Annotated in this window: 43 protein-coding genes and 1 pseudogene (1 of these 44 running past the window's edge); 29 read left to right on the forward strand and 15 right to left on the reverse strand. The window is 74.1% G+C overall.

Going from position 1 to position 57,671, the window contains the following annotated elements; translation table 11 throughout:
* The first annotated feature begins 217 nt into the window (after window positions 1-217).
* Window positions 218-781 carry a dihydrofolate reductase family protein gene (locus EFE23_RS10375; protein WP_123240685.1) on the forward strand — a complete coding sequence of 188 codons (564 nt, stop codon included), beginning with the start codon at window positions 218-220 and terminating at the stop codon, window positions 779-781.
* Window positions 782-1,001: 220 nt separating this feature from the next.
* Here the strand turns inward: EFE23_RS10375 and EFE23_RS10380 are convergent, their stop codons facing one another.
* Both EFE23_RS10380 and EFE23_RS10385 read right to left on the reverse strand, forming a co-directional pair.
* Window positions 1,002-2,048 carry an ABC-2 membrane transporter-related protein gene (locus tag EFE23_RS10380; protein ID WP_233600942.1) on the reverse strand — a complete coding sequence of 349 codons (1,047 nt, stop codon included), beginning with the start codon at window positions 2,046-2,048 and terminating at the stop codon, window positions 1,002-1,004.
* A 14-nt stretch (window positions 2,049-2,062) separates the two neighbouring features.
* Window positions 2,063-2,983, reverse strand: a complete 921-nt coding sequence (locus EFE23_RS10385; RefSeq protein ID WP_123240687.1) for an ABC transporter ATP-binding protein — start codon at window positions 2,981-2,983, stop codon at window positions 2,063-2,065.
* 187 nt (window positions 2,984-3,170) lie between these two features.
* On the opposite strand from EFE23_RS10385, the gene EFE23_RS10395 reads away from it, so the two are divergent.
* The 4 genes and pseudogenes from EFE23_RS10395 (at window position 3,171) to EFE23_RS10415 (ending at window position 6,101) form a co-directional block, all read left to right on the forward strand.
* Window positions 3,171-3,794, forward strand: coding sequence for a hypothetical protein (locus EFE23_RS10395; RefSeq protein WP_123240688.1), 624 nt, complete (start codon window positions 3,171-3,173; stop codon window positions 3,792-3,794).
* Window positions 3,795-4,029: 235 nt separating this feature from the next.
* On the forward strand, window positions 4,030-5,220 hold the full coding sequence (locus tag EFE23_RS10400; RefSeq protein WP_123240689.1) for a helix-turn-helix domain-containing protein: 1,191 nt from the start codon (window positions 4,030-4,032) through the stop codon (window positions 5,218-5,220).
* A 369-nt stretch (window positions 5,221-5,589) separates the two neighbouring features.
* A pseudogene (locus EFE23_RS10410) lies at window positions 5,590-5,886 on the forward strand (hypothetical protein); the annotation flags it as partial.
* Complete coding sequence (locus tag EFE23_RS10415) at window positions 5,883-6,101, forward strand: hypothetical protein (protein ID WP_123240692.1); 219 nt, start codon at window positions 5,883-5,885, stop codon at window positions 6,099-6,101. The pseudogene EFE23_RS10410 and the gene EFE23_RS10415, both read left to right, overlap by 4 nt.
* A 30-nt stretch (window positions 6,102-6,131) precedes the next feature.
* Here the strand turns inward: EFE23_RS10415 and EFE23_RS10420 are convergent, their stop codons facing one another.
* On the reverse strand, window positions 6,132-6,644 hold the full coding sequence (locus EFE23_RS10420) for a DinB family protein (RefSeq protein ID WP_199737003.1): 513 nt from the start codon (window positions 6,642-6,644) through the stop codon (window positions 6,132-6,134).
* 251 nt (window positions 6,645-6,895) lie between these two features.
* Between EFE23_RS10420 and EFE23_RS10425 the strand changes: the two genes are divergently transcribed.
* The 5 genes from EFE23_RS10425 (at window position 6,896) to EFE23_RS10445 (ending at window position 12,040) form a co-directional block, all read left to right on the forward strand.
* The gene (locus tag EFE23_RS10425) at window positions 6,896-7,459 is read left to right on the forward strand and encodes an alpha/beta fold hydrolase (protein ID WP_123240743.1); all 564 of its coding nucleotides are present in this window, start codon (window positions 6,896-6,898) and stop codon (window positions 7,457-7,459) included.
* 774 nt (window positions 7,460-8,233) lie between these two features.
* The gene (locus tag EFE23_RS10430) at window positions 8,234-9,106 is read left to right on the forward strand and encodes a multicopper oxidase family protein (RefSeq protein WP_158675844.1); all 873 of its coding nucleotides are present in this window, start codon (window positions 8,234-8,236) and stop codon (window positions 9,104-9,106) included.
* A gap of 185 nt (window positions 9,107-9,291) precedes the next feature.
* Window positions 9,292-10,644, forward strand: a complete 1,353-nt coding sequence (locus tag EFE23_RS10435) for a multicopper oxidase domain-containing protein (protein WP_158675845.1) — start codon at window positions 9,292-9,294, stop codon at window positions 10,642-10,644.
* Window positions 10,641-11,096, forward strand: coding sequence for a hypothetical protein (locus EFE23_RS10440; protein ID WP_123240696.1), 456 nt, complete (start codon window positions 10,641-10,643; stop codon window positions 11,094-11,096). Before EFE23_RS10435 ends, EFE23_RS10440 begins: the two co-directional genes overlap by 4 nt.
* A 158-nt stretch (window positions 11,097-11,254) precedes the next feature.
* Window positions 11,255-12,040, forward strand: a complete 786-nt coding sequence (locus EFE23_RS10445; RefSeq protein ID WP_123240697.1) for a helix-turn-helix transcriptional regulator — start codon at window positions 11,255-11,257, stop codon at window positions 12,038-12,040.
* 19 nt (window positions 12,041-12,059) lie between these two features.
* Here the strand turns inward: EFE23_RS10445 and EFE23_RS10450 are convergent, their stop codons facing one another.
* The 3 genes from EFE23_RS10450 to EFE23_RS10455 all read right to left on the reverse strand — a co-directional run bounded on the left by EFE23_RS10450 (window position 12,060) and on the right by EFE23_RS10455 (window position 14,803).
* Window positions 12,060-13,742 (reverse strand): long-chain-fatty-acid--CoA ligase, encoded by a 1,683-nt coding sequence (locus EFE23_RS10450; RefSeq protein ID WP_123240698.1) that lies wholly within the window; start codon window positions 13,740-13,742, stop codon window positions 12,060-12,062.
* 107 nt (window positions 13,743-13,849) lie between these two features.
* Complete coding sequence (locus EFE23_RS28465; protein ID WP_148058428.1) at window positions 13,850-14,020, reverse strand: DUF4175 domain-containing protein; 171 nt, start codon at window positions 14,018-14,020, stop codon at window positions 13,850-13,852.
* Between the two features lie 69 nt (window positions 14,021-14,089).
* Window positions 14,090-14,803, reverse strand: coding sequence for a polyamine aminopropyltransferase (locus tag EFE23_RS10455; protein WP_123240699.1), 714 nt, complete (start codon window positions 14,801-14,803; stop codon window positions 14,090-14,092).
* 174 nt (window positions 14,804-14,977) lie between these two features.
* Here EFE23_RS10455 and EFE23_RS10460 point away from each other — a divergent pair, with 174 nt between their 5' ends.
* Window positions 14,978-15,982 carry an alcohol dehydrogenase catalytic domain-containing protein gene (locus tag EFE23_RS10460; RefSeq protein ID WP_199737005.1) on the forward strand — a complete coding sequence of 335 codons (1,005 nt, stop codon included), beginning with the start codon at window positions 14,978-14,980 and terminating at the stop codon, window positions 15,980-15,982.
* A 267-nt stretch (window positions 15,983-16,249) separates the two neighbouring features.
* Here EFE23_RS10460 and EFE23_RS10465 read toward each other — a convergent pair whose 3' ends face one another.
* The 5 genes from EFE23_RS10465 to EFE23_RS10485 form a co-directional block, all read right to left on the reverse strand.
* Window positions 16,250-16,858: a class I SAM-dependent methyltransferase gene (locus EFE23_RS10465; protein ID WP_123240701.1), complete on the reverse strand. Its 609-nt coding sequence runs from the start codon at window positions 16,856-16,858 to the stop codon at window positions 16,250-16,252.
* A 172-nt stretch (window positions 16,859-17,030) separates the two neighbouring features.
* A complete protein-coding gene (locus tag EFE23_RS10470) occupies window positions 17,031-17,936 on the reverse strand; it encodes a sulfite exporter TauE/SafE family protein (RefSeq protein WP_123240702.1) in 906 nt (301 codons plus the stop codon).
* Complete coding sequence (locus EFE23_RS10475) at window positions 17,933-18,532, reverse strand: rhodanese-like domain-containing protein (protein ID WP_123240703.1); 600 nt, start codon at window positions 18,530-18,532, stop codon at window positions 17,933-17,935. Before EFE23_RS10475 ends, EFE23_RS10470 begins: the two co-directional genes overlap by 4 nt.
* A gap of 90 nt (window positions 18,533-18,622) precedes the next feature.
* Window positions 18,623-20,023: an MBL fold metallo-hydrolase gene (locus EFE23_RS10480; protein WP_123240704.1), complete on the reverse strand. Its 1,401-nt coding sequence runs from the start codon at window positions 20,021-20,023 to the stop codon at window positions 18,623-18,625.
* Between the two features lie 127 nt (window positions 20,024-20,150).
* Complete coding sequence (locus EFE23_RS10485; protein WP_123240705.1) at window positions 20,151-20,420, reverse strand: metal-sensitive transcriptional regulator; 270 nt, start codon at window positions 20,418-20,420, stop codon at window positions 20,151-20,153.
* A 298-nt stretch (window positions 20,421-20,718) separates the two neighbouring features.
* Between EFE23_RS10485 and EFE23_RS10490 the strand changes: the two genes are divergently transcribed.
* Window positions 20,719-21,111, forward strand: coding sequence for a DUF302 domain-containing protein (locus tag EFE23_RS10490; protein ID WP_123240706.1), 393 nt, complete (start codon window positions 20,719-20,721; stop codon window positions 21,109-21,111).
* A gap of 49 nt (window positions 21,112-21,160) precedes the next feature.
* Here the strand turns inward: EFE23_RS10490 and trxA are convergent, their stop codons facing one another.
* Window positions 21,161-21,529 (reverse strand): thioredoxin, encoded by a 369-nt coding sequence (gene trxA, locus EFE23_RS10495; RefSeq protein ID WP_123240707.1) that lies wholly within the window; start codon window positions 21,527-21,529, stop codon window positions 21,161-21,163.
* 160 nt (window positions 21,530-21,689) lie between these two features.
* Between trxA and EFE23_RS10500 the strand changes: the two genes are divergently transcribed.
* The 5 genes from EFE23_RS10500 to eccB all read left to right on the forward strand — a co-directional run bounded on the left by EFE23_RS10500 (window position 21,690) and on the right by eccB (window position 26,629).
* Window positions 21,690-22,004, forward strand: a complete 315-nt coding sequence (locus EFE23_RS10500; protein WP_123240708.1) for a rhodanese-like domain-containing protein — start codon at window positions 21,690-21,692, stop codon at window positions 22,002-22,004.
* Window positions 22,001-22,372 carry a rhodanese-like domain-containing protein gene (locus tag EFE23_RS10505; RefSeq protein WP_123240709.1) on the forward strand — a complete coding sequence of 124 codons (372 nt, stop codon included), beginning with the start codon at window positions 22,001-22,003 and terminating at the stop codon, window positions 22,370-22,372. The genes EFE23_RS10500 and EFE23_RS10505 overlap by 4 nt, the downstream gene beginning before the upstream one ends.
* Window positions 22,373-22,482: 110 nt before the next feature.
* Window positions 22,483-23,862, forward strand: coding sequence for an MBL fold metallo-hydrolase (locus EFE23_RS10510; RefSeq protein ID WP_123240710.1), 1,380 nt, complete (start codon window positions 22,483-22,485; stop codon window positions 23,860-23,862).
* A gap of 65 nt (window positions 23,863-23,927) precedes the next feature.
* Entirely contained in the window at window positions 23,928-25,172 is a 1,245-nt protein-coding gene (locus tag EFE23_RS10515) for an MFS transporter (RefSeq protein WP_123240711.1), read from the forward strand.
* A 77-nt stretch (window positions 25,173-25,249) separates the two neighbouring features.
* The gene (gene eccB, locus EFE23_RS10520) at window positions 25,250-26,629 is read left to right on the forward strand and encodes a type VII secretion protein EccB (RefSeq protein WP_123240712.1); all 1,380 of its coding nucleotides are present in this window, start codon (window positions 25,250-25,252) and stop codon (window positions 26,627-26,629) included.
* 212 nt (window positions 26,630-26,841) lie between these two features.
* On the opposite strand, the gene EFE23_RS10525 is transcribed toward eccB, so the two are convergent.
* The gene (locus tag EFE23_RS10525; protein WP_123240713.1) at window positions 26,842-27,444 is read right to left on the reverse strand and encodes a class I SAM-dependent methyltransferase; all 603 of its coding nucleotides are present in this window, start codon (window positions 27,442-27,444) and stop codon (window positions 26,842-26,844) included.
* Between the two features lie 107 nt (window positions 27,445-27,551).
* Here EFE23_RS10525 and EFE23_RS28835 point away from each other — a divergent pair, with 107 nt between their 5' ends.
* Together EFE23_RS28835 and EFE23_RS10535 are read left to right on the forward strand one after the other, a co-directional pair.
* Complete coding sequence (locus tag EFE23_RS28835; protein ID WP_123240714.1) at window positions 27,552-28,178, forward strand: TIM barrel protein; 627 nt, start codon at window positions 27,552-27,554, stop codon at window positions 28,176-28,178.
* Window positions 28,175-29,485 (forward strand): MGH1-like glycoside hydrolase domain-containing protein, encoded by a 1,311-nt coding sequence (locus tag EFE23_RS10535; protein WP_123240715.1) that lies wholly within the window; start codon window positions 28,175-28,177, stop codon window positions 29,483-29,485. Before EFE23_RS28835 ends, EFE23_RS10535 begins: the two co-directional genes overlap by 4 nt.
* Window positions 29,486-29,528: 43 nt before the next feature.
* Here the strand turns inward: EFE23_RS10535 and EFE23_RS10540 are convergent, their stop codons facing one another.
* Together EFE23_RS10540 and EFE23_RS10545 are read right to left on the reverse strand one after the other, a co-directional pair.
* Window positions 29,529-31,661, reverse strand: coding sequence for a molybdopterin-containing oxidoreductase family protein (locus EFE23_RS10540; RefSeq protein WP_123240716.1), 2,133 nt, complete (start codon window positions 31,659-31,661; stop codon window positions 29,529-29,531).
* 253 nt (window positions 31,662-31,914) lie between these two features.
* A complete protein-coding gene (locus EFE23_RS10545; RefSeq protein ID WP_123240717.1) occupies window positions 31,915-33,228 on the reverse strand; it encodes an aminotransferase-like domain-containing protein in 1,314 nt (437 codons plus the stop codon).
* Window positions 33,229-33,328: 100 nt separating this feature from the next.
* On the opposite strand from EFE23_RS10545, the gene EFE23_RS10550 reads away from it, so the two are divergent.
* The 10 genes from EFE23_RS10550 to EFE23_RS10595 form a co-directional block, all read left to right on the forward strand.
* Window positions 33,329-34,597, forward strand: coding sequence for an MFS transporter (locus EFE23_RS10550; RefSeq protein WP_123240718.1), 1,269 nt, complete (start codon window positions 33,329-33,331; stop codon window positions 34,595-34,597).
* Window positions 34,598-34,780: 183 nt separating this feature from the next.
* On the forward strand, window positions 34,781-35,179 hold the full coding sequence (locus tag EFE23_RS10555; RefSeq protein WP_123240719.1) for a DUF2267 domain-containing protein: 399 nt from the start codon (window positions 34,781-34,783) through the stop codon (window positions 35,177-35,179).
* 341 nt (window positions 35,180-35,520) lie between these two features.
* Entirely contained in the window at window positions 35,521-38,979 is a 3,459-nt protein-coding gene (locus EFE23_RS10560) for an AMP-binding protein (protein WP_233600943.1), read from the forward strand.
* Window positions 38,976-42,065, forward strand: coding sequence for a thioesterase domain-containing protein (locus tag EFE23_RS10565; protein WP_123240721.1), 3,090 nt, complete (start codon window positions 38,976-38,978; stop codon window positions 42,063-42,065). The genes EFE23_RS10560 and EFE23_RS10565 overlap by 4 nt, the downstream gene beginning before the upstream one ends.
* The gene (locus EFE23_RS10570; RefSeq protein ID WP_123240722.1) at window positions 42,062-44,374 is read left to right on the forward strand and encodes a lantibiotic dehydratase; all 2,313 of its coding nucleotides are present in this window, start codon (window positions 42,062-42,064) and stop codon (window positions 44,372-44,374) included. Before EFE23_RS10565 ends, EFE23_RS10570 begins: the two co-directional genes overlap by 4 nt.
* Window positions 44,371-47,889, forward strand: a complete 3,519-nt coding sequence (locus EFE23_RS10575; RefSeq protein WP_123240723.1) for a non-ribosomal peptide synthetase — start codon at window positions 44,371-44,373, stop codon at window positions 47,887-47,889. Before EFE23_RS10570 ends, EFE23_RS10575 begins: the two co-directional genes overlap by 4 nt.
* Window positions 47,890-47,934: 45 nt before the next feature.
* A complete protein-coding gene (locus EFE23_RS10580) occupies window positions 47,935-53,418 on the forward strand; it encodes a type I polyketide synthase (RefSeq protein WP_123240724.1) in 5,484 nt (1,827 codons plus the stop codon).
* 26 nt (window positions 53,419-53,444) lie between these two features.
* A complete protein-coding gene (locus EFE23_RS10585; protein ID WP_123240725.1) occupies window positions 53,445-54,398 on the forward strand; it encodes a TauD/TfdA family dioxygenase in 954 nt (317 codons plus the stop codon).
* Window position 54,399: 1 nt separating this feature from the next.
* Window positions 54,400-54,588: an MbtH family protein gene (locus EFE23_RS10590; protein WP_123240726.1), complete on the forward strand. Its 189-nt coding sequence runs from the start codon at window positions 54,400-54,402 to the stop codon at window positions 54,586-54,588.
* Window positions 54,585-57,671, forward strand: the 5' portion of a protein-coding gene (locus EFE23_RS10595) for a non-ribosomal peptide synthetase (RefSeq protein ID WP_123240727.1). It continues 33 nt past the right edge of the window; 3,087 of the gene's 3,120 nt are visible here — the first part of the coding sequence; it begins with the start codon at window positions 54,585-54,587; its stop codon lies beyond the right edge, outside the window. Before EFE23_RS10590 ends, EFE23_RS10595 begins: the two co-directional genes overlap by 4 nt.

The raw sequence follows: 57,671 nt of genomic DNA on the forward strand, positions 1-57,671 counted from the left end.
GGTCAGACCACAAGGGCCGACAACGTGGTCGCTCTCCCCACCAGCAACCCAGCTTGCCGCACCCCGACCACCAGCGGCAAGCCACTCACCACGCCCACCGACCACATGTCCCGGCTACGCCAGGACGCTGCCGCACACGTGGTCAAGGACCGAGTTTCGTCTCAGCAGGCGAGGGTGACATCCCAATCGGGTCCTACGTGCACCGGGAGGTAGAGGCATGGCAAAGCTGATCTACGTGACCAATGTGTCGCTAGACGGCTATATCGAGGACGAGAGCGGAGACTTCGCCTGGTTCCCGCCCGACGGCGAGGTATTCACGTTCACCACCGACCTTCTGCGGTCGGTGGGTACCTTCCTTTACGGGCGGCGCCTGTACGAGTCGATGGCTGTCTGGGAAACGGACGCCACTCTGGCCGCGCAGTCCGGCCTCATGGCTGACTTCGCGGGCGCCTGGCAAGCGGCGAACAAGATCGTCTACTCCACGACCCTCACCGCGGTGTCAACGGCCGCCACCAGTTTGGAACGCCGTTTCGACCCCGTCGTCGTAGACCAGCTGAAGGCCACGGCCGGCAGCGATATCACCGTTGGAGGCGCCAACCTGGCGGCGCAGGCCATGCGGGCTGGACTGGTCGACGAGTGCCAGTTGTTCGTCTGGCCCACGGCCGTGGGAGGCGGCAAGCCGGGGCTACCTACCGGCCTGCGCACCGACTTCGCGCTCCTCGACGAGCGCAGATTCCAGAACGGCGTCGTCCACCTCCGTTACCGCCCTCTCGGCCACTGACCAGGGTCACCACCCTGATCTGGGCGCCGCGGCCGGTGTGACGAGCGCCCGCCAACCCATCCGCCGCAGATGAGACCCATGAGCGTTCGCGGGCTGCTTCCCAAGCATCGGAGGTCCGTCGCACGACCGAGTGAACCCCTCGGCAGGAGCGGACAGTGCGTCATGGTCAAGATGGTCGGCCGGCATACCGGCCGACCATCTTCGTTCGGGTTGGCTGGGGTCAGCCCGCGCTGAGGTTGGTGCGGCGGACGATCCACCAGACGGCGGCGAGGGCCACCGCGGTCAGGCCCAGATAGCCGGTCGCGACGATCAGATGGAATTCGGGGATCCGGCTGCCCGGCTGGTACTGCAGGTGCTGCTGGAGATGGAGGTTCGAGAGGCAGGAGAGCATCCGGCCGCTGTCGTTGTCGGGCGGGCAGAGGCGTTGCAGTTCGACGCCGCTGAGCTGCCGCCCAGTGGCGTCGAACGCGCCGGACGGCCCGTCGGCGCCGTAGTCGATCATGCCGCCCTTGACGACCAGGGCGTTGTCGCGCAGCGGGCCGCGGTCCGGCCCGTCCATCTGGAGGTGCACGGACAGCGGCTTCATGAGGGTGGGGTAGTGCCACTGGACGAAATAGGTCAGACCGATGAAGCCCGCGATCACGGCGAACACGGCGGGGAGCGTGCGTCTGATCGCGGCGCCGAGCGCGGCGCCGACCGCGAACCAGCAGATGCTGATCACGACCGGCAGCATCGCGGTGTTCAAGAACGGCACGTGGTCGAACAGGGTCACCGGAGCGACCTGGGTCTCCAGGTGCGCCAGGTGGTCGCTGACGCCGGCGACGGCCGCGGTCACCGCCGCCACGAACAGGCCGAGTATGCCCAGCTTGGTCCACAGCCAGCGCTGCGGGGAGAAGTCCTGGCTCCAGGCCAGCAGCAGGGTCCGCTGCTCGTGCTCCCTGGTCAGCACCGGGACGCCGATGAACAAGCCGATCAGCAGCGGCATGTACTGCACCAGCCGCGACAGGGCACCCAAGGTCAAGACCAGGTTCGAGGACCCGGCGAGCCGCTCGCCCTGCGGGGAGTGCTCCGGGCAGAACGTCTCGTGGCACTGGTGCCACAGGTCCGTCAGTGCCATGGACAGGTAGGTCATCCAACCCACCAGGACCGCGGCCAGGACGAGCGTGCCGATCAGGGTCCAGCGGTGCTGACGCCAGGTCAGCCACAGCAGACCGCGGACGCCGCCGGCGGAGCCGAGATCGTCCTGGTGGTTCGTTGGGGCGGGCACTTGGGTGACCGGGCTCATGCTGCTGTCTCCAGATCACGGTGTGCCTTGGACGATGCCTTCAGGTAGGTCAGGATCAGCTCGTCCAGGGTTATGGGCTGGGTGCTCCAGCCGGGGGCGACGACGGCGTGCGCCACCGGTGCCGCCGGCTGCCGGAGGACGAACGTGGACTGGCGGTCGGTGTGCTGCGCCTGGACGATCGCGCCCGGGCCAGGTGGCTGGTCCGCGCGGGGCCCGGTCAGCCGCACGTGGCTGTCGAGCAACTCCTCGACATCGCCGGTGAGCACGGGTCGGCCCGCGTCGAGCAGCAGCAGATGGTCACCGACGCCACTGAGCTCGGCGATGATGTGGGTCGACAGCATGATGGTCATGTCGCTGTCGGCGGCCTCCGCCATGAGTTCGCCGGTCACCTCGGTGCGGGCCACCGGGTCCAGGTTCGCAAGCGGCTCGTCCAACAGCAGCACCGCCGGGCGGGAGCCCAGGGCGACCGCCAGGGCGACCTGCGCCCGCTGCCCGCCGGAGAGCTTGCCGCAGCGGCGGTCCAGGGGGATGTCGAAGCGCTGGAGCCACGACAGCGCCCGCCGCTGGTCCCACACGCGGTTCATCGACCTGCCGAAGCGGAGCATGTCCGACACACTGAAGTCCCGGTACAGCGGCTTGTCCTGCGCCAGGATCGCGACCCGGCTCCCGGCGGAACCACCCGCGTCGGTGGACCTGCCCTTCACCACCGGTCGGCCGTGGACCAGCAGCGAGCCGCAGGTGACCGCCAACGTACCGGCGATGGTGCTCATCAGCGTCGACTTGCCCGCGCCGTTCGCGCCGACCAGCGCGATGATGCGGTTGGCGGGCAGTTGGAAGCTGCATTCCCGTACTGCCCAGACGGTGCCGTAGCGCCTGCCCAGGTCGCGGGCCTCCACCGCGATGGACTGCTCGCTCATGCGGCGCCTTCCTTCTTCTGGAACCCAGCGCCCGGTGCCGGTTCTGCCTGCGTGCGGTCGCCGCCAGTCCGGGCCCGGCGCGCAGAGTTCTCCACGATCACCGAGGCGAGCAGCGCCTGGACGTCCTCGTCCTCCAGACCGGCCTCGCGGGCCTGGCCGCGAGACGGCTTCCTGCGATCATGGCAGCGTGCCCGGATTCAGTTTCAAGACGTCGTGGCTGGCTGTGCGAGACCGGGCGCCAGGGGAGGTTGCCGACGCCCTTGGTTTGCACGACCGGGAGGTCCTCGACTGGGCCACCGGCACCGACCGGGCCTACCGCTACGGCGTCTACGTGGCCGCACCGCTGCCAGGCTGGACCCTCGCCCACGGCCGGCTGCACATGCCGGCGGGCTTCGACGCGACTGAGCCGCCCTTCCCCGACTGGCTCAGTGAACTGAGCCGGCATCTTGGCGAGGTGCAGTTCTTCGCCAACGAACGGGTCCCGGACTATCACGCCTGGGCCAAAGCCCGGGACGGTGAGCTGTTGCGCGCCTACTGCTGGATCGGCGAGCGAGGTGAGGTGCCACTGTTCGTCGGTGATCCAACACCCGACGAGATCGAATTGGGCATCGGAATCCGCGGTATGGAACCCGGGCGGGAACACTGGTCGGACGACGAGTGGATAGACTGGTACGCCACGACGCCGTCCGAGTTCGACGTGATGGCGATGGCCGGCCGCTGGAGCATCGACCCGAGCAGGATCGACGACGCCACCGTGACTGCGACGGGCATTTACGGGTTACCGCCGTCGGTCGAACACGTCTCGCGATGACAACCCGCGTTGAGGGACCTCCGCCCCCTAACCGGCAGCCCGATCAGAGCTGGAAAGACCAGGTGTTACGACTCCGCGATGCTTCCTCGTGTCAGTCCTGGAAGGAGCGGAAAATGATGCTCTGGACTGACAGTGACGCGATCCGACCTGAGCGGGGTACCGTCCGAGGGGCGGCTCGCCAGCATCTGGACTGGCTCCGCAGTCCCAGTCCTCTCCCTGGGAAGCAGGCGAAGGTATGGCTACCAAGACCGACACGATCGGTGCCCGGATCCGCTACTGGAGGATGCGCCGTGGCGGGATGAGCCAAGCCGTCCTCGCCGGTCTCGCGGGTGTCAGCCAGTCTTACATCTCGCAGGTCGAGTCCGGCCGCAAGACCATTGACCGCCGTTCCACCCTGGTAGCCATCGCTGCAGCCTTACAGGTCACCGTGGCTGACCTGCTCGGCCAGGGCACCGAGCTCGGCGATCCGGCCCGGGAGCGCGCCGCCGAGTGCGTCCCGGCGATCTGGTCCGCCCTCATCGAGATCGAGGACGGCGAGCGCCGACCGTTGACCCGGACCCGGGAGGAGTTGTCCGCCGACGTCGCGCGCAGCGACCAGCTCCGCAACCGATCCAACTACCCGGCGATGGCCCGCATGCTGCCTGGTCTGCTGTTGGAGGCCGCCGCAGTCGGAGGAACCACGCTGGCCCAGGTGGCGTACCAGGCGTCGACGTGCCTGCGGCATCTCGGGTACCGGCACCTGGCACTTAACGCCGCACGGGTGGCCGTGGCCGCCGCCGAGGAGGTCGAGGAACCGGCGTGGCTGGGGGCGTCCCGATTCGCGTACGCGCAGAGCCTGCCGATCGAGGCCGCGCCCCTGGCGGCCAGGGCTGCCGACCGGTCGCTGGCGGAGCTTCAGTCCGCCGCCGCCGACGAGCGGGTCCGGCAGATGCTCGGTCAACTACATCTCTCGGCCGCCTTGACCTCCACGGTAAGTGGGCGAGCGGACCTCGCTCGTGACCACCTCGCTGAAGCGGCGCGCGAGGCGGCGACCCTCGGGGATCCGCCCGACGGCGCCGGATTCAACGGCTGCGGATTCGGGCCGACGAACGCGTGCCTTTGGGAGATGTCCATCGCGGCGGAGTCTGGTGAGCCGGGCCGGGTGGTCGAGCTGTCCCGGACCGTGCGGCCGCAGGTGCTTGTGGCATCGAATCGCCAGATGTCGTACTGGGTCGACCTCGGTCGTGCGCTGGCCGAGTCCGGCCGCCGGGACGCCGAGGCACTGGCGGCGTTCGTGCGAGCGGAACAAGCCGCGCCGGTGCCGTTCGCGCTGAACCCCCTCGTTCAGGACGCCGTTGTGGCGATGGTGCAACGGGTGAAGCGGCGGGCCGTGCCGAACGAATTGCGACTGCTCGCCGGCCGCCTGGGCATCAACCTGGCCTCATAACCAACGGTAATTCCGCCATTACCAATCGATCCTACTGTCCGATTCGGAGGTGATGTTCGCCTCCTGTAGTCGGGTGCGGCGGATTCTCACGGGCTGACCGTTCGCGCCTCAATCGGCGGAGGTGGGAATGGGCGGTAGGCGTGACCCCGGCAGGCGGAGCCTGGGCCAGCAGGTTCAGGCGGTTGAGCACGAGGCGGCGAGGCGGCGCATCCCCGCCTTGGCCGAGTTGGATCGGCTACCGGTCGAGCCAATTGACCGGGCGGTGTCGGGCGAGCGGTCCCGCTCCAGTAGAAGCGGCAGCTACTTGGCGGCACCACGCGTCGCGTACGAGGCGTACCTACTTGCCGTCGCGCTGACTCTGGCTCGGCGGCACCGGCCCGTCTGGTCGTGGCAGAGGTGGCGGCGCATCTGCCGGTGCGGCGCCGACCTGCCCTGCCACACCCGACACCGCATCCCGATCAGCCGTGGGCACTGGCCGGCGGGGGACGCGCGGTGAACCAGGAGCAGCAGATCCTCGACGTACACCTGCGGGGCCTCGACGGCATGTGCGTGGGTTGCCGGGCGTGGTGGGGGCGGCTGACTCCGTACCCGTGCTGGCAGGTGGAGTGGGCGACCAGCCGGCGGGCGCGGGCGGTCACGGCGCGGTTCCTGGGGGTTCGGGCGTGACCACCCACGGACCTGTCCTGCCGATCTGGAGCTGCGGTGGGTGCGGGGCGCCATGGCCCTGCCCGACCCGGCGGCGGGAGTTGCGGGCGGAGTTCGCGGACGCGCCGATCTCGCTGGCGCTGTACATGGGCGCGCAGCTTGTCCGGGCGAGCGCGGACCTGACCTGGGCGCCGGCCGGCACGCTTCATCGCCGGTTCCTCGGCTGGCTGCGGTGAGCCGCACGCCGCCAGCGCCTCGTCGTGACGTTACGCGGAGTTGATCAGCCAGGTCCGGCCGTCGGTGAGTTCCCGGACCGCGTCCAGGTGGCCCGCGTGGCAGGCGGTTTCGCTGATCACGTGCAGGATGACCTCCCGGACGCTGTCCAGCCGCCAGTCGCCGAACTGGTCCGGCGGCCACCAGGCCGGTGCGGCGTCCAGCGGGGCGGCGGCGATGACGGCGTTGGCGCGGTCGATCTCCCGCCGGTAGCGCTCCAGCACCTCGACGGCCGGGATGTCCGGGTCCACCTGCCAGGCGTCCGCCGTCCCGCTCAGCGCGGCGATGGCCTCCGCCTCGCCGTCGACGACGCAGCGGAACCAGAACCTTTCGACGTCCTCGGTGAGGTGGCGAACCAGGCCGAGGCAGCTCCATCCCGACGGCAGTACCGGCCGGCGGAGGGCGGCCTCGTCGAGGCCCTCCAGGATGCCGAGCACGTGCCGGCGTTGGCCGTCCAGGTGCTTCATAAGCAGTTCGTTCTCCGCCGGCGTGGATGGTTGTGCCACAGGATCCTCCTCATCTCGGGGCGACGCCGCTGTCCGTCGCGCGTCTGCCGCTGGATCGACTCGGTACAGCTGACGATCGGCCCCGCCACTTCCGGACAGGGGCGGTCGCCCAGAATCAGCGCCTCCCGCGCCGTGCGCGGGATGTCGGACCCGTTCGGCAGGATGAGGGCATCAGGACCGCCTGAGCGGGGCACCAGTGGAATGCGGGGGTGCACCGGGTGGGCGCTCACGGCGGGGGAGAGGGGATCGCGATGGCAGGGACCCGGCAGATTCTGTTCATCCAGGGCGGCGGCGCCGGTGTGCACGACGAGTGGGACCACAAGCTCGTCGACAGCCTGAGGCGGGAGCTCGGGGACGGGTACGAGGTCCGCTATCCGCGCATGCCCGACGAGGACGACCCTAGCTACGCGAGGTGGAGCGCGGCCATCCGGCGTGAGCTGGCGGGCCTGGACGACTGCGCAGTCGTCGCCGGCCATTCGGTGGGCGCGACGATCCTCGTCAACACGCTGGCAGAGCGGCCACCGGAGCGGGAGCTGGCGGCGATCGTGCTGATCGCCGCTCCGTTCGTCGGTGCTGCCGGCTGGCCCGGCGACGAGTTCGAGCTGCCGCAGGATCTCGGCGCGAGGCTGCCACAAGGCGTGCCGGTGCATGTGTTTCATGGACTCCAGGACGAGACCGCCCCGCCGTCGCATGCTGAGCTGTACGCCCACGCCATCCCTCAGGCGCAGCTGCACCGGCTGCCCGGGCGCGATCACCAGCTTGACAACGACCTGAGCGAGGTGGCGAAGACGCTCGGTCGTCCTGACCGGCTCTGACGCGGGAGTTGCGCGCGGAGTTCGCGGACGCGCCGGTGTCGCTGGCGCTGTACCTGAGGGCTCACTCGTCCGGGCGAGTGCGGACCTGACCTGTGCACCTGCCGGCACGCTTCATCGGCCGTTCCCCGGCTGGCTGCGCTGAGCATCCTGCGCGCCGCGGACGGCAAATTCCACTACAGCGACGGGTCGCACCGGCGGACCCGTTACGACCCGGCGGCGTGGGCCGAGCAGGTCCGCCAGCACAAGCAAGGCCATCTCCGGAACGAGCGCCCGAGGGGTACCGGCGGTAGAGGTGGGACGCGCCGCGCACGGTCCAGAGCGGCACCAGATCGTCGGCGGGCAGCGCTGACACGGCGACCCCGCCTACGGCCAGCGTCCACCGGGGACCGTCCGTGCCGGTGTCCTGCGCCCTGAGGTCGAGCACGACAGTGTCCGCGAGCGTGCCCCGGGCCCGGTCGAGCCGCACCGCCGCCGCGAGCGCGTGACGTGCTGGCCGTCGGGTTTTCGTGTGGCGACCATCCCATTCACTTTTGACGACGGCAGTAGTAAAAACTAGTCGAATAGTTTTTAAGCGCCCCGAGAGAGGGTGTCATGTTGAGAAAGCAGCTTTTGACGATGGCGGTGGCCTTCGCAACCGCCCTCGCGGTCCCCGTCTGGCTCGCCCCGGCCGGGGCATCGGTCCCGTCCGGGACCACCAGCGCCCACGATGCGCACGAGGCGCACGGCAGCGCGACCACGTCGTCCTCAGCGTCGGAATCGGACCACGGCGCAGCCGTGGACTGGAAGACCATGGACGAGCAGATGGCGAAGCGGGACAAGTCGTTCCCGGCAGCCACCAAGGGCGAAGGTGGCAAGGACCTCGCGCCCACCGTCCTTGCCGACGGGACCAAGGAATTCCACCTCACCGCCGCGCCGACGAAGTGGGAGGTCGAGCCGGGCAAGATCGTCGACGCCTTCGCCTTCAACGGAACGGTGCCGGGCCCGACGATCCACGTGAACGTCGGCGACAAGGTCAAGATCGTGGTCGAGAACCAACTCCCCGAGTCGACCAGCGTGCACTGGCACGGCATGCAGGTGCCCAACGACATGGACGGCGTGCCCGACGTGACCCAGGACCCGATCCAACCGGGCAAGAGCTTCACGTACACCTGGGACGCGACGCGCCCGATGGTCACCTGGTACCACTCGCACCACAACGGGACCAAGCAGGTGACCAGCGGCCTGTACGGCGGCATCGAGGTGGGTGACATCCCGACACCGAACAACATCAAGCCGAGCCAGGTCGTGCTGATGCAGGTGCAGGACGCCGGCACCATCGGCATGACGATCAACGGGAAGTCGTTCCCGGCCACCAAGCCGATCGACGCGCACCTCGGCGACTGGGTCGAGATCACGTACATCAACGTGGGCACCATGGAGCACCCGATGCACCTGCACGGGGTCGACCAACTGGTGATCGCCAAGGACGGGTTCCCGTTGCCCGCGCCGTACAAGGCCGACACCGTCCCGGTGTCGCCCGGCGAGCGCTACACCGTCCTGGTGCACGCCGACGCCAAGGGCACCTGGGCGTTCCACTGCCACATCTTCCCGCACTCCGAAGGGTCGCAGGGGATGTTCGGCCTGTTCACCTTGATGCGCATTTCCTGACCGGGCAGTGACCTCGCTCGGAGACCAGCTTCCACCATCCCCGCTGTGGCATGTCATGCGACTTGGAGGTTCCTGCCGTGCCCCTCAACTCATCAAGCCCTCCGGTACCGGATTCCCCGGAACCCCTGTCTTCGGACCCGGCCGGTCGCGGCGGCATCGCGGCCTGGCTCGGCGACCTGTTCCCGATGCTCACCAGCGGCGTCGCGCTGGGCCTGCTCATCGGCTTCGTCTTCGTCGGGCTGGCGCAGCCGCACAGCGCCTTGGAGCTGTCCGCCTCGGGAGAGACGGCCGCCGCGAGCGCGGGCGGGTCCGCCCCGGGCGCCGGCAAGAAGCTCAGCTTCGACATCGAGCTGGGCGACATGTACGTCAAGCCCGCCTCGATCAGCGTGCCGCGCGGGGCGGATGTGACGGTCAACGTCACCAACAAGGGCAACCAGCAGCACACCCTCTCGCTGGAGGGCGTGGACACCCCGTTGCTCGACCCGGGCAGTTCATCGACCGTCCACTGGGGTGTGATCAGCAAGTCCACCCAGGCGTGGTGCCTGGTGCCGGGCCACAAGGACGCCGGCATGCTGCTGGCGATCAATGTCGAGGGCGAGCCGGCGCAGGCCGCGCCGGGCGGCGCCGCGGACAGCGCCGGTGGGGGCAACGACGCGACGATCGACGCCAGCGCCAAGCCGTCCGCCGACTGGAAGCCGGTCGACCCGACGCTCCGGCCCGTCGAGCGCGGCACCACGCACAACGTCACGCTGCACGTCCAGGAGAAGACCATGGAGGTCGCGCCGGGCGTCAAGCAGGTCCGGTGGACCTACAACGGCACGGCCCCCGGGCCGGTCCTGCACGGCAAGGTCGGCGACGTGTTCAACGTCCGCCTCGTCAACGACGGCACGATGGAGCATTCCATCGACTTCCATGCCTCGAAGGTGGCGCCCAACATCCAGATGCGGACGATCAAGCCCGGCGAGTCGCTGGACTACCAGTTCAAGGCCCAGTTCGCCGGCATTTTCACGTACCACTGCGGGGCCGACCCGATGATCTACCACATGGGTAACGGCATGTACGGCGCCGTGGTCGTCGACCCGCCGAATCTCACCAAGGTGGACAAGGAGATTGTCCTCGTCCAGTCCGAGCTGAACCTCGGACCGCAGGGCCAGCCCGGTGACCTGAAGAAGATGATGGCGGGCACGGACGACGCGGTCGTCTTCAACGGCTACTACAACCAGTACGCGTTCGCCCCGATCAAGGTCGCTCCCGGTGCGCGGGTCCGGGTTTGGCTCGACAACGCCGGCCCCAACCAGAACATGGCCTTCCACGTCGTCGGCACGATCTTCGACACGGTGTGGAAGGAAGGCGCGTACCGGTTGCGGCCCGGCAACGCGGAGCAAGGCGGATCGCAGACCCTCGACCTGCAGCCCACCCAGGGTGGCTTCGTCGAGTTCACCCTGCCTGACGCGGGGACGTACCCGTTCATCACGCACAAGATGATGAACATGTCCCGCGGCGCGCTCGGCATCTTCCAGGTAGGAGGCAACAAGTGAGCGCCACGACCGAGGTCACCCCCACCACCAGCGCACCCGTTCCGGCCTTCGGCGGCGGCACGGTCACGGCGGTACGGAACACCGCGCTGCTCGCCCTCGCCGCGGGGTGCTCCGTACTGGCCGGCTTGATCCACTACGCCGTGGTGCCGGAGCACCGGACCGAATGGGTCGGGTACGCCGCGTTCTTCACCCTGCTCGGGGCGTTCCAGCTGATCTGGGCCGCCGCAGTCTGGGCGCTCCCGCGTCCCTGGCTGTTCAGCCTCGGCGTGGTGATCAACGCCGCCGCGATCGCCCTGTGGGCGGTCAGTCGTACGGCCGGCCTTCCGCTCGGCCCGGAGGCGGGCGAACCTGAAGCGGTTGGCGTCATCGACGTGCTCTGCGTTATCGCCGAGGCGGTGGCCCTCACCGGCACGGTCGCGGCGCTGTGGGGTTCGGTCCGCCGACGGAGCTGAAGCGACAGCACCGAGGGGCCGCGGACAACGTCCGCGGCCCCTTCCGCTGTCGCCGTCGTGCGGACGCCAGGGATCGTTCGAGGCCGCGAGATCGGAGTGTCGCCTGCTGCGTCTTCCGTCACCTAATTCCTACTAGTAAGTTCGGCTAAAATAGCCGTGTGTCTGGGCAGGCGTTGAATCACCCCGATCCGGCCCCCGTGCTCGGTGAGAGCCGCAGCCGGGTGTTGGAGGTGCTGCGGGCGGCGGGGGAGCCGGTGGCGGTCCACGACGTCGCGGAGCGTAGCGGCCTGCACCGGAACACGGCCCGCTTCCACCTGGACGGGTTGGTCGACGCGGGTCTTGTCGAGCGGGAGGCCGAGGACCGCAGCGTGCCGGGCCGTCCCCGGATCGTGTACCGCGCGCTCGTCAGCGACGTGCCGGCGGGTCAGCGCAACTATCGGCTGCTGGCCGAGATGTTGACCAGCGTCGTCGCCGACACGCTGCCCGAGCCTGACCGGGCCGCAGTGACGGCCGGCGAGGCCTGGGGGCGTTACCTGGTCGATCGGCCGGCGCCGTCGCAGCGGATCGATGCGGCAGAGGCAGTGCGGCGTCTCTCGACGGTGCTGGCGGATGCCGGGTTCGCGCCGGGGCCGGCAGAGGGTGCGACGAGTCCGGTGATTCCGTTGCGGCACTGCCCGTTCCGTGAGATCGCCGAGCAGCACCGCGAGGTGGTCTGCTCGTTGCACCTGGGTCTGATGCGAGGGGCGCTTGCGGAGATGCGGGCGCCGTTGGTCGCCGACCGCCTGGACCCGTTGGTGCAACCATCGCTGTGCCTGGCGCATCTGGATCGCGCTCCGCGCCGGCCGGTGGACGCGGGCAGCGCTACCCCCTCCGTGGGGCGCCGGGTCGGCCGGAAGCCCGCAGCGAACGACCCGCGACCCGGCGCCGCCCCGCACACTCGTTGAGGCGGGTGAAGCAGGCGGCTCACTCCTCGGCGAGCAGCCTGTCGCGCACCTCGCGGCGGAGGATCTTGCCGATCTGGGAGCGGGGCAGGTCCTCGACCACCACGATCCGGCGGGGCACCTTGTAGCCGGCGAGGTGCTGGCGGCAGGCCGACCGGACCGACTCGGGCTCGGCGCCCACGCCCGGGTCGAGGACCACGACCGCGACCACGTCCTCGCCGCCGGAGGCGGCGGGCAGTCCGACGGCGGCGGCCTCGCGGACGCCGGGGATACGCCCCAGCGCCTCCTCCACCTCAGACGGGTAGACGTTGAAGCCGCCGGTGATGATCAGTTCCTTGATCCGGTCCACCACGGTCACGAAGCCGTCGCCGTCCATGGTGACGATGTCGCCGGTACGCAGCCAGCCGCCGGGCAGCAGCACCTTGGCCGTCTCCTCCGGACGGTTCCAGTAGCCGGTGAACACCTGCGGCCCGCGGACCAGCAGCTCCCCGGCCTCGCCGGGGGCGCGGTCGCGGGTGGGCTCCTCCGGGTCGACGATGCGGACCTCGGTGGACGGGAACGGCACCCCGACGGTGCCGGGGCGGCGGGTCGGGGCGACCGGGTTGCCCAGGGTGATGGGGGACGTCTCGGTCATCCCGTACCCCTCGACGAGCAGGCCGCCGGTCACCGACTCCCAGAGGTCCACCGTGGCCGGTGGCAGCGCCATGGCGCCGGAGATGGCGTACCGGATCGAGGTGAGGTCGACGCCGCGTTCCCGGGCGGCGGTGGCCAGCCGCTGGTAGATCGGCGGGACGGCGGGCAGGAAGGTCGGCGGGCGGCGGCGGACCGCGTCGAGCACCTGATCGAGGTCGAAGCGGGGGAAGAGCACCAGGGTGGCCCCGATGCTCACCGAGAAGGTCAGGCACAGCGTCAGCCCGTACGCGTGGAACAACGGCAGCACCGCGTACACGGTCTCTTCCCCGTCGCGCAGGCCCGGCACCCAGGCGCGGCCCTGCGCGGCGTTGGCCCGCAGGTTGCGGTGGGTGAGGATGGCCCCCTTCGGTACGCCGGTGGTGCCGCCGGTGTACTGCAGCAGCGCGACGTCGTCGACGCCGGGCCCGGGGTGGTCGGCGGGCAGCGGCGGTACGGCGGCGACCAGCGCCGACCAGTCGCTCGCGCCGGGTGCGGGGGCGGTCATCGCGGCGCGGGCGGCGCGCACCTTGGGCAGCGGGAGCCGCAGCGCCCAGCGCTTGAGCCGGGGCAGCGCCCCGGTCAGGTCGACCGCGACCACGGTCTGCACCGCGGCCTGCCCGGCGACCAGCGGGGCGACCTTGTCCCAGACGATCGCCACCCGGGCGCCGTGGTCGGTGAGCTGGTGGGCCAGCTCCTCGGCGGTGTAGAGCGGGTTGTGCTCGACCACGATCGCGCCGAGGCGCAGCACCGCGTAGAAGGCGACCACGTGCTGCGGGCAGTTGGGCAGCACCAGGGCCACCCGGTCGCCGCGCCCGACGCCGAGCCGGCGCAGCGCCTCGGCGGCCCGGGACACCTGGTCGGCCAGTTCGGCGTAGCTGGTGGTGGCGCCGTAGAAGTCCAGCGCCACCCGGGGGCCGAACCGGCGGGCCGCGTCGGTCAGCAGGTCCACCAGCGAGCCGGACGGCTCGGCGACGGTGGCCGGCACGCCCGGGGCGTAGCTGCGGGTCCAGGGGCGCTCCGCGGTCACGTCCATCGCCGTCTCTCCTCGCTCACCGGATGACGGCCTCAGCCTAACTTAACCAGCCGGTAACCTACGCTCACGTAGGTTGCTGACTTCGTCACACGGGCAGGGCCACCGGGTCAGCGGTGGGACCGTTGCACCACCTGCCGGCCCCGGACGAAGGCGTAGACGATCACCGCGATCAGCGCGATGACGCCGATGATGAGGAGCCAGCGGACCGCCTCCAGGAACAGCCCGAGCAGGATGAGGATCGCGGCGACGACGCCGACCACCCAGAGCAGTGCGCGCATGTCCGACCTCCCGTATCGACGGCAGGCCAGCCGTCTTCCCGTTCCCGGACGGACAATGCGCCGCAGCGGTCAGAAGCGGGCCACGTAGACGGTGTTCGCGGCCTCGCGGCCCTGCAACGGGTTGGGGAAGCGGACGACGTGCGCCACCGAGGTCGGGAACACCTCGGTCAGCACCCGCTGGAACGCCGGGTCGGGCGGGTCGTTCGACCAGAGCGCGAAGACGCCGTCCCGGTGCAGCAGCGCGGCGAGCCGGCGCAGCCCGTCGACCGTGTAGAAGTCCGCGTGGCTGGGGTGCAGCACCTGGCGGGGGGAGTGGTCCACGTCGAGCAGCACCGCGTGGAATCGCCGGCCCGGCGACTCGGGGTCGAAACCCGCGCCGGACGCGACCGCCGCGAAGAAGTCCTCCCGGACGAACCGGGTACGCGGGTCGGCGGCGAGCCCGGCGGTGAACGGCAGCAGGTCCCGGCGGTGCCAGTCGATCACGTCCTCGATCGCCTCGACCACCAGCAGATTGCGTACCCGGGGATCCTCCAGCGCGGTGCGCGCGGTGTAGCCGAGGCCGAGCCCGCCGACCACCACGTCCAGGGGCTGCTCGGCGAGCGGGGCCAGCCCGAGCCGGGCGAGCTCGATCTCCGCGACCGGGAAAAGGCTGGACATCAGGAACTCGTCGTCGAGCTTCACCTCGTACACGTCGACGTCGAGCGAGGGGTCGCGGCGCCGGCGCAGGCTGATCTCGCCGATCGGGGTTTCCCGCCAGGCCAGTTCCTCGAATCGCGCACCCACCCGGTGGTCCTCTCCGCCGATCCCGTCACCGGATGTTACCGGCCCGCCTGGTTGGCGCGCGGTTTTCCGCCGCCGCCGGCATTGCCCGGCTTGTTCCGGGTACGCCTACGGCTCCAGTTCGGCACAGCGACATCGAGCCGTCGCGGGCGAGGAGAGGGGTGCGAGGTGGCGGAGATGCTGGCCGGACGGCTGCACGTGGCCGAACGGGCGCTGCGGATGGAGTCGGTGCCGGTGCCCGAACCCGGCCCCGGACAGGTCCGGATCAAGGTGGCCGCGGCCGGGGTGTGCCTGTCCGACGTGCACCTGATCGACGGCACGCTGACCCCGCTCCACCTGCCCGGTGACGTGGTCACGCTCGGTCACGAGGTGGCCGGGGTGGTGGACGCGCTCGGCGACGGCGTGACGGGCTGGGAGCCGGGCCAGCCGGTGCTGCTCCAGGCGGGGGAGCGGGACCGGCGCGGCACCCTGCTCACCCGGGGCGTCGACTACGACGGCGGGTGGGCCGAGTACGCCCTGGCCCGCGAGGACACCCTCGTGCTGGTCCCCGCCGGCATGCCCTTCGAGCACGCCTGCATCATTCCCGACGCGGTCTCCACCCCATGGGCGGCGGTGACCGACACCGCGCGTACCCGGCCGGGGGAGGCGGTCGGAGTGTGGGGCGTCGGCGGCCTGGGCGCGCACGCGGTGCAGCTGCTGCGGCTGATCGGCGCGGCGCCGATCGTCGCGGTGGATCCGCTGCCCGCGGCCCGGGACCGGGCTGTGACCCTCGGCGCCGACCTCGCCCTTGACCCGAAGGACGGCGGCTTCCGGGACGCCCTGCTGGAGGTCACCGCGGCCCGGGGGCTGGACGTCGCGTTCGACTTCGCCGGTGTCACCCCGGCGCGCGAGCAGGCCATGACCGTGCTCGGCGCGCAGGGTCGACTGGTGCTCGCCGGCATCGCCAACGAGGCGGTCACCATCCCGTCGGACACCCGGTTCAACTACGGGCGGCAGGCCGTGCTGGGCCACTACGGCTCGGAGGCCGAACACGTCGACCAGCTGGTGACGCTCGCCGCATTGGGCCGGTTCGACCTGACCACCTCGATCAGCGACGTCCTGCCGCTGGCCGACGCGCCGGAGGCGGTGCGCCGGGTGCACGACAAGCAGGGCAACCCGATCCGCTTGATCCTGCGACCGTGACCGGGTCCGCAGCCGCGGATCGCCGCACCGGGCCGGGACTGCCGGCAGCCTCGGGCGCCCCGCGCGGGGGCAGGCCGGCAGGCACTGCCGGCACCTGCGAACTTGATGACGCAGACGACTCGGGCCGGGCCGGGCCGCCGGGTCGCCGGCACGGGGGCGTGGCGATCCGTTCACGTCATCAAGTTCGTAGCCGCGAAAGAGTTGTCCCGCGGCCCGGCACGCCGCCGCCCGCGGGCCGCCGGCAGGGCAGCGCGGCCGTGCGGGGTGTCAGCCGGCGGGCCGGGTGGCGACGACGACCGTGTCGAGGGCGTCGATGCTGCCGCCGTCGCTGGTGGGGACCGGGCGGCGGGCCGTCTCGGCGCGCTGGATGCGCAACCCGGCGAGCCCGTCGACCACGGCCTCCGGCGTGAGCAGGACCGCGGGGTCCTGCGGTCCGCCGGTGCCGCCGCGCAGGTTGGCCAGGTCGTGGCCCACGACGACGAGGGTGCCGCCGGGCCGCAGCGCCCCCCGGGCCGAGTCGAGCACGCCGGCCAGGTCGGGCGCGGGCAGGTGCAGGTAGCTGATCAGCACCAGCTCGTAGCTGCCGGGCACCGGCCGGTACGCGGTCACGTCCGCGACCCGCCACTCGACCGGCACGCCCCGCGCGGCGGCCAGCTCGCGGCCCCGCTCGACCGCCACCGGCGCGAAGTCGACGGCGGTGACCCGCCAGCCCTGCTCGGCCAGCCAGACCGCGTTGCGTCCCTCGCCGGCGGCCAGGTCGAGGGCGGCGCCGGGGGTCAACCCGGTGACCGACTCGACGACGAAGCGGTTGGGCTCAGCGCTCCACACCAGTCCCGACGCGCTCGCGTACCGGGCGTCCCAGGCGCTGCTGTCCACTGTGTACCTCCTCTGGCGGCGCACCCCGCCAATCCTGACCCTACCGGTCGGTGTGGCCCTCGTTCGTCGGTCCCACGCCCTCCGTCACCGGCGGAGGGGAAGCGGTCGAGGAGCTGGCGTCGTGGACGCCGAGGGGCGCCCGGACGAGCCGGGCGCCCCTCGGGACCGGAACTCAGCCGCGGGACGAGGTCGCCACCGGCGCCGGGGGGACCGGCTCGCTCGGCGTCGCCGGCCCTCGCCGGGAGCGCAGCACGGCCACCACTGCGGTGATCGCAGCGGCGACGCCGACGCCGGCCCAGAGCAGCGGGTTGGTCCGCAGCTCCTCGGGCAGCTGCTGGCCGAGCACGAAGACGCCCATCACCACGACGAACCAGCCGAACGCCTTGCGCAGCACGTCCGCCGGGATCTTCCCGGCGAGCCGCCCGCCGAGGAAGCTGCCGACGATCGCCGCGGCGGTCACGGCGAGCGCCAGTCCCCAGTTGATCTGCACGCTCGAGAGGTAGCCGGCCAGGCCGGCGAAGGACTTCATCGCGATGACCACCAGCGAGGTGCCGACGGCGACCGGCATCGGCAGGCCGCCGAGGAGCGCCAGCGCCGGCACCACCAGGAAGCCGCCGCCCGCGCCGACCAGGCCGGTGACCAGCCCGACGACGATCCCGTCGAGGACCACCCGGAACACCGGCAGCTCGTGCGGCACCGGCTTGCCCTCGGCGCCGCGCCGGCCCCGGATCATCGCGAACGCGGTGGCCAGCATCATCACCGCGAAGCCGGTGAGCAGGAAGCCGGCCGGGATGAACTCCGCCAGCCGGCCGCCGGCGTACGCGCCGGTCATGCCGGCCAGGCCGAAGATCAGCCCGGTACGCCAGCGGACCCGCCCGGCACGGGCGTGCGGCAGCACGCCCACGGCGCTGGTGGCGCCGACCACGAGCAGGGAGGTCGCGATGGCCTCCTTGGCGGGCAGGTCGGCCACATAGACCAGCAGCGGTACGGCGAGGATGGAGCCGCCGCCGCCGAGCAGGCCGAGGCTGACGCCGATCAGCACGGCCAGCCCGAGCGTCAGCAGCAGGGTGGCGCTCATGCCCGCCCCCCGTTGCCCTCGCGGAGTTGGCCGACGATGGTGTCCAGGTCGCAGCTCGCGCCCCGGTTGTACGGCAGCTTGCTCAGCATCATGCCCATCGCGCAGGTGTTGGTCACCGCGGCGAAGGTGAGGCCGGCGCCGATGAAGCCGGCAACCCACTTGAGGCCGGGTACGAAGACCGAGCCCAGGACGCTGGCCAGCACGATGGAACCGGCGACCAGGCGGACCTGCCGCTCCAGGTCCCAGCGGGACGCGCCCTGCTTGACCGGCGCGTTCGCCGCCTGCCAGGCGAGCATGCCGCCGTTGAGGACCTTCAGGTTGGGCAGCCCGACCCCGGCGAGCGCCTGCTCGGCCTGGGTGGCGCGGGCGCCCGAGCGGCAGATCAGCACCACGTCCTCGTCGAGGTGGTTGCGCAGTTCCTCGCGGTGCTCCTTGAGCAGGTCGAGCGGGACGTTGTAGGCGCCGGGGATGTGCACGGTCTCGAACTCGGCCGGGGTGCGCACGTCGAGCAGTCGGGGGGCGCGCCCGGAGTTGATCAGCTCCCGCAGGGTGGTGGCGTCCAGGGTGGCCGGCTGGGTGGTCTCGGAAGTGCTCATTTCTCCTCGTTCTGGGACGAACCGCCTTGGCCGGCGGCAGGGTGGGGCGCCGGCCGGCGCGCGGTGCGCCGGCCGGAACTCGGGTACGGGTCAGGCGTTGTCGGCCATGGCGACTCCCGCCGCCTCGGCCTGGTCGAACTTGTCGTCGACGACGACGACCTCGCGGCCGGCGTTGGCCAGCAGCGACGCGGCGGCGGTGGCCCGGTAGCCGGAGCCGCAGTGCACCCAGACCGCGCCCGCCGGCACGTCGGCGAGCCGCTTGGGCAGGTCGGGCAGCGGGATGTGCACGGCGCCCTCGACGTGGCCGGCGCGCCACTCGTTGGTCATCCGTACGTCGAGCACGACGTCCGGGGTGGGCAGGCCGGCGGGGGTGTTCCCGGCCCGGGCCGCGGCCAGGGCCGGGAAGTCGGCCATCCGCAGCTCGCGGAGCTGTCCGGGCTCGGTGGTCCACTGCTCGGCCGCGCCGGTGGCCTGCGCGGCGGGCCGGTAGATGCCGATCCGGACCAGCTCCCGCTGGGCGTCGGCGACCTGCTCCGGCGTCTCCGCCAGCAGCGTGATCGGCGTGCCCCAGTCGATCAGCCAGCCCAGCCAGGTGGACATCGGGCCGTCCAGGCCGAGGCTGACCGTGCCGGCCAGGTGCGAGGTGGCGTACGCCTTGCGGTGCCGCAGGTCCACCACCCACTCCCCGGCGGCCATCCGGTCGCGGAGCTGGGCCGCGTCGGCCCGGGTGACCGGGGTGAGGTCGACCGGAGCGGGCCCGGCGTTGTTCGCCACGCCCATGTGGGCGTAGTACGCCGGGTAGGCGTCCAGGCCGGCGAGGGTCTGGGTGACGAACTCGTCCGCCGCGAGCCGCAGCACCGGGTTCGCCTGCTTCTCCCGCCCGATGGTCGAGTCGGGGGCGTCGGCCTGGCTGGCCGAGCAGAAGCTGCCGAAGCCGTGCGTCGGCCACACCTGCGCCCCGTCGGGCAGCAGGTCGACCAGCCGCCGCGCCGAGGCGTGCTGGTGGTGGGCCAGCTCATGGGCGTGCTCCTGACCGAGCAGGTCGGTGCGCCCGGTGGTACCGAACAGCAGCGAGCCGCCGGTGAAGACGCCCGCCGGCTGCCAGTCGCCGTCGGTGGCCTCGTCGAGGACGTACGAGAGGTGGTGGAAGGTGTGGCCGGGGGTGGCGACCACGCGCAGCCGCAGGGCGTCGGAGACGGGCTCCACGTCGCCGTCGGTGACCGGTACGCGATCGAAGCCGACCTCGTCCGCGCCGGCGACCAGGTAGCGGGCGCCGGCGATCCGGGCGAGTTCCAGGCCGCCCGAGACGTAGTCGTTGTGGATGTGCGTCTCCACCACGTGGGTGATCCGCACGCCCTTGGCCCCGGCGAGGTACAGGATCCGGTCGATGTCGCGCTGGGGGTCGACCACGATCGCCACCCGGCCGTCGGAGGCCAGGTAACTGCGGTCGCCCAGCGAGGACGTGGCGATGACGGACACGTCGACTGCCATGTGCCGTACTCCTTCCTTTCCCCACATACCCCGGGGGGTATATGGGAGACAGATTTCGACCCGGGTTACGGGCATGTGTTACCCGCCCTCGCCGCGATCACGCGGCGAGGGCGTGTGAATTCCTCGCTCAGGCCAGGGCGAGGAAGAGCTTCTCCAGCTCCTCCTCGGACATCTCCGGCTCCTCGCCGCGTTCGCGGGTGGTGCCGCAGTGCCGCATACCGGACGCGATGATCTTGAACCCGGCCCGGTCGATGGCCTTGGAGACCGCGGCGAGCTGGGTCAGGGCCGACCGGCAGTCCTCGCCGTTCTCCATCATCTCGATGACGGCGTTGAGCTGGCCCCGGGCCCGCTTGAGCCGGGTCAGCGCCTCGCTGGTCATCTCGGGTTGAAGCTTCACGGCACCACCTCCTGCGTTCAACATACCCCAGGGGGTACTTGGCTCGCCAGTGGGATACCCCCACGGGTATCTTCAACGGCACGGGTCACCGGCGGATTCCCACCATCCCAGCGGAACGATCCCCGGCGACCACCCTGCTCACCCTCCAGGAGGTTCCATGGCTCCGGTACGGCATCACCAGGTGGTCATCGTCGGTGGTGGCACCGCCGGCATGCTCCGCGGCCTGGCCTGAGTCACCGAATCACCGGCGGCCGGACCGGCCGGCCGGCATCATGTCCACCGAAGGAGAGCAGAAGCGATGAGCTACGCGATGACCGTCCGCCTGTCCGCCGGGTTCGCCCCGACGGTGGAGCGCGTCCGGGCGGCCCTGAAGGACCAGGGCTTCGGGGTGCTGACCGAGATCGACCTGCGCTCGACGCTGCACGACAAGCTCGGGGTCGACCTGGCGGAGTACGTCATCCTCGGGGCCTGCAACCCGCCCCTGGCGCACCGCGCGGTGCAGGCGGACCCGGCGATCGGCCTGCTCCTGCCGTGCAACGTCGTCGTCCGCGCCGACGGGCCGGACGGCACGGTCGTGCAGGCAATGGACCCGCAGGTGATGGTGCAACTCAGCGACGCGCCCGAGCTGCGGGCGGTCGCCGACGAGGCCGGCGCCCGGCTGCGCGCCGCGCTGGACGCGTTGACCGGCTGAGCCGCGCCGGGGGCGCGGGCGGATGCCCGCGCCCCCGGGTACGGCAGGGTCAGCGGGCTGCGCCGCTTCCGGCCAGCTTTGCCCGTACCTCGTCCATGTCGAGGTCGCGGACCGCCTGGATCACCTGCTCCAGCGCGGCGGCCGGCAGCGCGCCGGGCTGGGCGAAGACCAGGATGCCGTCCCGGAAGGCCATCAGCGTCGGGATCGACCGGATCTGGGCGGCCGCGGCGAGACCCTGCTCCGCCTCGGCGTCGACCTTGCCGAACACGATGTCCGGGTGCTGCGTGCTGGCCTTCTCGAAGACCGGCGCGAAGCTGCGGCAAGGGCCGCACCAGCTGGCCCAGAAGTCGACCAGGACGATCCCGTCCCGGCTCACGGTCTCCGCGAAGTTCGCTCCGGTCAGCGCCACGCTCGCCATGTCCCACCTCCGTGTCTCGACGGCGTTCCAGCGCGCACAACATACCCATGGGGGTATTTGTTCCCGGTGCCGCGCGGCTCACTCGGGAATGTCGATGCCCCCGGGGTGGGTTAAGCTCCACGTAGATACCCCGGGGGGTATACGGATTCGAGGAGGAAGCATGCGAGAGGTCGACCTGCCGGAGTTCGCCGCCGCGCACGCCGACGGCGCCGTCGCCGTGGACGTGCGGGAGCCGTTCGAGTACGTCGAGGGGCACGTGCCCGGCGTCCGCTCGGTGCCGCTGGCCCAGTTGCCGACCGTGGTCGGGGAACTGCCACGCAACCGTCCCGTCTATGTCATCTGCGCCAGCGGCAACCGGAGCCTGGCCGCCGCGCAGTTCCTGGCCCGCGCCGGTATCGACGCCCGCTCGGTCCGGGGTGGCACCGGCGGATGGGCGCGCAGTGGCCGTCCGGTCGTCGCCGGGGTGGACGCATGACGCTCGGCGGCAGGCTGAAGAGGCTCTTCGGCGCGCGCTACGCCACCGTCGGGCCGGAGCGGGCGGCCGCCCTGGTGGCCGCCGGGGGCGTGTTGCTGGACGTGCGGGAGCCGGCCGAGTGGCGGGCCGGCCACGCGCCGCGGGCGCGACACATCCCGCTCGGGCAACTGGCGGACCGGATCGGTGAGCTGCCGGCGGATCGGCCGGTGGTCACCGTGTGTCGCTCCGGCGCGCGGTCGCGGCAGGCCGCCGCGCTGCTCGCCCGCGAACGCGGCCAGGTGCACAACCTCGCCGGCGGCATGCGGGCCTGGGCCGAGGCCGGGTTCGCCCTGCAGGCGAAGGGTGGCCGGCCCGGCCGCCTGAGCTGAGCCGGGCCGATGGTCCCGGAAGGGCGGGACCATCGGCCCGGAATATACCCCCGGGGGTATACGCTATCGTGAGTGTATCGCCGTTCATCACTGCGAAGGAGTTCCGCGCGATGTTGTTCACCCAGTACTACCTGGACTGCCTGTCCCAGGCGTCGTACCTGATCGCCGACGACACCACCGGACGGGCGGTGCTCGTCGACCCGCGCCGGGACATCGACGAGTACCTGACCGACGCCCGGGCGCACGGCCTGACCATCGAAGGGGTGATCAACACCCACTTCCACGCCGACTTCCTCGCCGGCCACCTCGAGGTGGCCGCCGCGACCGGCGCCTGGATCGGCTACGGGCACCGCGCGGAGACCGAGTACCCGAGCCGCAAGCTCACCGACGGGGAGCGGATCAGCCTCGGCGACGTGACGCTGGAGATCATGGAGACCCCCGGGCACACCCCGGAGTCGATCAGCATCCTCGTCTACGAGCACGCCACCGACCCGGTGCCGTACGGGGTGCTCACCGGTGACGCCCTCTTCATCGGCGACGTGGGCCGGCCCGACCTGCTCGCCTCCCTCGGCGTCACCGCCGACGACCTCGGCCGGATGCTCTACGACAGCGTCCAGCGCAAGCTGATGGGCCTGCCCGACGAGGTCCGGGTCTTCCCGGCGCACGGCGCCGGCTCGGCCTGCGGCAAGAACCTCTCCACCGAGCGGCAGTCGACCATCGGCGAGCAGCGCCGGACCAACTACGCCTGCGCCCCGATGAGCGAGGAGCAGTTCCTCGCCCTGGTCACCGGCGGGCAGCCGGCCGCGCCGGGCTACTTCGCCTTCGACGCGGTGCTCAACCGCAAGGCCCGCGAGCTGTTCGACCACACCAGGGCCCCGCGCCCGCTCGACGCCGCCGAGTTCGGCCGGGCGCGCAGCGAGGGCGCCGTGGTGGTGGACGCCCGCGACCCGCAGGAGTTCGCCGCCGGCCACGTCCGGGGTGCGATCAACATCCCCGCCGACGGCCGGTTCGCCGAGACCGCGGGCAGCGTGATCGCGCCCGACCGCAAGGTGCTCGTGGTGGCCCCGCAGGACCGGGAGGAGGAGATCGTCGTACGCCTCGCCCGGATCGGCTTCGACCACGTCGTGGGCTACCTGCGCGAGCCCGAGGGCGCGTTCCTGGAGATGGTCGCCGACATGGCGCGGGCCAGCCGGCTCACCGCCACCGAGCTGCGCGCGGCGCTGGACACCGCCACCGCGCCCGTGGTGCTGGACGTCCGCAACGCCGGTGAGCGGGAGCAGGGCGGCGTCGACGGCTCGCTGCACATCCCGCTCGCGGAGCTGCCCCGCCGCCTCGACGAGGTGCCGTCCGACCGGCCGGTCGTGGTGCACTGCGCCGGCGGGTACCGCTCCTCGGTCGCGGCCAGCCTGCTGCGCAACGCCGGCCGGGCCGACGTCTCCGACCTGCTCGGGGGCTACGGCGCCTGGCAGGCGCTGCACGCCGCCGTCTGACCGACCGGTCTCGCGGGTGGCCGGGGCAACCGCCCCGGCCACCCGCCGCGTACGTGGGAGAAGAGATGACAGCGACCTCCGTCGCGCCGAGGCTGGGTCTGCGGGCGAACGCCGCCCAGTTCCTGCTCCTCGTCGCGGTCAACGCGCTGGTGGGCGGCGTGCTCGGCACCGAGCGAACCGTGCTGCCGCTGCTCGGCGAGCGGGAGTTCCACCTGACGGCGTACACCGCCGCGCTGACGTACATCCTCGCCTTCGGCGCGACCAAGGCGGTCACCAACTTCTTCGCCGGCACGCTCTCCGACCGGTACGGCCGCAAACCGGTGCTGCTGGCCGGCTGGCTGGCGGCGATCCCCGTGCCGCTGCTGCTCATCTGGGCGCCGAGCTGGGGCTGGGTGGTCGCCGCCAACGTGCTGCTCGGCGTCAACCAGGGCCTCGCCTGGTCCACCACGGTGATCATGAAGATCGACCTGGTCGGGCCGCACCGGCGCGGCCTCGCCATGGGGCTGAACGAGGCCGCCGGCTACCTCGCGGTGGCCGTCACCGCGCTGGCCACCGGCGCCCTCGCCGCCCGCTACGGCCTGCGGCCCGCACCGTTCCTGCTCGGTGCCGCGTACGTCGCGGTGGGCCTGGGCCTGTCCACGCTGCTGGTCCGGGAGACGCGCGGCCACGCCCACCACGAGGCGGCCAACCATCAGGGGAGTGCCCACCACGCCGGCCTCACCACCCGGCAGGTCCTCGGCCTGGTCAGCTGGCGGGAACCGGCCCTCAGTTCGGCCAGCCAGGCGGGCCTGGTGAACAACCTCAACGACGGCCTCGCCTGGGGACTCTTTCCGGTGCTCTTCGCCGCCGCCGGGCTCTCCCTGTCCCGGATCGGGGTGCTGGCGGCCCTCTACCCCGCGGTCTGGGGCCTCGGGCAGCTCGTCACCGGACCGCTTTCCGACCGCGTCGGCCGCAAGCCCCTCATCGTGGTCGGGATGCTGACCCAGGCCGGCGCGCTCGGGCTGATCGCCGGCGCTCCCGGATTCGGCGGGTGGGCGGCCGGCGCGGTGCTGCTCGGCGCCGGCACCGCGATGGTGTACCCCGCGCTGCTGGCGGCGGTCGGTGACGTCGCCCATCCGGCCTGGCGCGCCCGCGCCGTGGGCGTCTACCGGCTCTGGCGGGACGGCGGCTTCGCCGTGGGCGCCCTGTCCGCCGGACTGCTCGCGGACCTCGTCGGCATCCGGGGCGCCACCTGGGCGGTGGCCGGGCTCACCGCCGCCTCCGGCCTGCTCGTCGCGGTGCGGATGTACGAGACCCACACCCGCGCCTGAGGAAGGACACACAGGGTCCACACCGGATCGACGGAGCGTCTATCCTGTCCGCCGACGACCCAGGCGGAAGGGATCCGATGCCGTCGCGGCAGGACCAGCTCCACTCGTACCAGTTCACCGTCCAGCGGGCGGTCGCGGCGCTGGTGATGCGGGAGACCGACCCGGCGCAGTCGCCGTTCCGCCGGCTGGCCGGCGCGGGCCTGGCCAGCGTGCTGGTGGCGGTGATCGCGCTCGGCGGGGCCGCACTGTACGGCCTGTTCGCCGGCGGCGGCAGCTCCTGGCGTGACCCGGGCGCGGTGATCGTGGAGAAGGAGTCCGGCGCGCGGTTCGTCTACCGGGAGCAGCGGCTGCACCCGGTGCTCAACTACGCCTCCGCGCTGCTGATCATCGGGGCGGAGCACCCGAAGACGGTGCTGGTCTCCCGTCGCTCGATCGACGGCGTGCCGCGCGGGCTGCCGCTCGGCATCGCCGACGCGCCGGACTCGCTGCCCGCGCCGGGCCGGCTCGCCACCGGGGCGTGGACGGTGTGCTCGGTCGCCGCCGAGCCCGGGCGCGCGGAGGCTCGCTCGGCCCTGCTGATCGGGCGGGAGGCCATTGGCGGCCGGCCGCTCGGCGACCAGGGGCTGCTGCTGCGGCATCCGGACGGCAGCCTGCACCTGCTCTGGCACGACCGGCGCTACCTGCTCCGGGACACCGACCGGGTGCTGGCCGCGCTGGCCGCGACCCGGGCGCGGGCCGTACGGGTCGCCGCCGCGCTGCTCAACACCGTGCCGGCCGGCGCCGACCTGGCTTCGCCGGCGCTGCCCGGCCTGGGGGAGCCGTCCGGCCGGGTCGACGGCGCCACCGTCGGCGACGTCTACCTGGTGCGCAACTCCGGCGGCGGCCGGCAGTACGCGGTCGCCGAGCGGGACGGCCTCGCCGGCATCACCGAGTTCCAGGCCGCCCTGCTGCTCGCCCGCACCGGCCAGGGTGACCCGAAGCCGATCACCCTGGGGCGCTTCGCCGCCCTGCCCAAGCTCCCCGACCGGGCGCCCACCGGGCCGGCCGCGCCGCCGGCCGTACCGCCCCGGCTGGCCACCGCGGACCTCGGCGCGCTCTGCGCCCGGGTCGCGGACGACGCCGGCGTACGCGACCTGCGGGTCGGCGTCACCCCGCCGGACGTCTCCGCCGCCGCCCGGACCGCCAGCGGCCACGGCGGGCTCGCCGACCGGGTGGTGGTCGAGCCCGGCCGGGGCGCGGTGGTCGAGTCGGTCGCCGCGCCGGGCGCCACCGGCGGCGCGGTCAGCGTCGTCACCGACCTGGGCCGACGGTACGTGCTCACCGGCGGCGACGTGCTCGGCATGCTGGGCTACTCCGGCGTCCGGCCGCTGCGGCTGCCGGCGGGCCTGGTCAGCCTGGTGCCGGCCGGCAGCCCGCTCGACCCGGCCGCCGCCCGCGCCGTCGCCGCCCCGGCTTGACCCGGCGGGCTGGTCGCCCAAGCCCGGCCGGCCGGCGCCTCGGACTCACGGGGCCGCTGGGCATCCTTCGGCGGCTACGAACTTGATGACGTGAACGCATCACCCCGGCCCCGGCTCTGGGGTCCCGGCCGGGTGATCCATCTGCGTCATCAAGTTCGTAGGTGCTCGCGCCAGTCCTGCCGACTCGCGCCGGACGACCGGTGGCGCCCGTCTCAGAGCGGCTTGCGCAGCACCGTGACCGCCCATTCGGCGTCGTCGCGCCACGGGCGCAGGTCCCAGGTGGCGAAGCGGTGCTCCACCCGCAGCCCGGCCGCCACCGCGTCGGCGTCGAGGTCGGTGAGCGGGTAGCCGCGCCGGGTGTCGAAGCCGACCACCATCAGCCCGTCCGGCCGGACATGCGCGGCGACCCGGGCCACCACGTCCCGCTCCGTGCCGGGGGCGACGAAGACCATCACGTTGCCGGCGATCACCGCCGCGTCGAACGGCTCGGGCTCGCCCTGCGCGGCCAGGTCCAACTCCGCGAGGTCAGCGACCAGGAAACGCGGACCCGGGTGATCGGTCCGGGCGGCCTCGATCAGCAGCGGGTCGGCGTCCACGCCCACCACGGTGTGCCCGCGCGCGGCCAGCGCGGCGGCGACGCGGCCGGTACCGGTGCCGGCGTCGAGGATCCGCGCGCCCGGCGGGACCAGGGCGTCCAGCAGCCGAGCCTCGCCGGCCAGGTCCGCCCCCTCGGCCGCGAGCCCCCGGAACCGGTCGATGTACCACTGCGAGTGTCCCGGCTTGGTCTCCGTCACCCAACGCGTCGGCTTGCCCATGCGGCCACGGTAACTGATCTTGTCGGCCGCCCGCCGGTCGACGGCTCAGTCGCATATGCCGATTTTTCGGTTAGAATCAGGGCCGGCACTTCCCTCGGAGCGACGCCATGGCCAACTGGGTTGTCTCGCTGACCGGGCCCCGGCGCGTGAGCCTCGAGCCCTGCCCCGCGGACCCGCTCGGACCGGCCCGGATCCGCGTCCGCACCTGCTATTCCGGCATCTCCGCCGGCACCGAGCTGACCCTCTACCGGGGCAGCAATCCCCGGCTCAGCAAGGACTGGGACGATGCCACCGGGATGTTCGTCCCCCGCCAGGCCGCGCCCGCGTACCCCGTGATCGGGTTCGGCTACGAGGAGGTCGGCGAGGTGGTCGAGGTCGCCTCCGACGTCACCGACCGCCGCCCCGGGCAGGTCGTCTGGGGAATCTGGGGGCACCGCGCGGAGGCCGTGGTGGCGGCCGGCGCGGTTGCCCCGCTCGCGCCCGGGCTCGATCCGTTGCCCGCCGCCCTGCGCGCCGCCGCGCCGTACCTCGGGCACGTGCAGGTCAGCGACTCCAACCGGTACCAGCCCGGGGCGGGGCACCTGGACTGGGCGGTGCTGCTGCGCACCCTCGACGAGATCGGCTATCCCGGCTGGCTGGCCCTGGAGTGCCGGCTGCGCGGCGAGCCGGTCGCCGCCCTGCGGCAGGCCGCCACCGTGCTCCGGCAGGCCGGGCCGCGGCGGGCGGCTGCGTGAGCGCGGAACGGGCCGCGCTGCTGCGCCGGCTGGCCGTCACCACGCTCCAGGCCAACTGGGAACACGACCACACCGTCCCCTCGCGCACCCTCTATCCGCACCAGTGGAGCTGGGACTCGGCGTTCATCGCGGTCGGGCTGGCGCACGTCCGCCCCGACCGGGCCTGGCGGGAGCTGCGCACGCTCTTCTCCGCACAGTGGGCCGACGGGCGGGTGCCGCACATCGTGTTCAACCCCGCGTTGCCGGTCGGCACCTACTTCCCGGGGCCCGTGTTCTGGGACTCGTCGCGGGCCGCCGGGGCGCCCGCCGCGGCCACCTCCGGCATCGTCCAGCCGCCAGTGCACGCCGCGGCCGCCTGGCTGGTGCACCGGCGGGCCCCCTCCGAGGCGTCGGTGCAGGCGCTGCGCTGGCTCTACCCGCGGCTGGTCGCCCAGCAGCGCTACCTCACCCGGCGGCGTGATGTCGGGGGCGGTGGGCTGGCCTGCATCGTGCACCCGTGGGAGTCCGGGGTGGACAACAGCCCGGCCTGGGACGGCCCGCTGGCCGGGGTGCCCGCCGAGGCGGCCGTCATGCGGGCGTACCGCCGGCACGACATCGCGCACGCCGCCGCGGCGCACCGCCCCACGGACCTGGACTACGCGCGGTACGTCGCGATCGTGGCGGCCTACCGGGCGGTCGGCTACCGGGATGACCGGCTGGCCGAACAGCCGTTCCTGGTGGAGTGCCCGCTGGTCAACGCCGCGCTCGGGGTGGCCGAGCACGCCCTGGCCCGGATCGCCGGCGTGGTCGGCGCCGACCCCGGGCCGCACCGGGACCGCGCGGCACGGATCACCGAGGCCCTGGTGGCCCGGCTCTTCGACCCGGCCACCGGCACCTTCCGCCCCCGCGACCTGCGCACCGACCGGCTCGTCCCGGCCCGCACGGTGCTCGGGCTGATCCCGCTGATCCTGCCTGACCTGCCCGCCCGCCAGGTCGGGGCGGTGCTCGCCGAGGCGTGCTCGCCCCGGTTCGGCCTGGCCGCCCGGATGGACCGCCCGCTGCCCACCCACGACCGCACCGCGCCGGACTTCGAGCCGCTGCGCTACTGGCGCGGCCCGAGCTGGGTGAACATCGCCTGGCTGCTGTGGCGCGGGCTGCGCACCCACCACCGGCCCGACCTGGCCGCCGGGCTGCGCGAGTCGATGTGCGACCTGGTCGCCCGGGGCGGCTGCCACGAGTACTTCCACCCGGACACCGGGGCCGGGCTCGGCTCACCGGCGTTCAGTTGGACCGCCGCGCTGGTGCTGGACGCCCTCGCCGAGGGCTGAGCCGCCGACGGGCGGGAACAGCCCGGTGGGCCGAAGGTTCCGGTCAGCCGGCCGGGACGGCCTCCGCCGGCGCCGGCGGGCCGACCGGCGCCGCGTCGGCGGGTGGATCGACGACCAGCAGCTCGGCCGGGACCGGCTCGACCTCGACCCGGCAGTCGTGGAAGGTCGGCCCGCCGCCCAGGTCGGTGTCGCGGACCGCGGTGACCGCGTTGACGGTGGCCCGGCCGGGGCTCAGCCGCGCCCAGTACGCCTTGTAGGTGAACGCCACTCCGCGCCGCGTCGCGTCGTCCACGGCGACGGCGGCCAGGAACGCGCCACGGTCGTTGCGTACCCGCACCGCGTCCCCGTCGACCAGGCCGCGCGCCGCCGCGTCGTCCGGGTGCAGGTGCACGCGCGGCGGCCCGGTCCGCCGGGTGTGCCAGGGCAGCGAGGCGAAGGTGGAGTTCATCAGGAACTTCCCGGCCGGCGCGAGGAGCACCAGCGGGAACCGGGTGGCCAGCGCCGCGTCCCCGGCCTCGACCGGCGGGGTGAAGCCGGGCACGGGATCCACCCCGAGCCGGGCCAGCGACGGGTCGTGCAACCGGGCCCGGCCGTCGGCGGTCGGGAAGCCGCCCGCGGCGTACGGGGCCGAGCCGACCGCCACCCCGGTGGTCCGGGCGTACGTCCGCGCGCACAGTTCCTCGAAGCTGACCGGGGAGTCGCGCAGCAACTGCCGGGCCAACTCCTCGTCGCTGTCCCGCAGCCGGGGATGGTCGATGCCGAGGGCGGCGGCGATCCGGCGGAAGATCTCCGTGTTCGGCAGCGCCTCACCCGGTGCCTCGGTGACCGGCAGGTTCAGCGTCGTGTAGTGATGCCCGTACGAGGTGTGCAGGTCGAGGTGCTCCGGCTGCATGGTGGCCGGCAGCACCACGTCGGCGTAGTCGCAGGTGTCGGTCCAGCGCTGCTCCAGCACCACGGTGTGCAGGTCGTCCCGGCGCAGGCCGGCCAGCAGCCGGTTCTGGTCCGGGGCGGTGGCGGCGGGGTTGGCGTTGAACACCACCAGGGAGGTGATCGGCGGGTCGGCCTCCCCGGTGAGCACGGCGGCCAGCCGGCTCATGTTGATCGAGCGGGCGGGCGGCGCCGGCAGATCCGGCGGCCGCACCACCCGACCCTCGTCGATCGGGTAGTGCCCGCTGGTGGAGACGAGCGCGCCCCCGCCCGGGTACCGGAAGTCGCCGGTGAGCAGCGGCAGCGCGCAGATGGCGCGGATCGCCTGGCCGGCGCCGTGGTGCCGCTGCAGGCCCAGACCCACGCGGACGGCGGTGGGCCGGGTGGTGGCGATCCGCGCGCCGAGCCGGTGGACGACCTCGACCGGGAGGCCGCACTCGGCGGCGGCCCGCTCCACCGGCCACTCGGCCAGCCGGGCCGCCAGCTCCGCCCAGCCGACGGTGTGCGCGGCCAGCCACTCCTCGTCGACCGCGCCGGCGTCGAGCACGCCGCGCATCAGGCCCAGGGCGAGGGCCGCGTCGGTGCCGGGCAGCGGGGCGATGTGCTCGTCGCTGCGGGCCGCGGTCTCGGTGCGCAGCGGGTCGATGGTGACCAGGTACGCCCCGCGCTCCCGGGCCTGCTGCACGAACGGCCACAGGTGCAGGTTGGTGGCGAGCGGGTTGGCGCCCCAGAGCACGATCAGCTTCGCATCCACGATGGACTCCGGCTCGAAGCCGACCGAGCCGCCGTAGACCGAGCGCGTCGCCGTCCGCGCCGCTGCCGTGCAGATGGTGGTGTCCAGCCGGGAGGCGCCCAGGTGGGCGAAGAGCCGGGGACCCATGGTCCAGCCCTGCACGAGGCCCATGGTGCCGGCGAAGTAGTAGGGCAGCACCGCCTCCGGGCCGTCCCGCTCGATGCTGGCCCGCAGCCCGGCGGCCACCCGGTCGAGCGCCTCGTCCCAGCTCGCCGGCCGGAAGGAGACCCGCCCGGCCCCCTTCGGCCCGGTGCGGACGTACGGGGTGGTCAGCCGGTCGGGTCCGTTGACCGCGTCGAGGTAGCGGTTGACCTTGCCGCAGAGCGCGCCTCGGGTGAACGGGTGGTCGCGGTCGCCGCGCAGCGCGACGGCCCGGCCGTCCTCCACGGTGAGCTGCCAGACGCAGGTGTCCGGACAGTCCAGCGGGCAGGCGCCGGGATGGGTGGTGCGGGCCATGCCGCGAGCCTACCGAGGCGGCCCGCAGAGCGCGGGCGGCGGCTGACCCGGCACCGCTGCGGGGTCTCCCCGGTCGACCAGCTCATCTTCGACCACCTCCGGGCGACCGGCGCGTCGCCCTGATCCGGGCACGCCCATGTTGAGCGACATGTCTGACGTGTTCATGTCGGAGAGACATGCCGCGGGTGAGAGCATCACCCGCCCGGTGACCGCGCGCCGGGCCGGCGCGCGTGCGGCGACTGGCGCGGCGCGTTCAGCCGGGCAGCAGTCGGGCCAGGGCGCGCAACGCGGTGCGGACGGCGTCCTCGTCGGCGCTGAGGCTGACCCGCAGCCCGGGCGGCACGCCCCGGCGGGCGGCGAACTCGTCCACCCCGGCCACCGCGATCCCCCGCCGGCGGGCGAGGGCGGTGACCGGCTCGGCGTCGTGGTCGAGGCGTACCCAGGCGAACGGCGCCGGCCCGTCGAGCGTCACCCGGTCGCCGAGCAGGTCCCGGGCCAGCGCGGCCCGGCCGGCCAGCTCGGCGGCGCGGGCGGCGGCGAGCCGGTGCGCGGACCCGCTCAGCACGAGTTGGGTGGCGACCTCGGCGACCAGTGGCGCGGGCGCCCAGGCCAGCGCCCGGGCGGCGGCGCGCAGCGGTTCGGCCAGCGCCGCCGGGGCGTACCGGTAGCCGATCCGCAGTCCGGGGGCGAGGGTCTTGGTGATGCCGGTCAGGTGCACGGTGCGGGGATGCCAGGCGGCGACCGGCGGCGGCCGGTCGGGCCGCAGCGCGCCGAAGGGGTCCTCCTCGATGACGGTGAGGTCGTGGGCGGCGGCCACGGCCGCGATCTCCCGGCGGCGGTCGGCCGGCATGGTGAGCCCGGTCGGGTTGTGCAAGGTGGGGTGGAGGTGCAGCGCGGCCACCCGCCGCCGCGCGCAGAGCCGGTCGATCGCGTCCGGGCGGGGGCCGGCCGCGTCGCTGGGCACCGTCGCCAGTTCGATGTGGAGCAGCCGGGCGGCGGCGAGCAGCCCGGGGTTGGTCAGCTCGGTGGTCACCACCACCTGGCGGGGTTGGGCCACGGCGGCCAGCGCGGCGGCCAGGCCGTGCTGCCCGCCGGCGGTCACCTCGACGGTGTCCGGCTCGGGCCGCCAGCCGGCGTGGGCCATCCAGCGGGCGCCGGCGATGCGGTGGCGCACCGCGTCGGCGTCCTCCGCGCCCACCGCGAGGGGGTCGGCGGCGATCCGGTGCAGGATGGGCGCGACGGCCCGGTGCACCGGGCCGTGCCCGGGCGGGTGCACGGTGGCCACGTCCAGTGCCGGCGTGTCGGCGGCGGCCGGTGGGGTGCGGGCGGGCGCGACGAAGGTGCCCCGGCCGACCTCCCCGCTGAGCAGGCCGCGCCGGGCGGCCACATGGTAGGCACGGCCGACGGTGGCGATGGTGACGCCGAGCCGCCGGGCCAGCTCCCGCTGCGGCGGCAGCCGGTCACCCGGGGAGAGCCGGCCGGCCGCGATGTCGGCGCCGATCGCGTCGGCGAGCGCGAGATAGCGGGGCCCGCTGCCGGCCAACCCCGTCGGCTCCCAGATTGTCACCGTGACAATCTAGCCGCCGCGCCGGCCCGGTCGCCACCGGATTGTCACCGTGACAATCCGGCAGGCCCGACCTCCCGGGTACGCGTCGGAGGCTGCCCGCATGACCGTCACCTCCGCCGCCCTCTGGCGGCACGCCACCTTCCGCCGGCTCTGGCTCTCCGACGCGGTCAGCACCCTCGGCACGCACGTCACCACGGTGGCGCTGCCCCTCGCGGCGCTGACCGTGCTCGGTGCCAACGCGACCGGGGTGGCCGCGCTGACCGCCGCGACCACGCTGCCGTACCTGCTGCTCGGCCTGCCCGCCGGAGCGATCGTGGACCGGCTGCCCCGCCGCGCGGTGCTCGTCACCACCGACCTCGTCCGCGCCGTGCTCCTGGCCAGCGTCCCGCTCGCCTGGGCAGCCGGACGGCTCACCCTCGCCCACCTCGTCACGGTGGCGCTGCTGGCCGGCTGCGCCACCGTGCTGTTCGACGTGGCCTACTTCGCCGCGGTGCCGGCGGTGGTGCCGGCCGGCCGGCTCGCCGCCGCCAACGCCCGCCTCGAGGCGACCCGGGCGGTCGGTCAGACCGCCGGACCGGGCCTGGCCGGCGTGCTGGTCGGGGTGCTCGGCGCGCCGGTCGCACTGCTGGTCGACGTGCTCAGCTTCGTCGCCTCGGCCCTGTTCCTGGCCGGTACGCCCAGGCTGGCCCGGTCCGCCTCGGCCGGGGCGGTGGGAGTCTGGCGGGACGCCGCGGCCGGGGTCCGGTTCGTGTTCCGCGACCCGGTCGTCCGGGCGCTGACCCTCTGCTCCGGCCTGACCAACCTCTGGCACGCCGGCTTCTTGGCCATGCTGCTGGTGTACGCGGTCCGTGAGCTGCGGCTGCCCGCCGCCACGGTGGGCCTGCTGGTCGCCGGGGCCAACGTGGGCTACCTGCTCGGCGCGGCGGTGGCCGGGCGGGCCCGGGCCCGTCTCGGCGTCGGCCGGGCGGTCACCGGGGCGGCGGTGCTCCAGGCCGGCGCCGCGCTGGTGCTGCTGCCGCACCCGCTCGGCGTCGGCGCCGGACTGGCGGTCAACGCCTTCGCCAGCGGGTTGTACAACGTCAACGCGGTCAGCCTCCGGCAGGCGGCCACACCGCCGGCGCTGCTGTCCCGGATGACGGCCACCAGCCGGTTCGTCATCTGGGGGGCGATGCCGCTCGGGGCGGCCCTCGGCGGCGCGTTGACCGGGCTGCTGGGCGCGCCGGCGTACCTCGCGCTGGCCTCGCTGGGGATGGCCGCCGCGGCCCTGGTCACCCGTTGCTCTCCGGTCTGGCGGAGCCGCGACTTCCCGTCCCCGCCCGACCTCCCCGCAACCCCGGACGCCACCACCCCGGCACCCGCCGCCTGCTGACCGCCGCCCACCGCCCCTTGCCGCCGTTTGCCGCCGCCGGCCCCGGGTAACCGCCGGAGCCGGCGAACCGTGCCCGCGCCGGCCCCTGGGGCCTCATTCACGGAAATAGTGGCCATCCGGGATTCGATTGCCACTGTTTCCGTGAAACAGGGCGACAGGGGAAAAGGGCGACAGGAGGCGGACGTGCGGTTTCCCCGATTCGTCGAGGCGGTGTCCCGCCGCTCGGAGCTGCCGGTCGAACAGGCCGCCACGATTTCCCGCGCGGTGCTGCAGACCCTCGCCGACCGGATCACGGGTGGCGAGTCGGCGGACCTGGCGGCGCAACTGCCCGACGAGCTGAGCGGCTACCTCACCGCCCCGGCCGAGGGTGGGGGTGGGGGTGGGGGACCGGTGACCTTCCTGCGCCGGGTCGCCGACCGCGCCGGGGTGGATCCGGCGGTCGCCGAGGCGGGCACGGTCGCGGTGCTCGCGACGCTGCGGGAGGCGGTCACGGTCGACGAGTTCCAGGACCTCGTCGCGCAGTTGCCGAAGGGATTCGACGCGATGGTCGACCCGATCCCCCGTCCGCCGTACGATCGGTGAGGACGTGCTCCCCCAGCGGGGGTTGAGCTGCGGCGAAGGTGCCGCCGGACCGAAGATTCCACGGTCCGAAAGTATTTTCACCGGAAAATAACTCGCCAGTAGGCTCTTACGCCGAAAATCATCTTCGCGCTAGGGGGATGATCGGACGGTTTCCGCCGCCCGAGGTTCCAGCGGACCGTCACCCCTTCGGTCTGACCCCGATCGATTTCCTTCCCATCGAGAGATTGAGCTTTATTCTGCTTCCAATGTGAAGTCCTGGGGGGGATTCATGGTCACATTTGTCGATTGCTGCGCGCCCGCCCGCTGTGGAGAGACACCAGCTCCCTGAGATGACCAAACCGATGATTATCAATCGTTTCGGTGCGGTCGCGGCACGCGACGGCGATCGTCCGGCGGTCCTCGGCGAGACCCACGAGGTCACCTACGCCGAGCTGGCCGGCCTGGCCGGGGGGTACGCGGCCGCGTTCGTCGCCGCCGGCGCCCGACCCGGCGCCCGGACCGCCCTGCTCACCGCACACGGCACGCCGACCGTCGCGGCCCTTCTCGGCGCCCTCGCCGCCGGCTGCGCGTACGTGCCGCTGGACCCGGGGTTCCCGGTCGACCGGCTGCGCCACATGCTCGTCGCCGCCGGGGTGGACCTCGTCGCCTGCGCCGCCGACCACCGTGAACTGGCTCGCGAGCTGGCCGGCGACCGCGCCGTGGTGACTCTGGGCGACCTGCCGCCCGCCCCGCTGCGGCCGGTCCCGGTCGACCCGGACGCGCTCGCGTACGTGCTGTTCACCTCGGGCTCCACCGGCGTGCCCAAGGCGGTCGGGCAGACCCACCGTAACCTCGCGCACGTCGTCGACAACCAGATCGGGACCCTGGCCGTCGGGCCGGGCGACCGGCTGAGCCTGCTCGCCTCGTTCAGCTTCGACGCCGCCATTCCCGACCTCTACCCGGCGCTGCTCACCGGCGCCGCGGTGATCCCGGTGGATCTGCGCCGGCAGGGTCTCGCGTGCGCGGTCGAGCAGCTCGACCGGCACCGGGCGACCGTGCTGCACTGCACCCCCACCGTCTACCGCCACCTGCTCGACACCCTCGGCGAGCGGCGGCTCGACGCGGTCCGGGTGGTGCTGCTCGGCGGCGAGCAGGCCAGCTGGGCCGACGCTGTCCGTGGCCGGGGCCGGTTCGCCCCCGACTGCGAGCTGGTCAACGGCTACGGCGCCACCGAGATGACCTTCGTCGCCCGGTACGCGCTGCCGCTGTCCACGGTCGACCCGGCCGCCGCCGGCCCGCTGCCGATCGGCGCCCCGTTCCCCGGCTACGAGCTGCGTCTCGCCCCGGACACCGGGGAGATCGTGGTGCGCAGCCGGCACCTCGCCCCCGGCTACCTCAACCAGGACAGCGACCGGTTCACCGTGGACGTTGACGGGGTGCGGGCGTACCGGACCGGCGACCTGGGCCGGCGGCTGCCCGGCGGCGACCTGCTCTGCCTGGGCCGGCTCGACCGGCAGGTGAAGGTGCGCGGCCACCGGGTCGAGCTGACCGAGGTCGAGGCGGTGCTGGCCGCCCAGCCCGGCGTCGCCGGGGTGCGGGCCATCGCCCGCGACGGTGAGCTGCTCGCGTACGCCCGTCCGGCCGGCGGGACCCGGCCGGACGGGACCGCGCTGCGGGCCGCCCTCGCCGCGGCGCTGCCGGAATACGCGCTGCCCCGTGCGGTCGTGGTGCTCGACGAGTTCCCGCTCACCGTCACCGGCAAGGTCGACGAGCGGGCGCTGCCCGACCCGGCCGGCCCGGTGCCGGCGGTGGAGGCCCCGGCCACCGCGACCGAGCGGGTCGTGCACGACATCTGGTGCGCGGTGCTCGGCAGGCCGGCGGTCGGCCGCACCGACGGCTTCTTCGACGTCGGCGGCCAGTCCCTGCTGCTCGGCCAGGTGCAGCAGCGGCTGGCCGAGCGGTTCGGGGTGCGCCTGCCGATGACCCGACTCCTCGACCACCCCACGGTGGCCGCCCAGGCGGCGCTGCTGGACGCCCCGCCCGAGGCGCTGCGCGCGCCGGTGCTGCCCGTACCGGTCGCGCCGGCCACCGCGGCCCGCGAGTACACCGGCGACGAGATCGCCGTGGTCGGGCTCGCCGGGCGCTTCCCCGGCGCCCCGGATGTGGCCACCTACTGGTGGAACCTCTGCACCGGCGTCGACTCGATCCACGAGCACACCGACGCGGAGCTGGCCGCCCTGGGTGTCGGGCCGGGGCTGCGCGCGGACCCCCGGCACGTGCGGGCCGTCGGCCGGCTCGACGGGGTGACCGACTTCGACGCCGAGTTCTTCTCCTTCGGCGCCGACGAGGCCGCCCGCACCGACCCGCAGCACCGGGTCTTCCTGGAGACCGCCTGGGAGGCGCTGGAGGACGCCGGGCACGACCCGTCCCGGTTTCCCGGCCTGATCGGGGTCTACGCGGCCACCTCCGCCAACCGCTACTTCCTCTTCCACCTGCTCGACAACCCGGCGGTGATGGGCGACGTCGACCCGGACGACTGGGAGGCCCGGCTGGTCGGCCGGCAGTTCACCGACCACCTGCCCGGGCAGGTCGCGTACCGGCTGGGGCTGACCGGGCCGGCGCTGGCTGTGCAGAGCGCCTGCTCCAGCTCGCTGGCCGCGGTCTGCGTCGCGGCGCAGAGCCTCGCCGACTACCAGTGCGACATCGCGCTGGCCGGTGGGGTCACGGTCACCTGGCCCCGGCACCGGCACACCCCGGGCGGGACGGCGTCGCCGGACGGCCGCTGCCGCGCCTTCGACGAGGGCGCCAACGGGTCCGGCTTCGGCTCCGGGGCCGGCGTGGTCGTGCTGCGCCGGCTGGCCGACGCGCAGGCCGACGGGGACCGGATCTACGCCGTCCTGCCCGGCTGGGCGGTCACCAACGACGGCCCGGACCGGGCCGGATTCGCCGTCCCCGGGCCGGCCGGGCAGGCCGCCGCGGTGGCCAACGCGCTGGCCGCCGCCGAGGTCGCCCCGGGCGAGGTCCGGTTCATCGAGGGCCACGGCAGCGGCACGCCGCTCGGTGACGCCATCGAGGTGGCCGCGCTGCACGAGGTGTACGCCGCGGCCGGCCCGCCCGGATCCTGCGCGCTCGGCTCGGTGAAGACCAACATCGGCCACCTCGACGCCGCCGCCGGCATCGCCGGGCTGATCAAGGCGGTGCTCGCCGTCCGACAGGGCGTGATCCCGCCGAACCTGCACTTCACCCGCCCGCACCCGGAGATCGACCTGACCGCCGGCCCGTTCTACGTGCCGACAAAGGCCCGGGACTGGCCGGAGGCATCGCGCCGGGTGGCCGGGGTCAGCGCCTTCGGTCTCGGCGGCACCAACGCGCACGTGGTGGTGGAGCAGCCGCCGCCAGAGGGGCCGGGGGAGGAGCCCGGCGACGGGCCGTGGCTGCTGCCGGTGTCGGCGCGTACCCCGGCGGCGCTGCGGGCGGCGCTGACCCGGCTGCGCGCCCACCTGGCCGGCGCCACGCCGGCACTGCCCGAGGTGGCCGCCACCCTCGCGCTGGGCCGGCGCGCCTTCGCCCACCGGGCCGCCGTGATCGCCGCCGACCTGCCCGGCGCGCTCGCCGCCCTGGACGTGCTGCTGGACACCGACGCCCGGATCGCCGGGGACGACGGTGCCCTGCGCCAACCGGCCGCCGACTGGGTGGCCGGGCGGGACGTCGACTGGGACGCCCTGCACCCGGCGGGCACGGTCCGCCGCACCGGACTCCCCACGTACCCGTTCCAGCGCCAGCGGTACTGGATCGACCCCGTGCAGAAAGGCCCACGTTGAACTGGTTCGTCTCGACCGGAAGCCGACCCCAGGCGCCGGTGAGATTGTTCTGCCTGCCCTACGCCGGTGCCGGGGCGAGCGCCTTCCGGCGCTGGCAGGAGGGGATCGGCCCGGACGTCGAGGTGCTCCCGGTGCAGCTGCCCGGCCGGGAGAACCGGATCAACGAGGACCCACGCTTCACCGTCGCCGACGTGGCCGCCGCGATCGCCTCCCGCGCCGACCGCCCGTACGCCGTCTACGGCCATTCGATGGGCGGCCGGGTCGGCTTCGAGGTGGTCCGCGAGTTGCGCCGCACCGGTCGACCGCTGCCGCTGCGGCTGTACGTCGGCGGCGCCCGCGCCCCGCACGTCACCGCGCCCAGCCTCTTCGACGGACTGTCCCGGGTGGACGACGAGGAACTGCTGCGCCGCCTCGGCGAGGGCGGCGGCCTCCCCGCCGAGCTGCTCGACCATCCCGAGCTGGTGGAGTTGCTGCTGCCGCTGCTGCGGGCGGACTTCGGCCGGGTGGACAGCTACCGGTACGTTCCGGGCGAACCGCTGCCGCTGCCGATCGTCGCCTTCAGCGGCGCGGACGACCGGGCGGTGACCCACGCGCACAGCGCCGCCTGGGCCGAGCACACCGCCGCGGGTTTCACCCTGCGCGAGATCGGCGGCGGGCACTTCTTCCTGCACGACCGGCTGCCCGAGCTGCTCGCCGCGATCCGCGCCGACCTGGCCGAGGCGCGCGCCGCAGCCCGGCCCGCGCCCGCGCCGCCGCCCCCCGCCGCCGGGACCGGCGGGCACCGGGTGCCGCTCGGCGACACCGGCTGGTCGGTGTGGCGGGACGCCATCCTGCGCGGCACCGGCTTCCCGGCCGACGGACTGACCCTGTTCCACGCGCCGCGCGCCGCCGCGGCCGCCGACGAGCTGCTCGCCACCGGCGCCGGCGAGGACCGGTTCGACAAGGAGTTCGACGAGGCGCTCCGCGCCGCCGCCCACCAGCTCAGCGAGCTGGCCGCCCAGCCGCTGCTGCGGGAGGCGGTGACCTGGCAGAACGCCGGCGCCCTGGTAACGCTGGACGGCCTGGTCGCCGGTGGCGGCGACGCGGCCCGCAACGTCCGGCGCCGGGACCGGGAGCGGGCCTTGCTCAAGTACTGGCAACGCTACGCCGGCAAGAACGAGACGGTGGGCTTCTTCGGCCCGAGCTGCTGGGTCACCGTGGACCCGGACGAGCCGGCCGTCGCCCGGATCGGCACCGGGCCGGAGCTGACCCGCCACCGCTGGGTGTGGTTCGAGTCGTGGGCGCTCACCGCGTACGCCGACCGGCTCGGCGCGGACCTGGCCGTGCGCCGCTGGTGGCCGCCGGCGCTCCGTTCCCACCTGAGCCTGCGCGACCGCGCGGTGCTGCGCCCCGGACGGCCGCCGGTGCCGCTGTCCCCGGTGGAGGCGGCGCTGCTCGCCGCCGTCGACGGCCGCCGACCCGCCGTCGAGCTGGTGACCGATCCCGCTGTCGGGCTGCGCCGCCCGGAGGACGGCTACGCGCTGCTGGACCGGCTGGTGGCCCGGGAGCTGATCACCTGGGACGCCGCGCTGCCGATCAGCCCCGAGGCGGAACAGATGCTCAGCGACCGGATCGAGGCCATCGGCGACGAGCCGGCGCGGGCGGCCGCGCGGGCCGGCTGGGACCGGCTGCGCGTCGCGCGGGACACCGTCGCCGCCGCAGCCGGCGACCCGGACCGGCTGCGCGCGGCCCTCGACGCGCTCAACGCCACCTTCACCGAGCTGACCGGGGCCTCGCCGCGGCGCCGGGACGGCCAGATGTACGCCGGCCGGACCATCTGCTACGAGGACACCAGCCGGGACCTCGACGTGGTTTTCGGCGCGCCGCTGCTGGCCGACCTCGCCGCCCCGCTCGACGTGCTGCTGCGCGCCGCCCGGTGGATGGTCCAGGCGCTGGCCGACGCGTACGGCACGGTGTTCCGGGAACTCTACGAGGAGCTGCGCGGCGACGCCCGCGACGGGCGGGTCGCCCTGTCCGACCTGTGGTTCCTGGTGCAGGGCCTGTTCTGGGGTGCCGGCGAGCGGCCGGTGGACGCGGTGTCGGCCGAGTTCGCGGCGCGCTGGGCGGGCCTGTTCGGGCTGGACACCCTCCCCGCCGGCAGCACCGAGGTGCGGGTGCGGGCCGCCGACCTGGCTGACCGGATCGACGAGGTCTTCCCCGGCCGCCGGCCGGACTGGTCCAACGCCCTGATGCACAGCCCCGACCTGCAGATCTGTGCCGCCGACGCGGACGCGCTGCGCCGCGGCGAGTACACCGTCGTGCTCGGCGAGCTGCATGCGGCCTGGTCGTCCTTCGACTGCGCGGTCTTCACCCCGTCGCACCCGGACGTCGAGCGGCTGCGTACGGCGCTCACCGCCGACCTCGGCGAGCGGCGGATCCGGCTGCTGTTCCCCACCGAATGGCCCCGCCGGACCAGCCGCACCGCGGAGACCCTCGCCGGCCCCACCGACCGGTACCTGGCGTTCCAGCCGGCGCCGGGCGGGGACCCGGCCCGGGTGCTGCCCACCGTGGACCTCACGGTCACCGACTCCGACGGCCGGCTGGTCGCCACCGCGTCCGACGGCCGGCGCTGGCCGCTCACCGAGGTCTTCGCCGAACTGCTGAGCGCGCACGCGGTGGACGGCTTCAAGCTGGTCGCGGCCGCGCCGTACACGCCCCGGATCGTCCTCGACAACCTGGTGGTGGCCCGGCAGACCTGGCGTACGACGGTGGGGGAGAGCGGCCTGGCCACGGTCACCGGGGAGCGGGCCCGCTTCCTCGCGGTCCGGGCCTGGCGCCGCCGGCTCGGCCTGCCCGAGCAGGTCTACGTGAAGCTCGGCACCGAGACCAAGCCCTGCTTCGTCGACCTGGGCGGCCCCGCCTTCGCGAACATGTTCTGCGCCCTGGTCCGGGCCGCCCGGGTCGACGGCGGGGACGACGTGTCGCTGGTGGTCAGCGAGATGCTGCCCACCCCCGACCAGGCCTGGGTGCCCGACGGCGCCGGCCGGCGGTACTTCAGCGAGCTGCGCCTGCAGATCGTCGACGATCACCCGGAGGGGACCCGATGACGAGCCACCTGCTGCCGCTCGGCGACACCGGCTGGTCGGTGTGGCGGGACGTGCTGCTGCGCACCGCCGGCTTCCCGGCCGCCGGGCTCGACCGGTTCGCCGCGCCGGAGGCGGCGGCCGTCGCCGACGCCGTGCTCGCCGGGGAGAGCAGCCCGGAGCTGCTGGACAAGGCGCTGCGCGAGGCGTTCGCCGAGTCCTCGGCGGCGGCCGGGGAGATCGCCGCCGACCCGCTGCTGCGCGAGGCGGTCACCTGGCAGAACCCGGACATGCTCGTCGCCCTTGACGGCCTGCTGCGCACCGACCCGGCGGTGCGCAACGTACGCCGGCGCAAGCGCGAGCTGAGCCTGCTGCGCTACTGGCAGCGGTACTGCGGCAAGGCCGAGACGATCGGCTTCTTCGGGCCGGTCTGCTGGGGCACCATCGACCCGGACGACCCGCGCACCCGGCTGACCCCGGGGCCGGCGCTGGTGCGCCGCCGCCGGGTCCACTTCGAGGCGTGGGCGCTGATCGCGTACGCCGACCGGGTCGCCGACGACCTCGCGGTGCGCCGCTGGTGGGCGCCCGCGCTGCAGCCGCACCTGACGGTGCGGGACCGGCAACTGCACTGGCCGATGCACCCGCCGATCGCGCTGACCGCGCCCGAGGCCCGGCTGCTCGCCGCCTGCGACGGGCGCACCCCGGCCGTGGTGCTGGCCGAGCGGCTGCACGCCGAGGGCCACCTGCGCGGCGCGGACGACGTCTACCTGCTGCTCGACCGTTGGGTCGAACGCGGCCGGCTCAGCTGGGACGCGAACCTGCCAGTCAACCCCGACGCCGAGCGGGTGCTCGTCGAGCGGATCGCGGCGATCGGCGACCCGGAGCTGCGCGACCGGGTCGGCACGGGCTTCGACCGGCTCCGCGCCGCCCGGGACGAGGTCGCGGCTGCGGCCGGCGACCCGGACCGGCTGGCCGCCGCGCTCGCCGCCCTCAGCGCCGAGTTCACCGCCGTCACCGGCCGGCCCGCCACCCGGCACAGCGGACAGATGTACGCCGGGCGCACCGTCTGCTACGAGGACACCGCCCGCGACCTCGACTTCCGCATCGGCGCGCCGGTCCTCGACGCGCTCGCCGCTCCGCTCGCGGTGGTGCTGCAGACCGCCCGCTGGCTCACCGCCGAGATCGGCGTCGGCTGCGCCGACCTGCTCGGCGAGTTGTACGAGGAACTGGCCGCCGACGGCCCGGTGCGGCTGGCCGACGTCTGGCTGCTCGCCCAGGGCACCCTGGTCGCCCCGGACGGGCCGATCGCCCGCGCCGGCGCCGAATTCACCCGGCGGTGGGCCGAGCTGTTCGGCCTGCGCGACCTGCCGGCCGACCAGGTCGAGCTGCGGCTGCGCGCCGAGGACCTGGCCGGCCGGGTGCGCGAGCTGTTCCCGGCCGACCGGCCCGGCTGGCCCTCGGCCCGGCTGCACAACCCGGACGTGCAGCTCGTCGCCCGCTCCGCCGAAGCGATCGACCGGGGTGACTTCCTGCTCGTCCTCGGCGAGCTGCACCCGGCCGCCGTGGCGTACGACAGCGCCGTGCTCACCCCGTTCCACCCGGACCCGGCGGCGGTGCGGGCGGCGCTCGACGCCGACCTCGGCCCGGCCCGGCTCCGGGTGCTCTGGCCGGAGAACTGGCCCCGGCTGACCACCCGCACCACATACCACCTGACCGGTCCGGACGACCGGCAGCTCGGCATCGACACCGCGCGGGGCGCGGACGTCGACCGGCTGGTGCCGGCGACCGCCGTGCTCGTGGAGCGCGACGGCGACGGGCTGACCGCGGTCTTCCCCGATGGCGGCCGGTGGCCGGTGATGGAGGTCTTCGCCAACCTGCTCGGCCCGCTGCTGCTGGACAGCTTCAAGCTGCTCGACCCGGCCCCGCACATGCCGCGGATCACCATCGACCGGCTGGTGGTGGCCCGACGCACCTGGCGGACCACGGCCGAGGCGTCCGGGCTGGCCGGGCACGCCGACGAGAGCGCGCGCTACCTCGCGGTCCGCCGCTGGCGCGCCGCCACCGGCCTGCCCGAGCGGGTGTTCGTCAAGGTCGGCACCGAGGTGAAGCCCTGCTTCGTCGACCTGACCGGCCCGCTGTACGCCCAGTCGCTGTGCGCCATGGTCGACGCCGCCCGCAAGGTGGGCCCGGACGTGCCGGTCGTGGTCAGCGAGCTGCTGCCCGACCCGGACGAGGCGTGGGTGTCCGACGCCCACGGCGAGCGCTACGTCAGCGAGATCCGGCTGCAGGTCACCGACGCCGCCGCCGGCCGTTCCAGTGAGGAGTCCCGGTGACCACGAGTGCGCCCACCTCCGCCCTGTACGGCACGCGGCTGCCGTACCCGGAGGCGACGCTGGTCGAGTTGATCGTCGCGCAGGCGGCCCGTACCCCGGACGCGGTGGCGGTGCGCCAGTGGGACGACGTGCTCAGCTACCGGCAGCTCGTCGAGCGGGCCGCCGGGCTGGCGGCGGTCCTGCGGGCGGCGGGCGTCGGGCCGGAGACCCGGGTCGGCATCTGCGCGTCCCGCCGGCCGGAACTGGTGGCGACCGTGCTCGGCGTGCTTATGGCCGGCGGCTGCTACCTGCCGCTGGACGCCGGCGGGCCGGGGCGGCGGCTGCGGGACATCGTCGCCGACGCCGGCGTCGGCCTGGTGGTCGGCGACCTGGCCGAGGCGGAGTTCGGCGGCGTCCCGGGGCTGCGGACCCTCGCCCTGCCGGCCGCCGCGCCGGTCGACCCGCCGCCCTGCCCGGCGGTCCCGGACAACACCGCGTACGTCCTGTTCACCTCCGGCTCGACGGGCCGGCCGAAGGGCGTGCTCACCACCCACCGCAACCTGGTGCAGTTCGTCGTCGGCTGTGCCGCCGACACCGACGCCGACCGGGACGTCCGGGCGCTCTGCTACGCCTCGCTCGGCTTCGACGCCGTCGTCATCGGGCTCTTCGTGCCCCTGGTGGTCGGCGGCGCGGTGCAGCTCATCGGCGACGACGACCGGGCCGACCCGGACCGGATCCGGCGGTTCGTGGTCGCGCACGAGGTGAACTGGGGGCACCTCACCGTGCCGGTGCTGGCGCTGCTCGACCCGGCCGACATGCCCGGCTGGCGGCTGGTGATGTGCGGCGGCGAAGCCGTCCCGGCCGACCTGGCCCGGCGTTGGTCCCGGGACCGGCGCTTCGTCGACACGTACGGGCCGACCGAGACGACGGTGACGGCGGTCGCCGCCGAGCTGACCGGCCCGATCACCGATCCGGTGCCGATCGGCCGGCCGGTGCCCAACCACCGGGCGTACGTGGTCGACGCCGACCTGCGGCCGGTCGCCCCCGGCACGGTGGGCGAGCTGTTGATCGGCGGCCCCGGCCTGGCCACCGGGTATCTCAACCGGCCCGGCCTGACCGCCGAGCGGTTCGTCCCGGACCCGTTCTCCGGCCAGCCCGGGCAGCGCCTCTACCGCACCGGCGACCTGGTCCGGCAGGAGCCCGACCAGACGCTCGTCTTCCTCGGCCGGGCGGACCGGCAGCTCAAGATCCAGGGGCAGCGGATCGAGCCCGGTGAGGTCGAGGCCGTGCTGCGCGGGCACCCCGAGGTGGACGGCGCGGTGGTCGAGGCGCTGCCCGGCCCCGGCCGCACCGAGTTGGTCGCCTTCCTGACCCCGGCCGGCGCGCCCGACCTCGACCGGCTCGGCGGCTACCTCGCGGACCGGCTCACCCCTGCCATGCGGCCGACCCGGGTGCTGCGGCTGGACCGGCTGCCGGTCAGTCCGGTGACCGGCAAGCTCGACCTGGCGGCACTCCGCGCTCTGGCCACCCCGCCCGCCGCCGAACCCGCTGCCGGCCATGACGCGGACGACGCCGACGGCGACCCGGTCCGGCGGTCGCTGGCCCGGCTCTGGCGGCGGCTGGTGGGTGTGCCGGCCCGCGCGGGCAGCGACTTCCTCGCCGACGGGGGCAACTCGATCGCGGCGATGCGGCTGGTCGCCGCCGTCCGCGACGAGCTGGGCCGGCGGCTGGAGGTGGCCGACGTCTTCGCCGCCCGTACCTTCGCCGATCTGGTGGACCGGACCGGCCGGGCCGAACGCCTTCCCGAGCGGGAGCTGACCACCGGCAACCCGCCGACCCTCGCCCCGCCGCAGCGGCGGCTCTGGTTCGTCGACCAGCTCACCCGGTCCAGCGCGCCCTACAACATCGCGCTGGCCCACCGGCTCCGCGGCGAACTGGACATCCCCGCCCTCGGCGCGGCGCTTCGGGCGGTGGCCGAGCGGCACGACGTGTTGCGCTGGCGGATCCCGCAGAGCGACGGCGTGCCGTACGCGGTCTGCGCGGAACCCACCGACGTGGCGGTTCCGGTGGTGGACCTGACCGGCCGCGCCGACGCCGACGCCGAGCTGGCCGCGATTCTGGCCGCCGGCGCCGCGCACGCCTTCGACCTGGCCACCGGCCCGCCCTGGCAGGTGGCCCTCTACCGGCTCGGCCCGGGCGACCACGTGCTGGCCGTCACCCTGCACCACGCGGTCTTCGACGGCTGGTCCGAGGCGGTCTTCGTCACCGATCTCTCCGCCGCGTACGCCCGGGCGGTCGCCGGCGAGCCGGCCGCGTTGCCCGAGCCGGCCGCCCGGTACGCCGACTACGCCGTCTGGCGGGCGGACCGGGACCGGCGGCGCGGCGCGGCCGACCTGGACTGGTGGACCGGGCACCTGCGCGGTGCGCCGACCGTGCTGGACCTGCCGCGGGACCGGCCCCGGCCGGCGGTGCAGACGTACACCGGGGCGGAGGCCGGTGCCGCGCTGAGCGAGGCCGCCGACCGGGCGGTCCGGGCCCTGGCTCGCCGGCACCGCACCACCGTGGCGGCGGTGCTGCTGGCCGGCTTCGGGGAGCTGCTCAGCCGGCTCACCGGCGGCGACGACCACGTGCTCGGCGCGGTCATGGCCGACCGGCGGCTGGCCGCCTTCGACGACGTCGTCGGCTTCTTCATCGACACCGTGCCGGTCCGGGTCCGCACCGGCGGTGCCAGCTTCGCCGACCTGGTCGACCGCTGCGCGGCCGAGCTGCATGAGGTCACCGGGCATCCGGGCGCGCCGCTGGAGCGGATCGTCGAGGCGCTGGGCGTCGGCCGGGACACCGCCCGCGCCCCGCTGGTGCAGGTGCTGTTCAACGTGCTGAACTTCGTCCAGCCCCGGCTGGCGCTCAGTGGGCTGGCCGGCGAGCCGGTGCCGGTGCCCCGGCCCGGTTCGCCCTTCGACATCACCGTCTACGTGGTCGAGCGGGCCGGCCGGCTCGGCGTCGAGCTGGTCTACAACCCGGATCTCTTCGACGCCGGCCGGATCGACGCGCTGCTGGCCGACTTCGTGGCGCTCGTCGGCGCGCTGGCCGCGGCGCCCGACGCGAAGACCGCCGAGACCGCCACCGCCCTGCCTCGTCCCGCGGTACGGGTGGCGGCCCTGGGCGCGATGACCATCGCCGGGGAACCGGCGCGGACGCCGCTGCCCGCCGGCCCGGACGCGCCCACCGAGACCGAACAGCTGATCGCCGGCATCTGGCGGGACGTGCTCGGCCGGGAGCGGGTCGGGCTCACCGACAACTTCTTCGACATCGGCGGCCATTCGATGGCCCTTGCCGCGGTGCACGCCCGGCTCACCGAGGCCACCGGCCGCTCGATCACCATGCTCGACCTGTTCCGCCACCCGACCGTACGGGCCCTCGCCGCCAGCCTCGACGGCGCCGCCGACCGGCCGGAGCTGGCCCGTGCCGCGCTGCGGGCCGCCGCCCGGCGCGGCCGGGCCCGCCGTGTCCCGCCCCGACGACCGAACCAACCGTGACGGGCATTCCTCCCCGCCGCACCGCCTGAGCTAAGGACTACCCCGATGCAGAACCACATCCCTGGCACCGATGACGGCGTCGAACCGATCGCGATCGTCGGGCTCGCGGCCCGGGTCCCCGGCGCCGATGACGTCAACGAGTTCTGGCGCAACCTGGTCGACGGCGTCGAGTCGTCCACCGAGCTGACCCGCGAGGAGCAGATCGCCCGGGGCGCCCGGCCGGAGGAGGTGGACGACCCGGGCTGGGTGAACCGCGCCCCGCTGATCGACGGCTACGACAAGTTCGACGCCGGCCTGTTCGGGATGACCACCGGCGAGGCCGAGATGACCGACCCGCAGCACCGGCTCTTCCTGGAGGCCTGCTACGTCGCGCTGCAGGACGGCGGCTACGACCCGGGCCGCTACGACGGCGCGGTCGGCGTCTACGCCGGCACCGGCAGCAACGTCTACCTGCACAAGTTCGTACTGGCCAACAAGCGGTTCGGCGGTGTGCACGGCGGCGTCTCCATCGCCACCAGCAACTCGCCGAACTACGTCGCCACCAACGTGTCGTACCGGTTGGACCTGCGCGGGCCGAGCCTGACCGTGCACACCGCCTGCTCCACCTCGCTGGTGGCGTTCCACCTGGCGTGCGAGGCGCTGCGCAACGGCGAGTGCGACATGGCCCTGGCCGGCGGCGTCAACGTCGAGCTGCCGCACGTCGGCTACCTCGGCATGGAGGGCTTCACCTCGCCGGACGGCCGGTGCCGCCCGTTCGACGCCGGGGCGAACGGCACGGTCTGGGGCAGCGGCGTCGGGGTGACCCTTCTCAAACGGCTCTCCGACGCCGTCGCCGACGGCGACACGATCCGCGCGGTGGTGCTCGGCAACGCCATCAACAACGACGGTGCCGGAAAGGTGGGCTTCACCGCCCCCAGCATCGACGGGCAGACGGAGGCGATCGCCCAGGCGGTCGGCATGGCCGGCATCGACCCGCGCACCATCAGCTACGTCGAGGCGCACGGGACCGGTACCGCGCTCGGCGACCCGATCGAGGTGGCCGCGCTCACCGCCGTCTACACGGCGAACACCGAGGACCGGGGCTGGTGCGGGATCGGCTCGGTGAAGTCCAACATCGGCCACCTCAGCCAGCCCTCCGGCATCGTCGGCGTGATCAAGACGGTGCTCGCGATGGAGCACGGCCTGATCCCGCCGACCATCAACTACGAGACGCCGAACCCGGCGATCGAGTTCGCGGACACCCCGTTCTACGTGACGAACACGCTGACCAAGTGGGACACCGACGGCGGGCCGCGCCGGGCCGGGGTCAGCTCGTTCGGCATTGGCGGCACCAACGCGCACGTGGTGCTGGAGGAGGCGCCGGCCGCGTACCGGGGGGAGCGGCGGGTGCGTCCGGCGCACCTGCTCCAGGTGTCGGCGAAGACCCCCACCGCGCTCGACGCGGCGGTGCGGCGGCTCGCCGACCACCTGGACAACGGCGACGGAGGGGGTGCCGAGCTGCTCGGCAGCGCCGGAGGTGGCGCTGGGCTGCTCGCCGACGTCGCACACACGCTGCGGGTGGGCCGCCAGGAGTACCCGCACCGGGCGGCCGTCGTCGCCACCGACCCCGCGATGGCGGCTGCCGCGCTGCGCGACGCCCGCAAGGGACACCGGGGCGCCGCCGACGGTCCCGCCCCGAAGGTGGCCTTCCTGTTCTCCGGCCAGGGGTCCCAGTACGCCGGCATGGGCGCCCAGCTTTACGCCGAGGACCCCGGCTTCGCGGCCATCGTGGACGAGTGCGCCGAACTGCTCCGCCCCGAGCTGGGGCTGGACATCCGCGACCTGATCCTCGGCCGCGACCCGGACGCGGGGGAGAAGCTCACCGAGACCCGCTACACCCAGCCCGCCCTGTTCACCGTCGAGTACGCCCTGGCCAGCGCGTGGCGGCGGGCCGGGGTGATTCCCGTCGCGATGATCGGCCACTCCATCGGCGAGTACGTCGCCGCCACCCTGGCCGGCGTGCTCAGCCTGCCGGACGCGCTGCGGGTGGTGGCCACCCGGGGCCGCCTCATGCACTCCCTGCCGGCCGGTTCGATGCTCGCCGTGTCGCTGGACGAGTCGGCGGTCGCCGACCGGCTGCCCGACGGGCTTTCCGTGGCCACCGTCAACGGCCCCGGCACCTGCGTGGTGGCCGGCGAGACGGCGCTGGTCGAGGAGTTCGCCGCCGGTCTCAAGGGCAAGACCAAGAAGCTGCGCACCTCGCACGCCTTCCACTCACCGATGATGGAGCCGATCCTCGCCGAATTCACCGCGCTGATGGCGAGCGTGCCGCTGCGGGCGCCGGCCGTGCCGTTCCTGTCCAACGTGACCGGGACCTGGATCACCGCGGCGCAGGCCACCGACCCGGCGTACTGGGCCGCGCACCTGCGCCGGCCGGTCCGCTTCGGGGCTTGCGTGGCCACCCTGCTCGCCGAGGGCACCTGGGCGCTGGTCGAGTGCGGGCCGGGCCGGCAGCTGGCCAATCTGGCCCGGATGCAGGTGGCCAAGGCGTCCGAGGCGCAGCGCAAGCTCACCCCGCTGGGCAGCCTGCCCGGCCCGGGCGAGTCCACCGGCGACCTGGCCACCCTGCTCGGCAGCGCCGGCGCGCTGTGGTGCGCCGGCGTCCCGGTGCGTCCGGCCGCCGACCCGGACGCCCGCCGGGTGCCGCTGCCCGCGTACCCGTTCGAGCGCCGCCGCTACTGGATCGACCCGGACCCGGTGGAGCCGGTGGCGGCGCCGGTGGAGACCGGGCCGCGGCCGCTGCCGGAGTGGTTCGCGGTGCCGGTGTGGCGGCAGGCCGCCCCGGCGCGCGGCGTCGCGCCGCTGGGTCGCTGCCTGGTGCTGGCCGACGGGCCGCGCGGGACGGCGCTGGTCGCCGCGCTGCGGGCCGCGGGCGACGACCCGGTGGAGGTACGCGCCGGCGACGCCTTCGCGGCCACCGCCACCGGCTTCCGGCTGCGCCCCGGCGTCCGGGAGGACCACGACGCGCTGGTCGCCGCGTTCGGCGCCGACCTGCCGCGCCGGATCGTGCACGCGTACGCCCTGGACGGCGAACCCGCCGGGACGGACATCGCGGCCACCTGGGCCGCCCAGGACCGGGGCTTCTTCAGTGCGCTGCACCTGGTGCAGGCGCTCGCCGGGGCCGGCCTGACCGCCGACGAGCGGGGGATCGCCGTCGACCTGGTCACCGCCGGCATCGGCGATGTGCGCGGCGACGACCTGGTCCGGCCGGAGCACGCCACCCTGGCCGGCCTGTCCCGGGTGCTCCCGGTCGAGCTGCCCGGCCTCACCGTCCGGCTGGTCGACGCGGACCCCACCGCGCGCGGAGTCGCCGCGCTGGTGACCGAGCTGCGCGGCCCGGTGGACCCGGCGCACCCGGAGGTGGCGTTGCGCCGCGACCGGCGTTGGGTGGCCGGGTACGAGCAGGTCACCGTCGACGCCGAGAGCGAGCCGGGGACGCTGCGCGAGGAGGGCCGCTACCTGATCACCGGCGGCCTCGGCGGCATCGGCGTCACCCTGGCCGAGGACTTCGCCCGCCGGGTACGCGCCAAGCTGGTGCTGCTGGCCCGCTCCGGCCTGCCCGAGCGGGACCGGTGGGACGAGCACCTGGCGGTGCACGGGGGCGCGGACCGGGCCGGCCGGGCCATCGCGGCGATCCGCCGGATGGAGGCGGCCGGGGCCGAGGTGCTGGTGCTCGCCGCCGACGTCACCGACCTGACCGACCTGCGCCGGGTCCGGGAGGCCGTCGAGGCCCGCTTCGGCGGGCTGGACGGCATCGTGCACGCCGCCGGCCTGCCCGGCGGGGGCATGGCCGAGGTCAAGGAGCGGGCCGAGGCCGAGCGGGTGCTCGCGCCGAAGCTCGCCGGCACCCTCGCCCTCGCCCAGGTCTTCGGCGACCTGCCGCTGGACTTCGTGGCACTCTGCTCCTCGATCACCGCCGTGATCGGCGGGTTCGGCCAGGTCGACTACTGCGCGGCCAACAACTTCCTGGACGCGCTCGCGCGGACCGGCAAGGGCTTCCGGGCGCCGGTGGTGTCGCAGAACTGGGGCGGCTGGGCCGAGGTCGGCATGGCCGTGGAGACCAACGCGCCGGCCGCCTTCCGGGCCGCCGGCCGGAACACCGTCACCGGCCCGGTCGACCACCCGGTGCTGACCACAAAGGTGGCCGGCCCGGCTGGCACGGTGCTGCACGGCCTGGTCTCCGCCGGCACCCACTGGCTGCTCGACGAGCACCGGATCGGCGGGGTGCCCGTGGTGCCCGGCACCGCACACCTCGAGTCGGTGCGCGCCGCGGTGGTCGCCGCGCTGCCCGCTCCCGGCCCGGCGGCCGCGGTGGAGTTGCGCGACGTGGTGTTCCTGGAGCCGTTCTCGGTGCCGGACGGCACGGTCGCCCAGTACCGGGTCGAGCTGGCCCCCACCGAGGACGGCGTCGACTTCACCGTGGCCAGCCTCGCCGCCGGCCGGCTGCGTACCCACGTGCGCGGCGCTGCCGGATGGACCGGGGAACCGGCCCCGCCGGCGGCCGAGCCCACCGTGGCCGGCCGGCGGGTCGACGACGACGCCTCCTTCGGCCGGGGCCGGACCAGCATGCTCACCTTCGGCCCGCGCTGGGCCGCGCTGGCCGAGCACCACCTCGGCGACGGGGAGGAACTGGCCCGGGTCGAGGCCCCGGCCGCGGCGCTGGGCGACCTGCCCGCGTGGGGGCTGCACCCGGCGCTGCTGGACGTGGCGACCGCGTTCGGCCGGGGTCAGGGCTCCGGTACCTACCTGCCGCTGTCCTACGGCCGGATCGTGGTGCGCGGGACGCTGCCCGCGGTCTTCCACAGCCACCTGCGGCACCGGGACGCCGCCACCGACGAGGTGGTCGCCGCGGACCTGTCCCTGGTGGACCCCGAAGGGCGGGAACTGGTCGCGATCAGCGACTTCGTGCTGCGCCGGGTGGACCAGGGCGCGGTCACCGGCGGTCTCGCCGACGCGCCGGCCGCCGGAGCGGAAACCGGACCGGCCCCGGTGACCGAGGACATCCGGCCGGTGGACGGGGCGGAGGCGTTCCGCCGCAGCCTGAGCGCCGGGCTGGGCGCCCAGGTGGTCATCACCACCCGTACCGTCGCCGACATCCGTCGCCGGGCCGCCCGGGTGACCACCGACAGCCTGGCGGCGGAGGCCGAGCCGGCGGTGTCCGCGCCAGCCACCACGCGCAGCGGGTCGGCCGCGCCCGCGACCGAGCTGGAGCAGACCATCGCCCAGGTCTGGCGCGACGGCCTCGGCGTGGCCGAGGTCGGCGTGGACGACGACTTCTTCGCCCTCGGCGGCAACTCCCTGGTGGCGGTGCAGCTCATCGCCGCGATGCGCAAGGCCACCGGGGTACGCCTGCCGATGCGCAGCCTCTTCGAGACCCCCACCGTTGCCGGGCTGGCCGCCCGGATCGAGGAGCTGCGCGCGGCCCAGCCCGCCGGCGAGGCGTCCGCGCCGGCGGCGGTCCCGGCCATCCCGCGACTGCCCCGCGCCTGACCACGAAGAACAGGAGACAGAGAAGCATGAGCGACACGATCGCCACGCTGCCGGTGGTCATCGAGCACGACGGCCGGGCGCTGACGGACCTGATCGACGCCCGGCGCGCCGAGCTGCGCGTCACCCTAGCCGAGCACGGCGGGCTGCTCTTCCGCGGCTTCGACGTCGGCGGGGTGGACGGCTTCGACCGGACCGTCCGCGCCCTCTCCGGCGAGCCGCTGACCTATACCGAGCGTTCCTCGCCCCGGCACTCCATCAAGGGCCGGGTCTACACCTCGACCGATTACCCGCCGGACGAGGAGATCTTCCTGCACAACGAGAACTCGTACCAGGCGCGCTGGCCGCTGACCCTGTTCTTCTACTGCATCACCCCGCCGGAGACCCGGGGCGCCACCCCGCTGGCCGACGTGCGCCGAGTCTACGAGGCGATCGACCCGGCGGTGCGCGAGGAGTTCATCCGGCGGCGCTGGATGCTGGTGCGCAACTTCCACGGCGACTTCGGCACCCGCTGGCAGGAGGTGTTCAACACCGAGAACCGGGCCGAGGTCGAGGCGTACGCGGCGGCGAACGGGATCACCGTCGAGTGGGTCGGCACGGACGGACTGCGCACCCGGGCGGTCCGGGACGTGGTCCACCACCGGCCCGGCTCGAACACCCCGCGCTGGTTCAACCACGCCACCTTTTTCCACGTGACCACCCTCCCGAAGGACTACCAGGAAGGTCTGCTGGCCATGTTCGGCCCCGAGGGGCTGCCGTCGAACACCTACTACGGCGACGGCGGCGAGATCCCCACCGACGTGATGGACCACCTGCGCGCGGCCTACCGGTCCGCCAGCGTCCGCTTCGACTACCAACGTGACGACGTGCTGGTGGTGGACAACATGACCGCCGCGCATGCCCGGGAGCCGTACACCGGCCCGCGGCAGATCGCCGTCGCGATGGCCGAACCGCACACCCCCGACACCCCTGGAGCGAATTGACATGGCCGAGCCTCGATTCCTGGTGGTCCGCAACGACGAGGAGCAGTACTCGATCTGGCCGGCCGACCGGGACCTCCCCGCCGGCTGGCACGACGCCGGCTTCGCCGGCACCCGCGAGGAGTGCCTGGCCCACGTCGACACCGTGTGGACGGACATGCGTCCCCGCTCGGTCCGTGAGGCGCACTCATGAGCCAGGAGTGGACCTTCCCGGCCTCCTTCGCCCAGGAGCGGGTGTGGATGGCCAACCAGCTCGACCCGGATTCGCCGGTGTTCAACGTCTCCTGCCTGTGGCTCTTTCCCGCCGGGATCGACGCGGACGGCGCCACCGAGATCGTCAACCAGGTGGTGGCCCGGCACGAGTCGCTCCGTACCCACCTGCGGGTGGACGACGGCGCGCTGGTGCAGGTGGTGCAGGCCCACGCGCCGGTCCCGCTGCCCACCGACGACGTGAGCCACCTGCCCCGGGCCGGGCGGGCCGAGCGAGTGAGCGAGCTGCACGCCGAACTGGCCCGCACGCCGATCCGGCTGGACGAGCCGCCGCTGTGGCGCGCCCGGCTGGTCCGGCAGGACGACCGCTGGCTCCTGCTGTTCGTGGTGCACCATGCGGTCTTCGACAGCCACTCCGCGGTGCTGCTGGTCAAGGAACTCGACGCGTTCGGCGAGGCCGCGCTGGCCGGCGCCCCCGCGGCGGTGCCCGAGCTGCCCATCCAGTACGCCGACTTCGCGGTCTGGCAGCGCGGTCAGCTCACCGGCGTGGAACTGGACCGCCAGCTCGCCTTCTGGGTGGACCACCTGGCCGGCGCGCCGCCGGTGACCGGGCTGCCGCTGGACCGGCCCCGCCCGGCCCAGCTCGGCTTCGCCGGCGGCGAGGTGCGCTTCGCGCTGCCGGCCGGGCTGCTGGACCGGATCGGCGCCCTGGCGGCCGGGGCGGCGGCCACGCCGTACATGGTGCTGCTGGCCGGCTTCGCGGCGCTGCTGTCCCGGATCTCCGCCGACACCGACGTGGTGGTCGGGGTGTCCACCGCGGGCCGGGACAGCCCGGAGCTGGCCCCGCTGATCGGCATGTTCGTCAACCCGGTGGCGCTGCGCTGCGACGTCTCCGGCGATCCGACGTTCCGGCAGCTGCTGGACCGGGTCCGGGACGGCCTGCTCAACGCGATGGAGCACGGGCAGACCCCGTTCCAGGAGATCGTCGAGGCGGTCGACCCGCAGCGCGACCCGTCGGTGCAGCCGATCTTCCAGACCGCGCTGAACTTCATCCCCGACTCGGGCCTGGATCCGGTCGAGCTGGGCACCACCAAGGACGACCTCGCCTTCGACATCACCGCCGGGGAGAGCCGCCTGGTCTACCGGACCGAGCTGTTCGACCGTGCCACCGCCGAGGCGCTCGCCGACCGGTACCTCCGGCTGCTCGACGCCGCGGTCGTCGACCCGGACCGGTCGGTCGCCGCGCTGCCGCTGCTCGCCGCCGCCGACCGGGCCCGGGTGCTGGAGACCTGGAACGACACCGCGCACGAGGTGCCGCGGACCACGCTGGTCGACGAGCTGCAGCGGCAGGCGGCGGCCAGCCCGCACGCCACCGCCCTGGTCTGCGACGGCGTGCCGCTGACGTACGCCGAGCTGAACACCGCCGCCAACCGGCTGGCCCGGCTGCTGGTGTCCCGCGGCGCGGCCCCGGAGCGGCGGGTCGCGCTGGCCCTGCCCCGCTCCTTCGAGCTGGTGGTGGCCATCCTCGCGGTGCTCAAGTCCGGCGCGGCGTACGTCCCGGTGGACACCGCTTATCCGGCCGGGCGGATCGCGTATCTGCTGGAGGACGCCGAGCCGATCCTGGTGGTGGCCACCCCGGAAACCGCGGCGCTGGTGCCGGGGGAGCCGCTGGTGCTGGATGGGGAGGTGGGCGCCGACCAGTCCGACGCGGACCTCACCGACGCCGACCGGCTCGCCCCGCTGCGCCCCGAGCACCCGGCGTACGTGCTCTACACCTCCGGCTCGACCGGCCGCCCGAAGGGGGTGGTGGTGGAGCACCGGGCGGCGAGCGCCTACCTGGCCTGGGCCCGGCACACCTACCCCGGCCTGGCCGGCACGGCGCTGCTGCACTCGCCGATCTCGTTCGACCTCACCGTCACCGGCCTGCTCGGCCCGCTCAGCGCCGGCGGCACGGTCCGGCTGGCGGCGCTCGACGAGCCGGCGGCCCGGGTCGGCGGCCCGCCGGCCTTCCTGAAGGTCACCCCCAGCCACCTGCCGCTGCTCGACGGCGCGCTGTCCCCGACCACCGACCTGGTGATCGGCGGCGAGGCGCTGACCGGTGAACGGCTCGCCGGGTGGCGGGCGGCGCACGCGGGCGTCGCGGTGATCAACGAGTACGGGCCGACCGAGGCCACCGTCGGCTGCGTGGCCGCCCGGATCGCGCCCGGCGAGCCGGTCCCGGCCGGCCCGGTGCCGATCGGCCGGCCCACCTGGAACATGCGGGCGCTGCTGCTCGACGCGGCCCTGCAGCCGGTCCCGCCCGGCGTGGTCGGCGAGCTGTACGTGGCCGGCGCCCAGCTGGCCCGGGGCTACCACCGCCGCCCCGGCCTCACCGCCGAGCGCTTCCTGCCCTGCCCGTACGGTCCGCCCGGGGAGCGGATGTACGCCACCGGCGACCTGGCCCGCTGGCGTGCCGACGGCACCCTGGAGTATCTGGGCCGCCGCGACGAGCAGGTCAAGGTGCGCGGCATGCGGATCGAGCTGGGCGAGATCGAGGCGGCCCTGCTGGCCCACCCGGACGTCCGGGCGGCCGCCGCGGCGGTGTGCGTCGATTCGGGTGAGCCGGTCCTGGTGGGCTACCTGGTCGGCCCGGCCGCCGAGGAGTCGGTCCGCGCCGAGCTGGCCCGCGAGCTGCCGGCACACCTGGTGCCGGGCGCGCTGGTCCGGCTCGACGCGCTGCCGCTGACCCCGAACGGCAAGCTGGACCGGGCCGCGCTGCCCGCCCCGGTGCTCACCACCCCGGCCGAGGGCAGCTACGTCCCGCCCCGCACCGCGGCGGAGGCCCTGGTGGCCGAGGTGTACGCGGAGATCCTCCAGGTGGAGAAGGTGGGCGCGCTGGACGACTTCTTCGCCATCGGCGGCAACTCGCTGCGCGGCATGCGGGCGATGGCCCGGATCCGCGCCGAGGTGGACGTGGAACTGCCGATGCGGGCGCTGTTCAGCAGCCCGGTGGTGGCGGACCTGGCCGCCCAGATCGAGGAGCGGATCGCCGCCGAACTCGACGGACTCTCCGACACCGAGGTCGCC

It is taken from the genome of Micromonospora solifontis (assembly GCF_003725545.1).
GTDB classification, from domain to species: domain Bacteria; phylum Actinomycetota; class Actinomycetes; order Mycobacteriales; family Micromonosporaceae; genus Micromonospora; species Micromonospora solifontis.

What these genes read in the sequence shown, in the direction of transcription:
- EFE23_RS10375 (WP_123240685.1), top strand. Translation starts at nt 218, where the DNA reads ATGGCAAAGCTGATCTACGTGACCAATGTGTCGCTAGACGGCTATATC.
- EFE23_RS10385 (WP_123240687.1), bottom strand. Translation starts at nt 2,983, where the DNA reads ATGAGCGAGCAGTCCATCGCGGTGGAGGCCCGCGACCTGGGCAGGCGC.
- EFE23_RS10400 (WP_123240689.1), top strand. Translation starts at nt 4,030, where the DNA reads ATGGCTACCAAGACCGACACGATCGGTGCCCGGATCCGCTACTGGAGG.
- EFE23_RS10425 (WP_123240743.1), top strand. Translation starts at nt 6,896, where the DNA reads ATGGCAGGGACCCGGCAGATTCTGTTCATCCAGGGCGGCGGCGCCGGT.
- EFE23_RS10435 (WP_158675845.1), top strand. Translation starts at nt 9,292, where the DNA reads ATGCTCACCAGCGGCGTCGCGCTGGGCCTGCTCATCGGCTTCGTCTTC.
- EFE23_RS10450 (WP_123240698.1), bottom strand. Translation starts at nt 13,742, where the DNA reads ATGGACGTGACCGCGGAGCGCCCCTGGACCCGCAGCTACGCCCCGGGC.
- EFE23_RS28465 (WP_148058428.1), bottom strand. Translation starts at nt 14,020, where the DNA reads ATGCGCGCACTGCTCTGGGTGGTCGGCGTCGTCGCCGCGATCCTCATC.
- EFE23_RS10460 (WP_199737005.1), top strand. Translation starts at nt 14,978, where the DNA reads ATGCTGGCCGGACGGCTGCACGTGGCCGAACGGGCGCTGCGGATGGAG.
- EFE23_RS10470 (WP_123240702.1), bottom strand. Translation starts at nt 17,936, where the DNA reads ATGAGCGCCACCCTGCTGCTGACGCTCGGGCTGGCCGTGCTGATCGGC.
- EFE23_RS10475 (WP_123240703.1), bottom strand. Translation starts at nt 18,532, where the DNA reads ATGAGCACTTCCGAGACCACCCAGCCGGCCACCCTGGACGCCACCACC.
- EFE23_RS10480 (WP_123240704.1), bottom strand. Translation starts at nt 20,023, where the DNA reads ATGGCAGTCGACGTGTCCGTCATCGCCACGTCCTCGCTGGGCGACCGC.
- EFE23_RS10490 (WP_123240706.1), top strand. Translation starts at nt 20,719, where the DNA reads ATGAGCTACGCGATGACCGTCCGCCTGTCCGCCGGGTTCGCCCCGACG.
- trxA (WP_123240707.1), bottom strand. Translation starts at nt 21,529, where the DNA reads ATGGCGAGCGTGGCGCTGACCGGAGCGAACTTCGCGGAGACCGTGAGC.
- EFE23_RS10500 (WP_123240708.1), top strand. Translation starts at nt 21,690, where the DNA reads ATGCGAGAGGTCGACCTGCCGGAGTTCGCCGCCGCGCACGCCGACGGC.
- EFE23_RS10505 (WP_123240709.1), top strand. Translation starts at nt 22,001, where the DNA reads ATGACGCTCGGCGGCAGGCTGAAGAGGCTCTTCGGCGCGCGCTACGCC.
- EFE23_RS10510 (WP_123240710.1), top strand. Translation starts at nt 22,483, where the DNA reads ATGTTGTTCACCCAGTACTACCTGGACTGCCTGTCCCAGGCGTCGTAC.
- EFE23_RS10515 (WP_123240711.1), top strand. Translation starts at nt 23,928, where the DNA reads ATGACAGCGACCTCCGTCGCGCCGAGGCTGGGTCTGCGGGCGAACGCC.
- eccB (WP_123240712.1), top strand. Translation starts at nt 25,250, where the DNA reads ATGCCGTCGCGGCAGGACCAGCTCCACTCGTACCAGTTCACCGTCCAG.
- EFE23_RS10525 (WP_123240713.1), bottom strand. Translation starts at nt 27,444, where the DNA reads ATGGGCAAGCCGACGCGTTGGGTGACGGAGACCAAGCCGGGACACTCG.
- EFE23_RS28835 (WP_123240714.1), top strand. Translation starts at nt 27,552, where the DNA reads ATGGCCAACTGGGTTGTCTCGCTGACCGGGCCCCGGCGCGTGAGCCTC.
- EFE23_RS10540 (WP_123240716.1), bottom strand. Translation starts at nt 31,661, where the DNA reads ATGGCCCGCACCACCCATCCCGGCGCCTGCCCGCTGGACTGTCCGGAC.
- EFE23_RS10550 (WP_123240718.1), top strand. Translation starts at nt 33,329, where the DNA reads ATGACCGTCACCTCCGCCGCCCTCTGGCGGCACGCCACCTTCCGCCGG.
- EFE23_RS10560 (WP_233600943.1), top strand. Translation starts at nt 35,521, where the DNA reads ATGATTATCAATCGTTTCGGTGCGGTCGCGGCACGCGACGGCGATCGT.
- EFE23_RS10570 (WP_123240722.1), top strand. Translation starts at nt 42,062, where the DNA reads ATGACGAGCCACCTGCTGCCGCTCGGCGACACCGGCTGGTCGGTGTGG.
- EFE23_RS10580 (WP_123240724.1), top strand. Translation starts at nt 47,935, where the DNA reads ATGCAGAACCACATCCCTGGCACCGATGACGGCGTCGAACCGATCGCG.
- EFE23_RS10585 (WP_123240725.1), top strand. Translation starts at nt 53,445, where the DNA reads ATGAGCGACACGATCGCCACGCTGCCGGTGGTCATCGAGCACGACGGC.
- EFE23_RS10590 (WP_123240726.1), top strand. Translation starts at nt 54,400, where the DNA reads ATGGCCGAGCCTCGATTCCTGGTGGTCCGCAACGACGAGGAGCAGTAC.